Consider the following 49,509-nt stretch of genomic DNA (forward strand, 5'->3'; position numbering starts at 1 on the left):
AAACAAGCCAAAGCAAATCTAAAACGAGTTATTACAGAAGTTTACTTCGAGTTTAAACAGCGTTATGGTAGTCCTCGCCTTACAATAGAGCTGAACGCACGAGGTTATAAAGTGTCTAAACCGACTGTTGCTAAATACATGAAAGAGTTAGGATTACGTAGTAAAGTAGCTCGACGATATAGAATTACCACAGACTCTGAACACAATTATTTAGTGGTTGACAATATTTTAGATAGAGAATTTACACAAACCAAACCAGGGAAAGCTTGGGTGTCCGATATTACTTATATCGCTGTAAAAGAAGGGTTTATTTATCTAACTACAATAATAGATTTATTCGATAGAAAGGTGATTGGATGGAGCCTGAGTAAAGATATGTCAACGGAAAACACCACTTTAGCAGCCTTTAAAATGGCTAAAAAGAGCAGATCTTTTGAAGAAGGACTAATTTTCCATTCTGACCAAGGAGTTCAATATGCAAATTACAAATTTGCTAACTATTTAGAGTCCTTTAATGTTGTCAGAAGCATGAGTAGAACTGCGAAGCACATCACGAATACCAAAATAGATAATAACCAATGAGTAAAGGCCAATTGTTGGGATAACGCCGTAGCGGAAAGCTTCTTTAAATCCCTAAAAGTGGAGATGATTTATGGAAATTTACAATTAAATACAAAGCAAATGGAAGCGAAAGTTTTTGACCCGAACGAAGTGAACTGGCGCAAGCAATATATCGAAATGTGGTATAATAAAAAACGTAGACACTCTTACTTGAACTATCAGACAATCAACGAATTTAATCAAATAATAAATATTAATAAAGCTGCTTAACTAATTGTCCGGATTTCATTAGGATATCCACTCATAACAGATTCAAAGGAATAGCTAGTTCCCTTTTCTAAAAGGTGTTTACGCAAAAAAGACGTTATTAAGGAAGCTTCATAGCTATGTGTTGTTTTGATTTATCGACAATTACGTTCTCACGTATTTCAACATCAATTCTATGTCCTTCAAATTCAGATTTTTCAATAAGTGATCGTGTATAAGGTTCTTCTTTAAAGGCATCTAAATCCTCTTGTGTAAGTGTTAAACCAAATGAGGCTATATTAATAAATCCTTTAGAAGCAATTTGATTTTCTATTTCATCTGCATTAATAAAATATCCTACACTAAACTGTTCTGCAATAGAAGCAAAAAGAGTAGATTTACCAGAGCCATTGGGACCTCCAAACACTCTTAATCTTCTTGGCGCAGGCATATTTTAACCCCTTTAGCTAAATGGACCTTACTCTTTACTTGGTGAACTTTTTTCAATTCAGTTGTAGTACCATCAGCCTCTTGTAAAACTACAGCATCTCCTTTGACCATTTGTATGGGTAATTCTAATGCAGTAGAAATTCGTACAGCCGTAGAAGAAGCTCTTTTAGCTGCTCCTACAATCAACTTACGTTCTTCACGCAACTTAGTTGTTCCCGTATTCATTCTTTCTTTTCTTTGCATTGTAATTCACATTAATAATGATGGATGAAGTTACAAAACTTACTGCTGCTTTCCTAACTCTTTTTAATCCAAACAACCCGTACTTAAATCTTATAATTAGTCCAATAAAAAAGGGATGAACGGTTATTCATCCCTATATATTCATTCGCTTTTTATTCTTCTTTGATAAAAGTCAAAAACTCATCATAGTATTGCGCTAATAATATTTGATAGCCTTCACTTTGATCAACTTTAATTTTATCAGTTTCGGGTTGAGAGACAAAGTAGATCACAAAAGCATCAACGTGATAGGCTGGAATCCCCAAATCTTTCATTAGCTCTTCTCTAGGATATTGTTTGTAGAAAGAACTCATCGCAAGATCAATTTTCTCGTACTCTAGCATTTTGAGGTCGCGTTTTCGCTTTCCACTTAATCGATTAATGATAGCGTCAACGCTAATTCCCATTTTGAGCTCATCTGTAGCATGAAACAGTCGATTGTTTTTGTTGTATCGCTTTTCAGCTGCCGTCATTTTTTTCCCGCCAAAATCCATTTCACCTTCGCCAAATTCTTTTTTAACGATGATAATTTCCTCCAAATTTTGCCCTGGCTTAATCAACACTGGGGTAATGCGTTTCGTTTGTAAATCTGCTTCGTCAATGACGTAGCGCATAGTCGCGCTGTAATCACTCGTAAATCGCAGCGTATCTCCTAGCTGGGTTTGAATCAAGAAATAACCTGTTTGATCTGCTTGTGTCTGTTCTTTTGTCGTGGTATTTTCAATTTTAACTGGAACAATTTGCCCATTATAAAGTCGAACACGTCCATCTATTAAAGTTGCGCGTTGCGCATAAGAACTCCATCCGATGCAAAGGATGCTCAACAGAGCAACTATATTTTTCATTCGTTGTTTGTTTTGATTGGTTAAAGATATAATTACTTGAAAGAATAAAAAAAATTATTCTTCTCGCAATCCCTCAATTCTTTCCATCACATAAGCAGGGGGAACAGTAGGACGTCCAGATTTCATATCAACAAAGACCAACATAGAATATCCCGTTGTTAATAACTCCCCTTGTTGATTGTATAATTCATAATCGAATTCAATTTTGACTCCACTACATTGTTTAAAAATAGTGCGAATACACAAGTCTTCATCATATTTTGCTGGCTTTTTGTAGTTCATCGTCAGGGAAACTACGGGAAGCATAATCCCTAGTTCTTCCATTTGCTTATAGGAGATTCCTAAATTCCTCAACCACTCAACTCGCCCAATTTCAAAGTATTGCGCATAATTCCCGTGATACACTACGCCCATTTGATCTGTCTCTGCATAACGCACTCGTACGGTGTAATCGTATTTTTTCATATTCTACTTAAATTTATTTGACTAATTGAATTATAAATGTACTTACCATTTTTTTTTGAAAATTACAATGACCTAATCGTTTTTTTATCCCAAAAATTGTTCACATATTTGCCATCTGATTCGACACCGACATCAATCCAAAAAACATTCAAAAATAGTAACTGTTTTTTTAAAAATCTAACCAAAAATGCACGAATACAAAGACATGACAGCGCAATCTGCTTGGAATGCTTGTCTTGAATTCATAAAGGACAACATAGGCGAACAAGCATTCAAGACTTGGTTCATGCCTATTAAAGCCATTGAATTAACTGAAGACAAGTTATATATACAGGTGCCTAGCAAATTCTTCTATGAATGGCTAGAAGAACACTATGTAAGCATATTGAAAGTTGCGTTGACAAAAGTGTTAGGTGGCAATGCAAAGTTACTATATAAAATACAAATGGAAAATGTATCTGGCAACAAGCAGCCATTTACAGAACAGTTACCTAGTTCTCAACGAGGTCCTGTAAAACCACAAGAATTAGATGTTCCAGTTCAGAACAAAAATCCTGAACTAAAAAACCCATTCATCATTCCAGGTATTCGAAATGTAAAGATTGAATCTCAGTTAAATTCAAACTATTCTTTTGACAACTTCCTAGAAGGAGATGCAAACCGCTTAGCGCGTTCTGCAGGGATGGCTGTGTCTAAAAAACCAGGGGGGACTTCATTCAACCCTTTGTTGATTTTTGGTGGCGTTGGATTGGGAAAAACCCACTTAGCACATGCCATAGGTGTAGAGATCAAAGAATATTTTCCCGATAAAACCGTTTTGTATATTTCAGCGGAAGTATTCACCCAACAATACGTAGATTCAGTACGTAAACAAACAAGAAATGACTTCATCTATTTTTACCAATTAATCGATGTGTTAATTGTCGATGATATTCAATTCTTATCTGGTAAGTCTGGAACACAAGATGTGTTTTTCCACATTTTTAACCACTTACATCAAAATGGAAAACAAGTAATTCTAACTTCAGATAAGGCTCCTGTAGACATGCAAGATATCGAGCAACGCTTGTTATCTCGTTTCAAATGGGGATTATCAGCTGAGATTCAAACACCGGATTTTGAAACTCGAGTGAAGATTGTTAAACATATTTTATACCGTGATGGGGTGACTATGCCTGAAAACATCATCGAGTATATGGCTAAAAATGTATCGACCAACGTGCGTGAATTAGAAGGGGCAATTATTTCGTTAATTGCACAATCTTCGTTCAACAAACAAGAGGTAACGATTGATTTAGCTCGTCAAGTGATTGAGAAATTCATCAAGCATACACAAAAAGAAATTTCCATTGACTATATCCAAAAAGTAGTATCTGATTACTTCGAAATGGATATTGAAACACTGAAATCAAAAACAAGAAAGCGCAATATTGTACAAGCCAGACAATTGGCGATGTTCTTTGCGAAGAAATACACCAAAGCATCGTTAGCGAATATTGGTTCTCAAATTGGAAAACGCGATCACGCTACGGTATTGCACGCTTGTAAAACGGTAGATAACTTATTGGAGACGGATAAAGAATTCAAGAAGTTTCACGATGAAATTAACCAAAAGTTCAATATGTAATGAAAGCAAAGGTACTGATGGTTTGTTTGGGTAATATTTGTAGATCTCCTTTAGCTGAAGGAATTTTACAAGCCAAACTTCCTCAAGAACACTTTTTAGTTGATTCAGCCGGAACAGGTAATTGGCACGCAGGTGAACGACCTGATCCACGTTCGATTGAAGTCGCAAAAAAATACGGTATCGATTTAACTACCCAACGGGCAAGACAATTTAAAAAGAGTGATTTTAGTACGTTTGACTATATTTTCGTCATGGATCAGTCAAATTACAACAATGTAATCCAACTAGCTGAAACACAAGAAGACAAAGCAAAGGTTCGCCTACTTTTAGATGTACTTGATGCAACAAAAAAAGCAGAAGTTCCTGATCCGTATTACGGAGGTCCTGATGGATTTGAACACGTATTTCAACTGATTGATGAGGCTTGTATCCTCATTGCTAATAAATTAAAATCTTAGTTATTTATATTATAAACGAGGAAGAAATAGCATTTCTTCCTTTTGTTTTTTATAGGTGGCTTTACTTACCTTTGCAAATAAAAAAAACAGTTCCTCTAATTATGGATAAAGCAACTCACACTGGAACCTTGTATATGATTCCTACAACATTAGGCGACAACGACCCCATGCAAGTGCTTCCTCAAGCTGTAAAAGACACCATCGATCGATTGTCTATTTTCATTGTGGAAAATGAAAAAACGGTTCGCAAATTTATCAAGCGAATTGCACCAGATAAGAAACAGTCGGAATTAATTTTATTTCCCCTTAATAAACACACTGACCCTGCCACATATAAACAATACATCCAGCCACTTATGGAAGGAAAAGACGTAGGGGTTATCAGTGAGGCAGGTTGTCCCGGAATTGCCGATCCTGGGGCTGCCATTGTTGAACTAGCACACAAACAAAATATTCGCGTGTTGCCTTTGGTTGGTCCTTCATCTATCCTACTCGCCCTAATGGCTTCGGGAATGAATGGACAAAGCTTTGCGTTTAATGGCTATTTACCCATCGATAAAAATGAAAAGAAAAGCGAATTGAAAACCTTTGAACGCCTATCGTTTGAGAAAAGTCAATCACAAATTTTTATTGAAACACCTTATAGAAACAATCAACTCTTACAAGATTTAATCCAAATTCTACACCCTAATACGCTATTGTGTATTGCTTGTGATATTACACTAGAAAGCGAATTTATCCAAACAAAACCAATAGCTGCCTGGAAGAGAACCACGATTGATCTGCACAAAAGACCTTGTATCTTTATTTTACACAAGAATTGATCGGTGATGCGTAATGCGTGATAAGTGAATTTATGCTATAAAAAAAGGTTCGATCTTTTGAAGAAGATCGAACCTTTTTTTGTTCTTTGCTCTTTGTTCTTTGGCTTTTTGTAAAAGATATCAAAAGACGCCTAACCACCATTCACCACTCACCATTCACCACTCACCATTCACCACTCACCATTCACCACTCACCATTCACCATTCACCATTCCCTATTTCACTTTAATCGAGCAACCAATAGCCACCGTTTCTGGTTGTTCAATGGCCCTTCCTTCCAATAACGCATCGACTGCTTTTTCTACGTATTTATCCGATACTTGAGTTTCATCTTCATAGTTATCATCAATAGCACCAATGTATTTCACGATATGCTTTCCTCCTTCTTTTTGCAATACAAACACATGAGGTGTTTTTGTAGCTCCATATTGTGGGTAGATTTTTTGTCTCTCATCTAACACATAAGGAAACGTAAATCCTTGCTCTTTTGCTCTAACCTTCATCAATTCTAACCCGTCTTCTGGTTGAACAACAGGATCATTGGGGTTAATAGCGATCACTGGATAACCCAATTCCTTGTATTTATTATCTAGGGCAACAATGCGCTTTTCATAAGCTTTGGCATAAGGACAGTGATTACAAGTAAAAATCACAATAAATCCTTTGGCCTCTTTAAAATCTGCCAAACTGTGTTTTTTATTGTCGGTGCCCAATAGACTAAAATCCGTTGCTGCATCTCCTATCTTATATCCCATAACCTCTTTAAAGTCATTTACGGGCTCTATTACTTCTTCTGTAGGAGTAATTACTCCTGCGTCTTTTACCTCTTTTTTACAAGCAAAAAGAGCAAGACTACAGCATACTACTAAAACTAAATTTCTCAACATATCTTTTTTTTATTACATTAATTTTTTCAACTCATCATAGGATAAAACACCCTCGTGAAAGTAAATTTGCTTTCCATTTTTATACATTGCAGTGGCGGGTATTGCTCCACTCCAACTTTTATGCACAGCGGGAATCCACGCATTCATTCGCTTTACATCAGACAACAAAACCACAGGTGGCGTCAGCTGATGTTCTTGCACGAAAGGCTGTACCTTGGTTTCAAAATCCTTCGCTCGATCCAAACTAACTAAAACCATTTCCATTTTTGCGTTGCCTTTATTCTCCTCATAAAACTTGACAAAATCAGGAAGTTCTTCTACACAGGGCACACACCAAGTTGCCCAAAAATTCACGATATACACCTTGTCATCGTGTTGATTAACTGCTTCTAAGAGCAAGTGATAATCCTCAATTACTCCTTCCAAGGCAAAGGGTTTTTCGTAACCTGTTTCTTTTTTACAACTTATTGTCATGAAGAAAGATAGCACTAGTATAAAATATCGATTCATGGAGTATATCATCTAGGTGTCTTACAAATATATTTTTTTTACTTGAAAATATGCAGTAATTGACAAACAAAAATAGCGAAGCATATGCTTCGCTATTTTATTTTCTATCTCGTTTTATTTTTCTATTTTTTCTTTGGGATAAATAAACCCTAATCCCATACGCGTCAACATTTTTTTTACAAAGTTCCAAAAGAACTCGCGTTGACCAAATAAAGTTCCGATACAAATCAGGATCACTTTATACATGGGAAAAATAATTAAAACATACAGCACCCAATACAATAAAGGGTGTGTCAATCCTCTTTCTATACCTAAATAAGTCAAAATAGGTTTTGAAATAAACGCAGCAGTTGAACCTGTAATTGCAAATACAACTAGGATAATGACTACCTGAAAATTAGAAGTAAGTCCCCAACGTTGTTTTAACTTTTCCATTTATTTATTTTAAATCTAAACAAAAGTAGTCCTTTTTCAAATAGTAAAAAACTAATTTTTACTTAAAATATAAAAGCCATTCTGAAGAATGGCTTTTTATTCTTTTACAGTTCAATTTGATTCATAGTTTCCAAAACATATTCATGCATCACTTCGCGATAGTCTAAATGGGTAACGATGCGCAACCACCCTTTCCCAATTTCGCTAATAAGAATATTTTTCTGTTTGAGTTTATCCAAAAAAGGTTTGATTTTCGCTTCATCATCCAGACGGAAAACCAATATATTTGTTTGAACAGGGAGAATTTCTTTCACCCATGTTTTTTTGTTGAGTAACATCTCAATTTGCTTAGCTCTATAGTGATCACGTTGAAGGCGGCTCACATTATTTTTCAAAGCATACAAAGCAGCTGAAGTTAGATATCCTGTTTGTCGCATTCCTCCTCCCATTGTCTTACGAATACGAATTGCGCGCTGAATCAACTCCTTAGACCCTAGCAATACAGATCCCACAGGGGCTCCTAAACTTTTGGAGAAACACACCGAAATCGTATCAAACAAAGCGCCAAACTGCGTCGGATGTTGTGATTTGGCAACTAATGCATTCCACAGACGCGCACCATCTAAGTGCATTTTAATACCATAGGTGTCACATACCTCTTTGATACGTTCAATTTCACTCAGCTCATAACAAGCTCCACCTCCCATATTAGTCGTATTTTCTAAACACACCAACTTAGTTAACGGTAAGTGAATATTCGCAGGATCTGTATAGTGATAGATCACATCTTCAGCAGTAATTCGCCCGCGATCACCATCCACTAAAGCAGAACTTACACCATGGTGAACCGCAGCTCCTCCTCCTTCAAATTGATAAATATGCGAACTTCTATCGCAAATTAATTGATCGCCTGGTTGAGTATGTAATTTGATAGCAACTTGATTAGCCATAGTTCCCGAGGGAAAAAACAAGGCAGCTTCCATTCCAAAAAGCTCAGCAACAGCCGCTTCCAACTCATTAGTACTCCCATCTTGTTTGTAAACATCGTCCCCTACGCGCGCTTTCAGCATATAGTTCAACATCTCTGGCGTGGGCTTTGTAATTGTATCGCTAATTAAATTAATTTCCATAAATCCGCAGGAATAAGTATTTTTGCATGTAAAAGTATTAAAAAATATGGTAACCACAGAACAACAGAAGGACATTATTGATCGCCTTGGTGCGTTAAGGAGGTATCTTTGACGTCGATAAGAAGTTAATTGAAATTGCAAACGAGGAAGAAAAAACGTTTGCTCCTGACTTTTGGAATAATTCAAAAGAAGCCGAAATCATTGTCAAAAATCTAAAATCCAAGAAAAAGTGGATTGAAGACTATGAACAGGCAAAAAATCACCTAGAAGAATTTCAAGTATTGATTGAGTTTTACAACGCCAAAGAAGTATCGGAGGACGAAGTAATAGACCAATACAAGAAAACGCTGGAACTCATTGAGAATTTAGAGTTTAAGAATATGTTATCTGACGAAGGTGATAACATGAGTGCGGTCTTACAAATTACCGCAGGGGCAGGTGGAACAGAAAGTTGTGATTGGGCCTCTATGTTGATGCGTATGTACATCATGTGGTCTGAGAACAGCGGATACAAGGTCAAAGAGCTCAACTATCAAGCAGGGGAAGTCGCAGGTGTAAAAACGGTAACCTTGGAGATTGAGGGAGAATTTGCTTTTGGGTATTTGAAAGGAGAAAATGGCGTGCATCGTTTGGTCCGCATTTCCCCTTTTGACAGCAATGCCAAACGCCATACCTCTTTTGCTTCTGTTTACGTCTATCCATTAGCGGATGATACCATTGAAATTGAAATCAACCCTTCCGATATTTCTTGGGAGACCATGCGTTCAAGTGGTGCAGGTGGACAAAATGTAAATAAGGTAGAAACAGCAGTTCGCTTAAGACACCACCCTACAGGTATTATCATTGAAAATTCCGAAACGCGTTCTCAATTAGACAATAAAATCAAAGCCATGCAGCTCTTAAAATCGCAACTTTACGAAATTGAGTTGAAGAAAAAACAAGCCATGCGCGATGAAATTGAAGCTAATAAGAAGAAAATTGAATGGGGCTCACAGATTCGAAATTATGTGATGCACCCCTATAAATTAGTCAAAGACGTTCGAACTGGCCACGAAACAACAGATGTTGACTCGGTGATGGATGGCGAAATTGACGCTTTCTTAAAAGCCTATTTGATGATGATGGGACAACAAGAGGAATAATACGGTTGACAGTTAATCGGTTTACAGTTGATAATGTGAATAAAAAAAAACAAGCTTGAGTAAAAACTCAAGCTTGTTTTTTTTGTTGTTTTATAAAACTCTGGTTTAAGGATAATTATCCTTAAATCATTAATTTAAACAAAGTGCAAAGTGCAAACAACGAAGAACAAACAACGAAAAACAAAAAAACTAATTCACCTTCTTCATGACATCTTTCAACATATGGCGAATTTCCTGAAACATTGCTTTTGTATCAGCTTCTCCTAAATCTTCGGGTTTAAATTCTTCTGTCGCAATACTACAGGCATATTCCCATATTTCGAGGATATCGTATGCTTTGATTCGGTAAGGCTCATAAAAGGTATTGTCTGAATGCAATTCATAGGTTTCCTCATCAATGCGATAGACGCGTTTATATACCACTCCCTCATTCGCAGTCATAATAATATACGTTCGTCCATTGCGGATATACTCCAGCTGTTCAATATAACTTCCAATAATAAACGAGCCTTCTTGATGGGGTGGCATCGAATCGCCTTCAATGGGAAATGCGCGATACTTTCCATCTCGTAAAAAAGGCAGGGAAATTTGATCGAGATTTTGGATAAATTCAGGATCAGCATAGCCTGATAAATACCCCGCTCTTGCTTTATGTGGAATAATCTCAATGAAATTATTTCCATTGGGATCTACCATAATGGGCAATAAAATGCGATTATCTTCCAATTTCAATAAATCTTGCATGGGCACCTTTCTCAAATCAACCGAAATAAGTAAATCCACGCTTACGTGAAAATAGCGAGAGATTTTCAACAAAACTTCCAAAGGGGGTTCAGATGCCCCTTCTTCGTATTTTGAATAACGGGCACGCGTAATGAGTAGCGAATCTGCGACTTTTTGCTGAGACAATTCTTTCTGTGCTCGCAAATACCTGATGTTATCTGATAAGTATGACATTTGCTATTATTTATAGCATCAAATATACTAATTATTGCTAACATACGTAGTAAGTTTGTTTAAAATATTTTAAACTCAGGCAGATGGAACGCGCCATTGTACATTTAGATTTGGATAGCTTTTTTGTTTCTTGCGAGCGATTGATCAATCGTCAACTCGCTGGAATCCCTCTTATTATAGGTGGAGGTGACCGGGGAGTCGTGTCGAGTTGTTCGTATGAGGCACGTACATTTGGCGTGCGTTCAGCCATGCCCATCCGCATGGCGATGCACTTGTGTCCACAGGCCAAGATTATCAAAGGAGACATGGAATTATACAGCAAAATGTCAGCAGAAGTAACGGAAATTATAGCAGAAAAAGCTCCTGTAATGGAAAAAGCAAGCATTGACGAATTCTATCTTGACTTAACGGGAATGGATCGCTTTTTTAGTACAAATCAATGGGCCGCCGAATTAGCTGCTACCATCAAAAAAGAAACCCATCTCCCTTTAAGTTATGCCTTATCGATCAACAAAACCGTTTCAAAGATGGGCACTAATGAAGCTAAACCTGCTGGAGCCCTTGTCATTCCCGAAAAAGAGGTACGTCCTTTTCTCAATCCCTTGTCGATTCGCAAGATTCCCATGCTTGGACAAGCTACCTATGATTCACTCGCGCGCTTGGGTATCCGCACCATTGAAACCCTGTCGAATATGCCTTCGGACATCCTGTTTCAACTCTTAGGTAAAAATGGATTAGACATTTGGAAAAAGGCTAACGGCATTGATTATACGCCTGTTGAACCTTATCGAGAACGCAAATCCATCTCAGCAGAACACACCTTTGCTCAAGATACCATTGACCTCATCTTAGTAAGAACAACCTTGTTAGGCATGGTAGAACGTCTCGCTTTTCAATTGCGATCAGAAGGTTGGTTGACCTCTGTGGTATCCGTAAAAATTCGGTATACCAATTTTGACACGGAAACGAAACAGTGTAAAATTGCCTATACCTCAGCCGATCACCTACTCAATACGCATGTACTGGATTTATTCGAAAAGCATTACCAACGTCGCATGCGATTGCGATTGATCGGAATTAATTTCAGCGGATTAGTAAGAGGGAACTATCAAATCAATCTATTTGAAGATTCTCAAGAGATTATGGCACTCTATGAAGCCATGGACCAAATTAAAAAACAATACGGCATACAGGCAGTTCACCGCTGCTCTAGTGCGATACTCAAAACTAAAAAGAAATAAAGATGTTGTTAAATTGTCATTCTTACTATAGTCTGCGCTTTGGCACGATGTCCTTAGCCCAATTGGTAAACAGAGCCAAAGAACTAAAAATAAAAACCTTAGCCTTAACAGATATCCACACCTTTTATGGCGTGTATGACTTTATTCGCCTGTGTCAACAAGCTGCTATTAAACCGCTTATTGGCGCTGAGTTTCGCGTAGATCAACGCTTACAATATATCGTTATAGCCAAAAGTGAACGTGGTTTTACTGCCATTAATCAATACATTTCTCAACATAATAAAACCAAACAACCCTTCCCAACAAAAGCACCGTACTTGGTTGATACCTTTGTTATCTATCCTTTAGAGAACTGTCCTCCTACCCTTGCAGATCACGAATACATTGGCGTCAAAATGAATCAACGCAATCTACTCTATCAAGAACAGTGGAAAAAACTTGCACATCAAATGGTTGTTTTACACCCTGTGACAATACAACATTCAGAAGAATATGAGCTACACCGTATTCTACAAGCAATTGATCAAAATACGCTATTGAGTAAATTAGATCCCAATACCTGTGCGTTACCTGATGAAACCCTGGTCAGTGAAGCAACCTTGTCTCAACACTTTGCCTCTTTTCCTTCCTTACTTGCTAATACGGAGAAAATTACAACCGAGGCTACTTTTTCTTTTGAATCCAGAAAAAGTAGAAATAAACTACATTTCACCGACAGCAAGGCCCGTGATTTACAGCTTCTCACTCAACTTGCTCAAGAAGGATTAACACGTCGTTATGGCAGTAAAAATACCGAAGCGCAAAACCGATTAACAAAGGAATTAGCCGTTATTGAGCAATTGTCTTTTGCCAGCTATTTTCTCATCATTTGGGATATTATTACCTACAGTACATCACAGGGTTTTATGCATATCGGAAGAGGAAGTGGAGCCAATAGTTTAGTAGGGTATTGCATTGGCATTACCAATGTTTGTCCCTTAGAACTCGACTTGTACTTTGAGCGTTTTTTAAATGTCAATCGAAAATCTCCTCCCGACTTTGATATTGATTGGTCGTGGACCGATCGCGATGCGATTATCGATTATATCTTTGATCGTTATGGCAGTGAACACGTTGCTTTTTGCGGTGCCATGTCTACCTTTAAATCGCGTTCTATTGTACGGGAAATCGGCAAAGTATACGGTTTAGCCAAAGAAGAACTCGACCAGCTCAACAGTCGATATACGAAAGATCCAATCGATAACAACTCCGTCGTACAACTGATTCATCAATATGGGCAGCTATTGGAGGGATTTCCCAATCAACGTACCATGCATGCCTGTGGAATTTTAATTTCAGAAGAACCAATTACACAGTTTACTGCTTTAGATTATCCACCCAAAGGCTATGCTGTTGCGCAATTTGACATGCATATTGCCGAGGACATTGGCTTTGAGAAATTCGATATCCTCAGCCAACGCGGTATTGGACACATCAACGAAACAGTAGCGCTTATTCAACAGAACCAAAACTTAACAGTAGATATCCGCAATATTGCGCTTTCAAAAAACGAATCGCGATCCAATGCCTATTTACAAGTGGGAAACACCATCGGCTGTTTCTACATTGAAAGTCCAGCTATGCGTGGATTATTGAGAAAATTAAAGTGTAACGATTACAAAACATTAGTAGCAGCTTCGTCTATTATCCGACCTGGAGTTGCCCAAAGCGGTATGATGCAAGAATATATTTACAGACACAACCACCCCAATCAATTTGAATATTTTCACGACGTTTTTAAGGATCAACTTGGGGAAACCTATGGTATTATGGTGTATCAAGAGGACGTCATCAAGATTGCTCTTCACTATGGCGGGTTACCTGCTGAAGATGGCGATATTTTGCGTCGTGCCATGAGCGGAAAAAGTCGTTCCAAAGAAGGCTTACAAGCCGTTCGAAATCGATTTTTAACACTATGTGCAGCAAAAGGTCATCCACAAGCCCTTAGTGAAGAAATTTACCGCCAAATTGAATCTTTTGCAGGCTATTCGTTTTGTAAAGCACATTCGGCTTCTTATGCCATTGAAAGCTATCAAAGCCTATATCTCAAAGCACATTACCCTTTGGAATTTATGGTCGCTGTAATCAATAACCAAGGCGGATTCTATCGTACGGAGGTTTATGTACACGAGGCTAAAATGTCAGGAGCTCGCGTCTTTCCTCCTTGTATCAACCGAAGCAACCAAGGAGCTACCTTGAAAAAAAGAGATATCTTTTTGGGATTTGACCTAGTGAAAAACCTCAATACGGCTTTGATTAATGCCATATTGAGCGAACGTCAACGACAAGGCAATTATACCTCACTTGAAAACTTTATTCAACGCGTAAACATCAATCTTGAAGCCTTGGAAACCTTAATTTTCATTGGAGCTTTTCAATTTACAGGACTCCAAAAAAACGAATTGCTCATCCAAGCGAAATTGCTGTATCACAAGAACAAATCCAATCCTACTTGGCAGTTGTTGCAAGAACCAATCAAACAATTTAACTTCCCAAAATTAAAACGCGCTCCAGAAGAAGATGCTTTTGATGAGCTGGAATATTTGGGCTTTCCTGTATCTTGTAGTCCTTTTAACCTCTTACAGACTAAATTTAGAGGCGAAATAACCACCAAGGACTTCCTCTACCACAAAGATGAAAATACGCGCTTAGTGGGCTATTTAATCGCGTTAAAACCTATTCAAATCAAAAATGGGTTAATGTACTTCGGTACGTGGATCGATACCAATGGAGATTACTTTGATACTGTTCACTTTCCTACGAGCTTACAACAATACCCCTTTCAAGGTAGTGGCTGTTATTTGCTATTGGGAACCATTCAAATCGAATATGATGTCCCTACACTCCATATTCTCAAAATGGCGAAACTTCCATTTATGACAGACCCGAGATATCAGGTAGTGGATAAACAAAATGCAAAAGGAAAAGTGAAGTTGTAAAAAGTAAATTGGAGTTTGTGCAGTTTGCGCGTTGTGTAAGTTATTTTATTTAGCTTGGCTACGTTTTTTTAAAGTGGCCCCTAAACTGCTACACTTGATCCAAAACGGTTCAACCAAAAAGGCAAAAAAAAATCCCCTAACTAGGAGATCAAAATAAAAAAAAATGGCAAGCTACCTACATCGCACCGCTACAACCACATACCTTTGCTGCGTTCCCACCCTGGAGGATTCTGCAGGAGCTGGTCGTGTAGGACTTGCCGTTGCAAATATACAACCATTTTATATTTTTCCAAGTGTTTCCAACTATTATAATAACTTTTGTATATTGTAATAAAATTAAAACGACCGATGAAAAGACCTAACATGCTTATACCCTTAGCCTTATCTTTAACCATTTTCAGTTGTTCTGAAAAAAATAATTTGGAAAAAAATGTAATTTCTTTAAATACATCCGAATTAAAGCAGGTTTACAACGATAAAGAGGCTATAAAATTAAGTTTAAACCTTGCTCCAAACACCGAACTCGACTCTGTTGTGTATTACCTAAATGACCTTCGTTTGGGCGCATCAAAAGGCAATGACGTATTTACTGCTCCACTAAAAGGGCAAAAATTTGGGCAATATATCCTCAAAGGAACCGCTTATTCCAACAAAGAAAGCATCGATGTTTCTACTCGTATTGCTATTCTTTCTTCAGTTGCTCCTCAATTAATCAATTATTCGATCGTCAATACGATTCCACATGATATCAAAGCCTATACACAAGGACTAGAACTACACCAAGGTATCTTATTCGAAAGTACTGGAAATGGGGAAGGCATTGGAACTGGGACAAAAGGTGTATCAAGTGTACGTCAACTCAATCCCAAAACAGGAGAAGTTATGAAAATCAAAGAACTTCCCATGGAGATCTTTGGCGAAGGTTGTACTATTTTAAACAATAAGCTGTATCAATTGACTTACAAAAACAATGAAGCTTACGTTTACAATCCAGATACCTTTGAGAAAATCGCAACCATTCCTTACTTCCAAAGAATGGAAGGTTGGGGCTTGTGTAATGACGGTACTTACCTGTATATGACGGACGGCTCTGAGAAAATTTATAAACTAAATCCTGATACATTCGAAAAAGTAGATGAGATCACCGTGGCTGCTCAACGCGAAATTTTGGTAAATATCAACGAACTCGAATGGGTAAATGGCAAGATTTACGCCAATTTCTACGGCAAAAGCGGTGTAGCTATTATTGATCCTACTACAGGATCTGTGGAAGGGATTATTGATCTTTCGCAGTTATTTGATATGGTTGAACGCCACCCTGATTTAGACGTATTAAATGGTATAGCGTACAATGCTAAAACCAACACATTCTTTGTTACTGGTAAAAACTGGAACAAAATGTTCGAAATCAAGATTATTGAATAACGTTATTGAAGATGGGTGATGAGAGAAGGGTGAATCTTGAGATAAAAAGAATTTTCTTTCAATGAAAAATAAAACAGCGATGGCTTCCGATTGGAAGCCATCGCTGTTTTATTTTAGTTTACGGTTGTTTACCACTTACCACTCACTACTTACTACTTACTACTTACTACTTACTACTTACCACTCACTACTCACTACTTACCACTCACTCATACAAACTCACCCCATTGACATCTGTCGTTAATACTTCAGACATATAATCGAAAAAGGGTTTCATTGCTTCAAATGTTTCCAATATTTCCGCAATAAATTTGGGTTGTAGAATTTCCTCATCGGTAAAGGAACGCATCACTAAAAACTGTTTTTTTCGCAACAAGTCAATCGCAGGGTGTTCCTTATCAAATCCTTTAGGTGCAGTTTTAAGCTCCTCGCCTACTAATCCTCCAAAGGTTTGAATAAATCGTGAATCGTTGATCAGCTCGCGCATTTCAGAATCGTCTAGTGCGATTTCTTTGCGAATGCGCAATAAATCATCTTTATTGGGTTCCCAGAATCCACCGCCCACAAAACTCTTTCCTGGTTCAATATTCAGGTAATATCCTCCGCGTAACAAAGGCTTTTTTCGTCCAATATGTAGGCCAAAATACGTTTTATAAGGAGTCTTGTCTTTAGAAAAACGCACATCGCGGTACAAGCGGTGTACGTGAAATAATTCTACCTCATCTACAACAGCCATTTGATCATAAACACATTTAAAAAATGCTTTTACTTCCGCAAAAACCGCATCAATTTGTGGTTTATTATCGGTAAACCAAGGCTTATTATTATTCTTTGCAAGGGCCTCTAAAAGGGCTATATGTTCTTTTTTTAAGTGATCCATAGTTTTTTTATCAACGATTGACAAACAAATTTACTTTAAAATATCCGTATTTTTTAAAATATAGCGCTGACGCTGTTCATCATCAATTAACAATCCATCTCGAATGTATGCATCCATTGTGCCATATTTAGCCTCAATAGCAGTAAACATAGCCTCTAAATAGTTGGGTTTAATCCAAGAGAAGTTTTCAATTACTTCATAGTCAATTTTTGGAAACAAGAATTTTCCAAATTTCGCTAATTTCATTCGACCTGTAACATCCTCAACACGTCCATTATTCGAAAGTAAATACTCCTCCATAATCGTTTGACGATCTACATTTAGAAGGCTCAAAACAATAGCACCTATCATGCCTGTACGGTCCTTCCCCGCCGAACAGTGAAACAAAGTCCCTTCATCATAATCCATAATACGCACGACAATCTCGCGAATTTTTTCTGGATTATCCAACACATAAACCCCATAGAACTCTTCGACTGCTTCATTTGATTCTTTTGGTGTTACTCGACCTTTTAGTACCTCTTTTTTCGCTTTGCTAAACATATCCTCCGAATCTTCAAAGGCTTGTATATTGTAGTAATATGAAACGGTTGCTGGTAAGCGATCTGGGTGTTTTTTAATTTCCCTATCTGTTCTTAAATCAATTACCTGAGAAATTCCATAATGCTCCAACACTTTGAAATCCTTCTTTTTTAGTTTTCCTAAATGCCCACTGCGATAGAAATGTCCTGGCTTAATCACGCGCTGATCTTGTGTGATAATTCCTCCTAATTCGCGAACATTTGATACTTGGTTAATCGCTACTCCTTCATTTGCTTCTTGATATAAGGATTGTTGCTTCGCTGTGGGGATAAATGGGCTCGTTGCACCATTTGCATAGCGTTGGGTCAAAGCTTCATAATTTTCAGTTGTGTCCAGCTTTGAAAACACAATGGGCTGATAGGCATGCTTATAAGAACAGCTTCCTAAAAACAGCATTCCCCCCATTAAAAATAACAATCTAATTTTTTTCATCACGTACTTTGTATTAACCTCTCTCAAAGTTAAGCATTTCTATTCTATTTCTGCGTTTCCACCCGAGATACAAAAAAAGCAATGCGATTGACGCATTGCTTCGTATACATTTTGGTAGTTTCTCATTAAACGCCCATAAATTGGAAGGGTTTACTAGCAACTAAATGATCATTTGACAAACCGAAATACTGTTGTCTTTTTGAAACATCTAATTTTCTAACACCGGCTTTTTCACCAAAATCTAGTGTTTTTAGATCCAACCACAAGGGTGATAAAGTCAAGGGATCTTCGTAATAATAGACTAAATTCTTCTGATCGGAAACAGCTCTCCATTTGGTTGAAGATAAGTTAGGATAGCCTTCAATGTGTACGCCATAAGGAACAGAACAGTTGCGGATAACACTAAATGCTGATCCAACAGCGACCATGGTATCATCACTCTGATCTACTGCCGTTGCATAATACGACGCTCTGGCAAAGCGATCTTCTGATCTTCCTGTTCCTGGCAATACCTGATTTCCGGGTAAAAATGCCCAATAATCACGGATAGCCAACTGTTTGTCATAAGTTGGTGAATTCGTTACTACCGTATAAGAAGGATCGTGATAAATCTTCAATTTTCCATCGATATACTCCAATACGGCATTATCTCCTTTAGCGTCTGACATGGTTAAGTGAACGGTTGCTAAAGTTGTTCTCCCTGGTGTATTTGCAGTAACTACAGTCACTGGATTTTTTTGTAAATCCGCTACTGCTTCAGCTACAGTTGCATAGTTGTCTAGTACATACTGTGCCCAGATCGCTAAACTCATTCCCTTTTGTTTTCCATTTGGATCATAATCGGGATATTGGGATTCAACCAGCCACAGAATATTAGCAACAAGTCCTTCTTCATTCATTCCATCTGTTGTCGCAATATCAAAAGCAGATACAATAACGCTTCCGTATTTTGACTTCCATTTGGCAGAGGCTTTCCCTACTTCACCTGTGCGCTCTATTCCTCTTGGAAAAACCCAAATATTCGGGTCAATTTCATCTTTCCAGTCCATTGATCGCGCAGTAATTATGGTATTATTAGGCCCTTTGTACACCACTCGGGTACACGCATAGGCATCTGATGCAACGGGTAGTAAAAAGGCTGCTAAAGCTAAATTAGCTACCCAAATTTTCCATTTTTTCATAGATATAGGTTTTTATGTGTTTTTTATTTCAATGCTTGTTTAAATGCTCGTAATGCTCGCTCTCTAGCCAACTTGTGATCGACCATAGGCTCACAATAAGGTAGCTCTTGTTCCAATGGTATCCATCGCTTGATATAATGTCCTTCTTTATCAAACTTTTTTTGCTGTTCAGTGGGATTAAAAATCCGAAAGTACGGAGCTGCATCACAACCACATCCTGCTGCCCATTGCCAGTTTCCCACATTTAAAGCCAAATCGTAATCGTTGAGCTTTTGAGCAAAATACGCTTCTCCCCAGCGCCAATCGATCAACAAGTGTTTTACCAAAAAGCTTGCCACAACCATGCGTACGCGATTATGCATATATCCTGTTTCATTCAATTCACGCATGCCTGCATCAACCAAAGGATATCCAGTTTCCCCTTTACACCATTTCTCAAATTCACTTTCGTCATTTCGCCATGCAATCTTTTCGTATTCTTTTTTAAAACACAAACGAGCGGAATGCGGATAATGATACAAGATCGCCGTAAAGAACTCCCGCCAAATCAATTGACTCAACCAAGTATCGTTATCTACCAAGGCTTGTGCTACACAAGCGCGAATGGAAACAGTACCGAATCGGATGGCTATTCCTAAATGCGTTGTTGCATCTAGGGCCGGGTAATCGCGATTTGCTGTATAATTTTGGATAATGGATCGATCAAACACGGGAGGTTCATATTGCCATGTGCTATCGGCTGTATAACCTAAATCAGCTAAACTAGGCATATTATGTTGTGTTTTTCCAACAAAATACGACTCTTGTAGCGGAATTTCCCACGCTTGTACGTGCTGTTGTGTCAGTGTATTTCGCCATAATTTAGCATAAGGAGTATATACTTTATAGGGTGTTTGATCGCTCTTCAACAATTCATCTGCACGAAAAATAACCTGATCTTTATATGCGTAAAAACCGATATTTTTCTCCGCTAAGAAGTGTTGTACGGTCGCATCGCGTTGTCGAGTTAAAGGTTCGTAATCTTCGTTGGTATACACCGCTTGAATCGAATACGTAGTCGTTAATTTTTCAAATACTTGCAATACAGTATCGCAAAAAAAACACATTTGACTATTCAAGGTATTTAGCTCGGCATTTAGCTGTTCTAGTGCTTGATAAAAGTACTGCACGCGTTTGTCGTCTTTAACGGGAAACTGCGACAAAATAGCCGTATCAAAAATGAATAGAGGTAGTACTTTTTTTCCGGATTGTATAGCGTGATACAAGCCTACATTATCGTGCAAGCGAAGATCTCTTCTAAACCAAAATATTACAATTTCTTCCATATTGATCAACCTGACTAAAAAGACCCTTTATTCCATAAAATAAAGGGTCTTTAAAGATAACTTTTTTTTATTTAAAAATAACCAATAATACTCATCCATGTTGTTCCCACAACTAAATAAATAGCCAAGAGTAAAAGTCCAATAGTCAACCCATAGATCCACCAAGACTTCAATTCTACATAACCACTTCCAAAGAATACGGGTGCCGGACCATGTCCATAATGCGTTAAGGTACCGTAAATAGACCCCATGAAACCTAAGCTCAATGCCAACAGCATTGGCGGTACACCCAGCGAAATCCCCACTCCCAATAAAGCAGCGTACATCGCTGCAACGTGTGCGGTTGCACTGGCAAAGATATAGTGGCTAAAAAAGTACACGACAACCAGTAAAGGATAAGCATAATGCCAATCGATCCCGCCCATTTGCACCTTGATCAAATCGCTAAACCATCCAATAAATCCAAGCGTATTGAGTGAACTAGCCATCATAACCAGTACAGCAAACCACACAATGGTATCCCACGCTCCTTTTTCGGATTTGACATCCTCCCAGGTTAACACGGAGGTTAACAAGAGAATAGACAGCCCAATAAAAGCTGTTGTTGTGGCATCAATGGTAAATAAATCTCCTGTGATCCACAAGAAAAGCAAGATAAAAAAGGTGAGTAACATCAATTTTTCTGGTAGGGTTAACTTCCCCATTTCTTTTAATTTTCCTGCTGCAATCTTAGGAGCATCTCCTGTTTTTTTTAATTCAGGTGGATAAATTTTATACAACACCAAAGGCGTGATAATAAATGCAACAACCCCTGGAATAAATCCTGCGATTGCCCAATTCATCCAACTGATATTAATTCCCATATCGGCGGCAAATTTCTGACACATCGGATTACTCGCTGTTCCTGTTAAGAACATAGCTGACGTAATGAGATTGAGATAATAACAATTCAGCGTCAAGAAAGACCCTACTTTTTTCTTTGTTTCTTCTTTTGATGGATCCGAACCAAAGTTCATTGCCATAGATTTCATAATAGGATAAATGATTCCTCCCCCACGAGCCGTATTACTTGGAATGGCAGGTGCCAATACCAAATCGGCCAAACCTAATCCATACGCTAATCCCAAGGTACTTTTACCAAAAGCGCGAATAAACAAATACGCAATTCGATTGCCCAATCCAGTTTTGATAAAACCACGAGCAATAAAAAAAGAAATCCCGATTAACCAAATTACTTTATCTCCAAATCCCTGTAAGCTCAGTGTGATGGATTTCCCTGCATTTCCAGGCGCTAGTAATTGAAAAAAGGCAGTGAGTCCTACAGCAATCATACACATAGTTCCCATTGGAGCTGCTTTTAGGATAATCCCTAAAATAGTACTGACAAAAATGGCAAACAAATGCCAAGCTTCGGTTGTTACACCCGTTGGAATTGGACAAAACCACAAGATTAAGCCTACGATTACCGTTATTCCAAAATTTTTTAAATTTACTTCTTTCATTGAAGGAGTCTTTTATTCATTATTGTAATCGACATTGAAATTGGATAAAGGCAAGAGTAGAATTATAGGACTTCGTTTGTTCAACACTGGTCTTAAAATTGTCTATTTGCACCCCAACTTGTAAGCGAGCACCATAATTCTTTAAGAATTCGAGACTAACCATAGGAACCCACGTTTGTCTTGCATTTGAATTGAGGTGTGCACTACCATCTAAATATTCATAACGGCAAGCAAATTCGATAGTTTGCAAGCGTTTTTTCCCTAATTCATAACGGACATTAGGCAAAACGTAGAAACTCTTCATCAAGTAGTCTTTCATATCACCAATGCGTTGATCAACGGGTTGATTAAAGAAAATAAAGTGATTGGTTCCTTGTTTCGCTTCTAATTGAAAGTCAATACTCCAACGGTCACTTATTGGAAAGAAAGCCGTTGCTTCTGCTCCCACAGCGTAAACGGTTTGACGTTGTACTTCTCCAACTCCACCACTAACTCCCACGTTAATCTTGTGTTTGGGATCTACATTAAATAACAGTCGGCTTGAGTAGTGCTTTCCATCATCATTATCTGTTTTATTTTTTCCATTTCCATTGGTCACTGAAATACCATAGCTCATGGGAATTTTCCCTAAATCGACACTACCTGTAACCGCAGCGCCAATTTGGAAGCTTGTCCACCCATTATCGCCAAATAAATAATAGGAGTTGGAATAATCGATCGATTTTACAACATCTACTGGATACGTTTCCTCCACTCCAAACAAAGGCCTAAACTGCCCTACTGTAAATTGTAAATAGCGATTTAACGTGTACTTAGCATAAGCATTTTCCAATACTTTCGTTTTGGGATCTGATTTAAAATCTGCCAAATTCACCAAAGCCACTACTTCTAGATTCTCTGTTACTTTTGCATTCATCGATACGCGCATACGTCTAATTTCAAAAGAGTTATTTGTTCCCTCTCCATCACCATAATGCATTCCATTAATATCTACTCCTCGTTTAAAATTATCCAAATAGCGCGCTTGAAAAACACCACCTACTTTAAATTGAGGATACGTTTGCGAAGTATCATTTAAGACAATTTTATCTTCAAATACTCGAATGGTATCTTGTACTATTCCCTGTTCCTGTGCCAAACTATTTACCCCAGTACACAAGCCTATTCCCAAGAGGAATAGGCTTTTTAACACCCCAATTTTATCTTTCATTTTACTTCTTTTTAAACTTGAGAAAACTAGCGCGATTGTATTCATAATTCATACGAGCAATGTTTAAAACAGAAATTCCCTGTGGGCATTCTACCTCACAGGCTTCTGTATTAGAGCAGTGCCCAAATCCCTCTTCATCCATTTGCACAATCATATGCAAAGCGCGTTCTTTTCTTTCTTGTTGTGATTGAGGCAACAAGGCTAATTGTGTAATTTTTGCAGAAGTAAACAAAGCAGCACTACCATTTTTACACGTTGCCACACATGCACCACATCCAATACAAGCTGCCGAATCAAAAGCGGCTTCTGCCGTTTCATGCGAAACAGGAATCGTATTAGCTTCTGGTGCTTGTCCCGTATTAACGGATACATATCCACCAGCAGATATAATACGATCAAAAGCACTTCGATCCACTTTCAAGTCCTTTTTAACAGGAAATCCAGCGGCTTTAAATGGCTCAATTAGTATTGTTTCGCCATCTTTAAACTCTCGCATATGCAATTGACATGTCGTTGTATTTTCTAGTGGGCCATGAGCATTTCCATTAATTACCACCCCACATTGTCCGCAAATTCCCTCTCTACAATCGTGATCAAATTCAATAGGGTCTTCTTTTTTTGAAATTAATTGCTCATTTAAGGTATCCAACATTTCTAAAAAAGACATATGTGTGTTCACATTATCTATCGCATAATCGACGAGTTTACCTTCAGATTTGCGATCTTTTTGTCTCCATATTTTAAGATTCAATTTCATAGCCCTATTATTTATAACTACGGATAGTTGGTTTTACGTATTCAAATGTTAATTCTTCTTTATTCAAAATGGGTTCTCGATCCAATGATCCTGGCCATTCCCAAGCAGAAATAAACTGGAATTGCTCATCATTACGAGCAGCCTCACCTTCTTCTGTTTGGTATTCTTCTCTAAAGTGTGCCCCACAAGATTCATCACGGGTTAAAGCATCATAGCACATTAAAGTTCCGATTTCTAGATAATCTGCCACACGTCCTGCTTTTTCAAGCTCCGAATTAATCGTTGCATTGGTACCGGGAACGTGTACGTTGGTATAAAATTCGGCTCTTAATTTTTTGATTTCATCAATAGCAAATGTCAAACCTTCTTTTGTACGGGCTAAACCGCAGTAATCGTACAAGAGTTTGCCAAGTTTTTTGTGGTAGTAATCCACTGTTTTATTTCCATTGATTTTCAAAAGCCCTTCTAATTTGTCCTTAACTTCTTGTTCTGCTTTTTCAAATTCTGGATGATCGGTTTCGATTTTACCAACTCGAATTTGATCAGCTAAATAGTTTGCAATCGTATAAGGTGCAATAAAGTATCCATCTACCGAAGCTTGTAAAAGTGAATTAGCTCCCAATCGGTTAGCTCCGTGATCAGCAAAATTGGCTTCACCTAAAGCAAATAACCCAGGAATAGTTGTCATTAACTCATAATCTACCCATAATCCCCCCATAGAGAAGTGAGCTGCTGGTGAAATCATCATGGGTTCTTTATAAGCATTTGTACCTGTAATTTTTTCATACATGGTAAATAAGTTGCCGTATTTTTCAGCAATTTTTGCTTGCCCTTGCTCTTTGATTGCCTTAGAGAAATCGAGATAAACGGCATTTTTCAATGGTCCTACCCCATATCCAGCATCGATGCGTTCTTTAGCTGCACGAGAAGAAATATCACGTGGAGCTAAGTTTCCAAATGCAGGATAGCGTCTTTCTAAGTAATAATCGCGTTCTTCTTCTGGGATATCATTCGCGAATCTCGTTTCATTTAGATTTTTCGGTACCCAGATACGACCGTCATTACGCAGCGATTCCGACATTAGCGTTAACTTCGACTGATAATCACCCGATTGAGGTAAAGACGTTGGGTGAATTTGTGTCCAACTTGGTGAAGCAAAAAACGCTCCTTTTTTATGTGCACGCCAAATGGCAGAACCATTACACCCCATCGCTAAGGTGGACAAATAATATATTTTACCAAACCCTCCTGTTGCGAGTACAACAGCATGAGCGGCATGTCTTTCAATTTCCCCTGTTTCTAAGTTTCGCACAATTACACCTCTTGCTTTTCCATCGATCACCACCAGATCCAACATTTCATGCGAAGAGAATAAAGCTACAGTCTTCTTACTCACCTGACGCATCAGTGCTTGATACGTTCCCAGCAACAACTGTTGTCCCGTTTGCCCTCGAGCGTAAAAGGTACGACTCACCTGCACCCCACCAAAGGATCTGTTATTCAAGTATCCGCCGTATTCTCTACCAAAAGGAACTCCTTGTGCTACAGCTTGATCGATTAAATTAACTGAACATTCGGCTAAGCGGTACACATTGGCCTCTCTAGCTCTGAAGTCACCTCCTTTTAACGTATCAACGAACATGCGGTAAATACTGTCCCCATCGTTTTTGTAGTTTTTGGCAGCATTCACTCCCCCTTGTGCCGCTACAGAATGCGCACGACGCGGTGTATCTTGAAAACAAAACGATTTGACATTATATCCCATTTCACCTAAAGAAGCTGCTACTGAACTACCAGCTAATCCCGTTCCAATTACAATGACATCCAGTTTTTTTCTGTTTGCTGGATTGACCAAACGAGCATTTTTTTTGTAGTTAAACCATTTTTCTTCTAATGGTCCTCCAGGAATTTTTGCGTCTAATTTCATAACAAGCTTGTATTAATGGGTGATATAAATATAAATGGGCATCAAAGCGAATCCTACACAAAGAATAACGGCATAGGCAACACCGAATACGTTAATCCAACGGACGTATTTCGGATGAAATAACCCCAGTGTTCTCACGCCACTGGTAATTCCGTGAATCAGGTGATAAGCAAGGGCTATCATAGCAATAACATAGACTACCACCAGCCATAACTCTTGAAAGGCCGTTACGACCACGGTGTATAAATCTTTATTGCCATTGGCGTCTAAACCGATGGTTCCAAATTTATAGACATACCAAAAATTTTGAAAATGAAGCACCAGGAAGATTAAAATGATCACACCTAAAACCCCCATATTTCGGCTATACCATTTGCTGGCTCTACCTCTTCTGTCGCGTTTGTAAGTACCGCCCGCTTTTTGGTTTTTTGAGGTAATGATCAAGGCGTAAATTGCATGTCCTATAATAGACAAGTAGAGCACATAAGACACTGCTTTCACTAGCGGATTACCGGTTAAAAAATGGGAATAAGCATTGAAGCTTTGCTGGGCGTGCTCGGGTTCTAGAAACAACTGGGTGTTCCCTAAAAAGTGAATCAGTAAAAAGAAACACAGAAACAACCCTGTTCCTGCCATTACAATCTTTCTTGAGAGTGTATTCATCTTATTTTTGTTTTAATAATTAATTTATAAAGGAGCATCTAATTTCATCCTATGGAACGATAATAAGAACCACATAAATAGTACCAAAAAATAATTTTACTTGTCTTTTTTATCTTTATTTGTAAAACAAATAGACAGTATTTTAAAATCCATACGCATAATCACACTTAATTAATACTAAAATTAGTAATTATTCTAAATATTTATCAGAAAATTAATCAATTTTACAATAATTTAAAACAATACAGAATGAGTATAAATTAGCGCTTGGTACATTTGTTCTAAAATGTGCGTTTTTAGCGTTGAAATCGCTATCTTGGAAATGAAATTAAAAAAAAACTTTTCCTAAAAATGTAACAATTATCATAGTTAGGCATCTAATTGTAATATGAAACAAAAAAGTCTTGAGTTAGAGTTTGTTAACCTTTTGGAAGAGCATCAAAATCTCATCCACAAAATTTGTCGGCTCTATACAGATGAGGAATCAGCTCATAAAGATTTGTTTCAAGAAATCTCCATTCAGCTATGGAAAGCATACCCCAGCTTTAGAGGGGAATCAAAATTTACAACTTGGGCTTATAGAATTGGACTGAATACAGCCATTTCTCTATTTCGAAAGAAAAGCAGGCAAATCAACACGACGAGTTATGATCCTGTAATCCATCATTTTCAATATCAAGAGTACAACGAAGAAGAAGAGCAACAGCTCAAATTAATGTACCGAGCACTTCATCAGCTCAATGATATTGACAAAGCATTAGTTTTCATGTACCTAGAAAACAAAACCTACGAAGAGATTGCAGGTACACTGGGAATTAGTGAAATCAATGCACGGGTAAAGATGAATCGAATTAAAAGCAAATTAAAAAAAATACTAAATCCGTAAGGATCCACGATACCATGAATGAACTTGATTTATTAAAAAAGCATTGGAACGCGAGCCAAAACTTTCCAAAGATTTCAAAAGACGAAATCACGGGGATGATTCACAAAAAATCATCTTCCATCGTCATGTGGATATTCATTATTAGCGTCATCGAATTCCTTTGTCTAAATCTGGCAAGCTTTTTTCTTTTTAATGAAGACAATGATCTAAAAGCGACAACCAATTTATTTTTTGATTGGACCGTTAATAATATAGACTACATCAGCGGTTTCGTTTCACTTGTTTTTATTATTCTGTTTTATATCAAATACCGCAAAATTTGCGTGGCTGATAACACTAAAAACTTGATGAAACAAATTCTTCAGACCAAAAAAATGGTCAATTATTATATTGTCATTAATATTTCGATCATCTCCGTGCTATCACTCTTCGCTATGTTCAGCGTTTTGAGTATGGATACCGATCCCACACATGGATGGAAATACTACGGCTTTGTTACGGGTATATTTATGCTCTTATTTTTGGTCTTTTTCGGTATTATCTGGCTTTACTACCGCGTGGTTTATGGAATTTTGATTAAACGATTAATGAAAAATTACCAAGAATTGGAGAAGATAGAGGATTAAATTTGTATCTTGGATACACATTTTACCTTATATTATTCAAGCTATGACCATTACGCAATTATTATACGCCTTAGCGGTTGCAGAGCACAAAAACTTTACCCTTGCTGCGGAAAAATCTTTTGTAACTCAACCAACCTTGAGTATGCAAATTCAAAAATTAGAAGAGGAACTGGGCGTTCAAATTTTTGACCGTACCACAAAGCCTATTCAACTAACGGCTATTGGCGACGTAATTATTCAGCAAGCACATAAAATTGTCAATGAATCCAATCGAATTAAAGATATCATTGACCAAGAAAAGGGCTTTATTGGCGGTGAATTTAAACTGGGCATTATTCCCACAGTTACACCTACCCTATTACCCATGTTTATTAAAACGTTTGTGAATAAATTTCCGAAAGTACACCTGATTATCGAAGAGTATACCACCGAAGAAATTATCACCAGACTGAAAGGAGGATATCTAGATGCTGCCATTGTAGCCACTCCTTTAGAACTAGAAGATATACGCGAAAAAGTACTCTATTACGAGCCCTTTGTCGGTTATATTCCCCAACCACTACAAAGTGAATTTGGCGATAAGATTACAACCAACCAGCTTGATCTAAAAAAACTATTACTCCTACAAGACGGACACTGTTTTAGAGATGGTATTATCAACATCTGTAAAAACAAAAGTACAGATGCTGATCGCCCATTTTCTTTAGAAAGTGGTAGTTTCGAAACATTAATACAGCTTTCTAAAGAAGGCTTAGGGTACACCCTATTGCCCTACCTCCACACACTTCAACTTACTAAAGAGGATCAAAAAAACCTCCTGCCTTTTGAGTCGCCACAACCCGCAAGAGAAATTAGTTTAATTCACACCTCAAACGACTTAAAACTCCAAATTATTCAAGCCCTATACGATACGATATTGAGTGTGATTCGCGGTGCTATTGCCTTTCAGGACGTGAAGATTATCAGTCCGAAGAAGAAATGAGTGATTGGTGAATGGATGATGAGGCGATGAGAATGCTACACAAAGAATAAATTGAAGGCTCATCGAACACCAAAACAAAATAGTAACTGGGTGAGATACATCGAAGCCTTGCGAAAATCGGAACGAAGTGGAGATTCATCGAACACTAAAACAAAATATAAAATCAGTGAGATATATTCATTGAACACCAAAATAAAATAGTAACTAAGTGAAATAAAAAACAAAAAAACTGTTTTTCGGCTTTCGGCTTTTGGTTCATTACATCTAGTTGAAAAAAGATTCTCTTATGACGAGAAAAGCAAACAAAAAGCAAAGAGCAAAAAACAAAACACAAAAAAACTATCTTTCGGCTTTCGGCTTTTGATTCATTACATCTAATTGAAAAAGAAGATTTTCTTATGAAGTGAAAATCAAACCAACCGTAACGAAGTGTAGGTTCATCAAATACCAAAACAAAATAGTAACGAAGTGAGATACACTGAAACGTAGGGAAAATCATCTAAATAAGAATGAATATCATCACAAACAGCAAAGAGCAAAAAGCAAAGAGCAAAAAAACAACAAATAAAAAAAGGGAGTAAGAATTAGATCTTACTCCCTTTTATGTTTGTAGCGAAGATTACTCTTCACCTTCACCTTTTACTACCAAACGGAATCCTTCTCCGTGGATATTTAAAATTTCAACCGCTTCGTCTAATTTTAAATACTTTCTCAATTTTGCAATATAAACGTCCATACTACGAGAAGTAAAATAGTTATCATCTCTCCATATTTTCGTTAAAGCAACTTCTCTTGGCATTAAATCATTTTCGTAAATTGCCAATAATTTCAGTAATTCATTTTCTTTTGGGGACAACTTAATTGGTTCTTGATCTTGGAAAGTTAAGAATCTCAATTTAGAATTCAAATGAAATTTACCGATTTGGAATTCAAATTTTGTGTTATCTGTTTTTACTTCAGATGTTTTTCTGTGAATGATTGCTTTGATTTTCATCAACAACACTTCTGAATCAAAAGGTTTGTTTAAGTAATCGTCAGCTCCTACTTTGTATCCTCTTAATACATCCTCTTTCATCGATTTTGCAGTTAAGAAAATAATAGGCACTTCCTTGTTCTTGTCACGGATCTCCTTGGCTAAAGTAAATCCATCTTTGTAAGGCATCATCACATCTAGAATACAAAGATCGAAAGTATCGCGTTTGAACTTTTCAAATCCTTCCATTCCATTCTTAGCTAAAGTGACTTCAAAGTCATTAATTGCTAAGTAATCTTTCAAGATCGCTCCAAAGTTTGGATCGTCCTCGACTAATAGAATCTTTTTGTTGTTTGTTGTTTCCATATATATATTGATTAATTTATTAATGGCATTTTAATAATGAACGTACTTCCCTTACCTTTTTCACTTTCAACATATACCTGTGCATTGTGGTCTTCTACGATTTGTTGTACGTAAGCCAACCCTAATCCATGTCCTTTTACATCGTGTAAATCACCTGTATGCTCACGATAGAATTTATCAAAAATTCTCTTTTGTGCATTTTTACTCATCCCTACTCCTTGGTCTACTACTTTTATCAAGATAAAATCTTTGATATTTTCGGTATAGACATCGATAATAGGTCTTTCTTTCGAGTATTTTATGGCGTTGTCTAACATATTGACCATTACACTGGTCAGATGGAATTCATTTCCTAATATATCGGATCTTCTTGCATCAAGATGTAGGTTAATTTCACCTCCTCGGTCTTGTATGATCAAACTAACGTGATCTACTGCAGATTCGATAACTTCATGAATATCCACCGCTTCTTTATCTGCTTCAAACTCTTTCTTTTCGAGCTTGGAAATTCGAAGCACATTTTCCACTTGTGCATGCATGCGTTTATTTTCTTCCCGAATCATATTCAGGTACCGCTCAACCATTTCGGGTTTTCCGATTACCTTGGGATTCTTTATCGCATCTAATGCCAGGTTAATTGTTGCTATTGGCGTTTTGAACTCATGCGTCATATTGTTGATAAAATCTGTTTTCATTTCTGAAATCTGTTTTTGTTTAATCAACTGATTGATCGCATTTAAATACGCAGCAATAATAACAACTGTGAATAAGATAGACAAAAATGTAATTCCAATTAACGAAGAGAATAAATATTTGCTCTTCTCTGGAAAAGTTACATACAAATGATACTTACTTTTTCCGTCATTATTTTTTAAAATTGGCACACCATAAGTGGAACCTTCGCTATATTCGAATTCATCCGACTTAATTTTAGTAGCCAACCCTTTGTTGTAAACACCAAATTCAAACTTGGCATTTACTCCATATTGATGTAGCTCATTTTGTAATAATTCATTGAGCTTTTCTTTCGAAATACGCTCATCTACTCGTTTTAGCGCTACGATGTCTTTGAAATAAATCTCAAACTGTGCTTTGTCCAAAACGTCTAAATTTCCTGATTTTTCAATTACTTCATCAGGATAATTTTGATGTAAATTATCACTTCCTCGATCAAAGGAATTTCCTTTGTGGATCTCGGTTTTTCGCCTAGCTACAAAACTTTTAATATTTGTACTATCGGCTCTCTTGTCAAAGAACGAACTTCGCAAATTAAAATCTTCAAGAATCAATGTATTAGAATAAAATACTGACTCATTGGTTATTGGATTGCGTTGGTAAATAACGATCTCTTTTAATTCACTTTGCTTTGGCGGTTCGCCAATACTATCCACAATTGTATTGTACATTTTGTAAAATTCCATTGCTTCATTTTGTTCAATAGAATTTGAAACGTTTCCAATCACTTGTTGGACATGATACTTGAACTGTTCTTCATTATTATTATACGAACTAACAATCCAATATAATTGTACGATGATGATTCCAATCAATGAAAAACTCATTATACCGACAAGTATCCTAAATCGTAATTTATTCATCGCAATTCAAAATTATGATTAAAAATATATATTCCCTAGTAGTTAACATAAAATTAACCGATTAAATTAAATGATTTTTTAAATTAATGTCACGTATTATCGAAATAATATCACTTTCAATTGATTTTTTGTTATTATTTTCAATTATATATTGACTTCTTCCTACCTTTTCTTCGTCTTTCATTTGATTATTTATAATTTTTCGTACTTGTTCTTTTGAGACTCCATCTCGAGCCATGACCCTTTGAATTCTAACTTCTTCTGGCGCAACCACTAGCACAATTAAATCACAACTTTTTTCCAATCCATTTTCAAACAAAATCGCACTTTCCTTCATTACAATAGGTGCGTCTTTATTTGTTTCTAACCAATGCTCAAAGTCTTCTTTTACACGGGGGTGAACCACTTGATTTAACTGTTCCAACAACTCTTTTTGATCAAAGACTACTTGTTTAATTTTCGCTCGATCAAGCAAGCCCTGTTCCGTAATAACGGAGGTTGTAAAGATTTGTTGTACAGCTTCTACTACATCAGGTCTATCCATGATAGCTCGTGCTCTTTCATCGGCAATATAAATGGGAATGCCTTGTTTTTCAAACAATTTTGCAACCGTAGTTTTACCACTACCAATTCCTCCTGTTAAACCAACAACGATACTCATTCTTTTCCTATTTAAAAAACATTTCGGGCATCCCTATTTCGGGCTGATTTTTCAACACATGCAAGATATAGTTTGACTTTACAAATCCCGTGCCGTAGCCATAAAACTGTACTAAAACTGCACAAATTGATAAAAATGAAACCTTAAAACTCTTCTCTTTTAACAAAGATATTATAAATATCAAGAAAAAATACAATAAATAAAGAGAAAAAAATGAATATAATCCCACAAACAGGAGTAAAAGACTTATAAAAAGCCCTATCAAAAACAAACTGGGAAACCAATACGTCATTTTAGCATATATAGGATAACGCTGATTGAGAATAGGCCTAGCTTTTCCAAACTTATTGACTTGCGTATAGAACTTTTTCCAATCAATTCTGCGTTTATGGTACACATATGCTTTCGGAAAAAGTTGAGTATCAAAACCTAAGTTCCAGAGTCGGATGGTTAAATCAGGATCTTCTCCTGGGTGTATTTTACCAAAACCACCAGATGCTTCGAATGCTTTTTTTGAAATTCCCATATTAAAACTACGGGGCTGAAATTTACTCAGTCGTTCAGAACCTCCTCGAATACCTCCTGTAGTTAAGAATGATGTCATCGAAAAGTTAATTGCTTTTTGTACGGGTGTAAAACTAGGTAAAGCTTCATCAGGTCCACCAAAACAATCGACATAGCTTTCTTGCAAATAGCGATCTACTGTTGCTAAATATCCTTCGGGAATGATACAATCGGAATCTAAGATGATGTAATAATCGCCTTTTGCCTTTCGCATCCCATAGTTTCTGGAATCTCCTGGGCCTGAATTACTTTTATAATAATAGGCAATATCCAATTGATCTTGATATTTCTCCACAACAAATCGCGAATCAATAACCGATCCATCTTCTACAATTACCACTTCGAAAGCACCTTGAAAAGTTTGCTTAGCTAAACTAGCCAACAATTCATCCGTTTCATCTGGTCGATTGTAAACAGGTATAATAAACGAATAATACATGATCTTCTTAATATAGCAACAAAAATATCGCTTCCTAAATTGGAATACAAAATTTACTCCTTATATTTATGTATATTATTTATATTCTTTACATGATAATGTGTAAACTTTCTAAAAAAAGTAAGACGACTAGGTGTAATTAATTTTAAATATTTGAAACTTTATTATATGAATGCAATTAATATACTTTGGGTTGATGATGAAATTGATTTATTAAAACCTCATATTATCTTCTTAGAAAAAAAAGGCTATGCCGTTTCAACAGCTACCAATGGGGCTGATGCGATAGATTTAGTGAATCAACATCCTTATGACATTGTTTTTCTCGATGAAAATATGCCTGGATTAACAGGATTAGAAACGCTAAATGAGATCAAAAGCATTAAGAATAGTCTTCCTATTGTGATGATCACCAAAAGTGAAGAAGAATACATCATGGAGGAAGCGATTGGTGCCAAAATCGCAGATTATTTGATCAAACCGGTAAACCCCAATCAGATTCTGCTGTGTTTGAAAAAGATTTTAGACGATTCACGCCTTGTTTCTGAAAAATCTTCATTGAGTTACCAGAAAGAATTCCGCACTATTGCGATGGACTTAATGGCAATTGACACCTATGAGGATTGGATTTCCCTCTACCGAAAACTCTTGTTTTGGGAGACTAAACTAGAGGATATTGAGGATCAAAATTTAATCAACATCTTAGAAGGACAAAAGAGTGAAGCCAATAGCTTATTTGGCAAATTTATAGAGAAAAAATACGAAACATGGATCAACTCAACGGCTGATCGACCGACTTTTTCGCATGAAATATTCAAAAAATGGGTGGTTCCTGAATTAAAAAAGGAGAACAATAAAATTCTCTTCCTCGTCATTGATAATATGCGCTATGATCAATGGCGATCTTTTGAGCCTATTGTGTCCAACTACTATAAAATAGAAAGTGAACACTCGTTTTTCTCCATTTTACCTACCACCACGCAATATGCAAGAAATGCAATTTTTTCGGGTTTAACACCTTTACAAATGGAGCAAATGCATCCCAATTGGTGGAAAAATGACATTGAAGATGGTGGGAAAAATTTACATGAAAACGATTTTTTACAAGCGCAATTACAACGCTTGCGCTTAACAGTACCCAATGAGTATTTTAAAATTGTTGGGCAAAAAGATGGGCGAAAATTAGTCGATAATTTTAATGCGATTAAACACAACCAACTGATTACCATTGTCTACAATTTTGTTGATATGTTATCTCATGCCAAAACAGAAATGGAAGTAATTAAAGAATTGGCTTCCAATGACAAGGCCTATCGTTCGTTGACGACCAGCTGGTTTAAAAATTCGACCTTGCTCGATGTGATTCAACAAGCACAACAAGCAGGCTTCAAATTAATTATCACCACAGATCACGGAACCATAAACTGCAATACGCCTTCTAAAGTGATTGGCGATAAGAATACGAGTTTAAATCTCCGTTATAAAACAGGGAAAAGTTTAACTTTTGAAAAAAAGGATGTCTATGTAGTAAAAGATCCAAAAAAGATACAGCTTCCCGCCATAAATCTAAGTAGTTCCTTTATTTTTGCAAAGAATGATTGCTTCTTGGCCTATCAAAATAATTACAATCACTATGTATCTTATTTTAGAAATACCTATCAACACGGTGGGATTTCCCTGGAAGAAATGATCGTTCCCTTTATCATTTTAAATCCAAAATAAATGGAATTTACGTATCAACTTGACGAAATTGACCAAATAGCAGCAGCGGTATTGCCGTTACTCGCTCATAAAATTGTGTTGCTTCAGGCGCCTATGGGTGCTGGAAAAACGACCTTTATCAAAGCATTGGCTAAGCAATTACAGATCACGGAAATGACGAGTAGTCCGACGTTTTCTATTGTTAATGCCTATCAAATACCTGAATCAACAGCCTCATTGTATCATTTTGACCTGTATCGTTTAACGGAAGAAGAAGAGGCTTATGACTTTGGTTTTGAGGAATATTTAGATAGTGGAAACTGGTGTTTTATCGAATGGCCAGATAAGACACCTAATTTAATTCCCGATCAACACAGTACCATTCAGATTGATCTGGTGGACACACAGGTTAGAAAATTAATTATCACCAATGCTTAAAATGTAATGTATGGCTAAATTATATCCTTTTTCTAAAAAAGCACTACTACCTCAAGAAGAGTGTCTGTTGGTTGAGCCACGTAAAGGAGAATTATTCATTGGGGTTCCCAAAGAGAATTTCACCCTGGAGAAACGCATCTGTATTACACCAGAAGCTGTGCAAACCTTACATGCTTATGGACATCGCGTATTAATAGAAAAAGGAGCTGGCGAAGCTGCTAGTTATAGTGATTTAGAATACAGCAAAGCAGGGGCTGAACTTACAACAGATACAAAAAAAGTATTGGGTTGTCCCATTGTTGTTAAGGTAGTTCCACCGACGCTTGAGGAAATTAAGCACATGACTCCACATAGTGTCTTATGGTCAACTATTCAGTTAAAAACCTTAGATCCCTCCTATTTTAAAGCCTTGGCAAAGAAAAAGATTTCGGCTATTGGGTTTGAATTTATTCAAGATAAAAACGGTTCTTTTCCAGCTACGAGTATTTTAAGTGAAATTGCGGGAATTGCTTCCATACAAATTGCGTCGGAATTAATGACGACCACGAATAATGGCAAAGGACTTTTAATGGGTAATATCACAGGTGTTGTTCCGACAGAAGTAGTTATTTTAGGAGCGGGAATTGTTGCTGAATACGCCGCTAAAACAGCGATTAGCATGGGTGCGAATGTACGTCTTTTTGACAATTCTATCCAGAAGTTAAGACGTTTACAGAACAACCTCCCCTTTCCTGTTTCTACATCAACCATTCAAGACAAAATTTTGTTGAAAGCCTTGATGCGTTGTGATGTGGTGATTGGAGCTATACGCGGTAAAAATCGATCGCCCATTGTCGTAACGCAAACCATGGTAGAGAGCATGAAAAAGGATGCGGTTATCATTGATGTGGCTATTGATAATGGAGGATGTTTTGAAACTTCCGAATTAACCACGCATGAACATCCTATCAAAAGAAAATACGAAGTCATCCATTATGGCGTGCCGAATATTACCTCGCGCTATTGCAAAACAGCTTCCATGGCGATTAGCAATGTCATTACGCCCTTTTTGTTGGATTTTGCAGACAATGGCAGCTTAGAAGGCACTGTTTTTACTGATAATATACTCAAATCAGGGATTTACACCTATAAAGGTTTAATCACCAATAAAGTGGTTGCTGATTGGTTTAATCTCGACTATAAAGACATTCGACTTTTTGCTTTCTAATTTTTTGCCAATTATTTAGTTTTACAAAGCTATATTGCTACTTTTGTACAAATTTTAAAAAAATGAGCTTTATACAACGACTTGCGTATTACTTGTTTGGCCTACTGATTGGCTGTATGTTTTTATTTTACTTTTTTGGAGAAAAGAAAACGGAGTTTTGTTATTTACCCAATTGTAGAGTTTTAAAAGATTTGAGAAGCAAGCCCGTTCAATATAGCGCTGATGCTGAAACCGTATTCAAAGAAGGCTGGGTTGTTGAAGAAGATATTCGAAAATCTTTACAATATGGTAAAGTAGATTTCGACAAGAGCAATGTTGATTTCGAAGAAGGCAAACTCTACGTAATTAGTGGGCGAACTGCCAACAATGACCCTATTACAATCAAAATAGTAAACTATACAGACAAAGTAAAACTTTTAGCTATAACAAAGCCCTAATTTTTAGGGCTTTTGTCTTTTTATAACTGGTCGATTTGCTTTCGATGTGGGAGTGTCAGTTGCTTAAATGCAGTTGGTGTCATCCCTGTTATTTTTTTAAATTGCGTACTGAGATGGGCTACACTACTATAATTGAGTCGAAAAGCAATTTCTTTTAGACTCAATTCATCGTACAACAACAATTCTTTTACTTTTTCTATTTTCAGCTGGATAAAATACTGTTCTATTGTGGTGGATTCTAGCTGTGAAAAAAGCTGTGTTAGATAGAGGTAATCCTTGTTTAATTCCTTCGCTAAATAAACGGAAAGTGGCACTTCCAAAATCAATTGTTCCCCTTGAAGCAGTTCAATAAGCAGGGACTTAATTTGGGTGACACCTTGTCTTTCTTTATCATTGAGCAACTCGAAACCTATAGCTTCTAATTTTTGACTGATTTTTTCTACTATTTCAGGCTCCAATTGCGCTGCCAGTTCAACTTCACCTAACTTTATCGCTAGGGGCGTGTGTTGCATAGACTCAAAGATCTGTTCTACGGCAAGTATGCATCGATGACAAACCATATTTTTGACAAATAGTTTCATCTGGCTTTATTTTTTTTCAGGTTGAAACTCCATATCATATAGGTCTAAACCTATTGCCCAAAAGTCTTTTTGAATTTGCTGGGTTACAAAACCATATTTTTCATAAAAGGGATAGACCACTTGAGAAGTACGTACGCGAATGCAATCAATTGCAGGTATTTTTTGCAAGATTCCCAAGCGATACAACAGCAAGGCACGTCCTATGCCCTTGCCTTGTGAAGCTGGTGCAACAACATCCCAGCTGATTCGCCCCTCTTTTTCTTTGACTAAGATATTGATTCCTCCTGCTCCTAGTAATTGCCCATCTTCTTCGACTACAAAATATTGGTCTAGTTCTTCCTCTAAGTAACGTTTGTATTCCTCTACCTCTTCTGGAGCAAAATACAAAGGTACATTCGACTCAATCAATTGGATTAAGGCATTTTTATCTGATGGTATATAAGGGCGTATTTTCATAATGTGACTGGTTTTACTTCCAAAGATAAAAAAAGGAAATGAACATTCGAATACACCAATGCTTGAGAAGAAAAGAGTACATAAAAAAAGCTACCTCCTATGAGGTAGCTTTCCTTTATACGTTTAACAAATGTAATGAATCGCTTAATTCTGGTTTTTCCTGTATAAAACTATTAACCCATTCTCCTAATTGTTCCACATCATAAGGAACTAAATGGTTTAATGCTTTTTGTAACTCTTTATAAAATAATTTCGAATCAAAACTAACGCTTTCTAAAACAGTCTTGGCATAGTTCAACATTACTCTTGTTTTCATAACTCAATATTTTAAAATCTTACTTCAAGTATAAACATACTCCTTTTTTTGAGTAAATCAAGTTTCTACTCTATTTTTTAATATTATTTTAATACTTCAGTTTTTTAGGTCAAACACCCTTATAAAACGTAAAAAATTCAAAGTTATTGTATGAAGTACAAAAAAAATAAGGTTTTGATACGAATAATAGAATTTAAGCTTTTTCTATTTAGTTAATCGTAAAAAATAGACAGTAGAATTCAAAATAAGTTGTACTTTACTTCCTCAACAATTACGCATTCGTTTAACACATAACCCTTTGATAATGAAGTTTAAATCCCATTTATCTCGTGCAGCTGTTCTTATTTTAACGATAATTTTTTTGATAACAGCAGTAACTTTTGAAATTTTTGAATTGAGTTCATTACCTGCGCAATTCTTCGGTACTTTATTAGGGGTGGTGATTACTGCTATCATCACTGTATTACTCTTACAGGGACAAACGAAGAGTGAAGAATCAAGGGAGCGAAATTTGATGGTTTTTGAAAAGAAGCAAGAAGTGTTTTTTCACTTTTTAACGCAGCTCAATACTATTTTGCAAAAGGAGAAACTAACCTTGCATTTAAGTCACGATAAAACCTTAGCACGTGAAGTAAACAGTTTACAGGATTTGCTTTTTGAATTTGGTTTTTTACAGATGCATACGTCTTCCGAAACCTTTGATCAAATTTTGGTTTGCGTTGGCAATTTAATGGAAGAGAGTAAAAAAATAAAGCACATTGAGGAGAAAACGGAACACGATTTTGAAGTGTATTATAAAGTATTGGCTACCGATTTCTTTGCGATTGTTTCCCTGTTGAAATTAGAGCTATACAAATCAGCACCAACATCTATTGACAAACATCAATTGGATCGTATCATCAAGCTTTCCTTTTAACTAATCAGGAGAAGAATCTTTCCCCCTTCCCACTTTTTTGTCTTGTGACTTATCCGTTTACTAAAATAAGGTCCCTCTCAACCTACTGTCCTAGTGCTGCCTTAATTCGCTCTAATGCTTCTTTTTCTGTTATGCCTTTGTAAAAATCTTGAACTAATTGATTGCCTTCTTTTTGGTGTAAATAGATAAACGGTCGTCCTTTTTCATTGTCTACTTCAACATTGGTTCCCATTTGCATACAGCTATCAAAATCATAAGGAGCCAGGTGATTATTCAACCAACCAAAGTAGGTTGCTTTAAATGATTTATTGTCGAAATTTTCATAATACGCTTTGAAGCTTGTTTCACTTAGGGATACCCATACCCCATAATCCAAATCTTGGCAAGCATCTACCACAGTTTGAATTAAAACAACGCGAATGAAATAGTCGGTTTGTTCTGGGCGAATAATGGCACAGAAATCACTTGTTACTTCTGCATTTTCTTTTTCAGCTTCGCTCAATTGCGCATAGCTCAACGGCGCTGGATAGGCTAAGGCAGGCCAATATTCGTGTTCTTTTCCACAGGTTGTACAGGTATATTTCATGCTCTTTTTATTTGCAATAGTACGAAAAAACAGAGAATTTAGAGCAGTGTTCGGCGTTTGGTGTTCGGCGTTCGGTTGTATGCAATCAAAAAAAATAGGACACTCGATACGAGCATCCTATTTCCATGACGTACTATGTAACTTGTTTATTGTGCCCAAATTAATTTGGTATTCATTAAATCTCCCCCCATTCGTGTTGCAGCGGCATCTTTATTGACTTTATTAACGAGAGTAAGATCTGTTGGATAGGTAATCCGTTCAGGTAAATCGGTTAATCCATTGGCAGCATTAAAGGTATATTCGGTTTGCTTTTGAGGTCCTGGGGCAATTAATTCGTGGCTTTGTCCAGGTAGCAACAATGTTTTAGGATATTTGGTCCTTCTGTATTCTGCCCAAGCTTCATAAGGTTGAAAAAATAACGCAATATACTTTTGAGTGAGGATCGTTTCTGTATTTACAAGCGTCATCTTTGCTAGGTAATCTGTAATAGTAGCTTCTGATATTTCCCATTTTTGCATAGAAGCTTTGATTCCATTCCTGTAATTTTCTTGGGGATTAATATCTAATTCGGCTAAAATAAACGCCACTTCAGCGTATTCCATCAATATTTCAGTATAATCTGCTTTATAGATGGTTCCACTAAATTGGGAGGCATAATCTGCTTGACTTCCCGTATAAGCATCTACCAATCCGATTGGCATTCCCGTATAGAAATCAGGGGTGCGTTCTACATAATTATTCTTTTCAATACAGGGTTGTGTTGCTTTACTGCTGTCATAATAAAAGGCGAGTGTTACTTCTGTTGTGTTTCCTATACTATCCGTAACTGGTTGACTAATTGGCGCGATCATTTTAAATAATCGGGGATCGACGATTGTAGCAAAGGGATTGGGATGCATTGACTTAGTTTCTCCTTTCAGCAATTCGACAAAGGTATTTGTTGGCGAAAAATCATTTCTTCTTGAAACAAAAGCATCGAAATAGAATGGCGCTGGTTTGACCGGATCGTTTTGAAATTTCTGACCAACATTATCGATATTAGATTCCATCAAATCAGCCGTATTCGCTGTCAATTCAGCTAGATGTGATTGCGCGATTGGGATGACATTTTTGACGCGATTGGCTATTCTTAAACGCAGTGAATTGGCGAATTTCTTTAATTTAAGTGGAGAGCCAAATAAGAAATCTCCATCAGTAAAGACATTCGTTGCTTTCATATTTATGGATGCGGTTGCCTCTTTCAATTCGTTCATTAAATCGGTATAAATTTTGTCTTGGGGAGCGAATTTAGGCGTTGTTATTTCGTTTGCTGTACCCAAGGTCATCGCCTGAAAATCGGGATCTTTAGTCGCATAAGAGTAGTAAGGAACATCGCCATACATATCGACCAATTGCAATTGTGCGTAAGCGATCATAATTCGCGCAGCAGCCAATTGATTTGCAGGATCACCATACGATGCTACCTGCTCTTTATTGGCGGGATCTGTAACGATATCGATAATTTGTTTGTATCCTTTAACGGCTAAAAAAATATCGGTATAGAGGCTGTTGTTCACCTCATTTCTAAATTGGTAGCGGTCTTCTGCCGTATAATTTCGTTGCGCAGAGTATTGAATCCACGGCAAAGCCATACGTCCAGAAGGCATTCCCCTTCTGGTTCGGGTCATCAATTCCTTATTCGTATTATTAAACAATCCATTGGTTGTGACTACCGTGGGTTTATTTGGATCCTTGTTAATTGACTCTAGATCTTTATCACAACTACTGAACAGCACAAGACTCATCAACAGGGCGAATGAGTAAATATATTTTTTCATGTGATTTACTATAATTTAAATTTAACATTCATTCCATATGATCGTGTTGAAGGCAAGGAAGCACCTTCAATGGCTTGCACATTATCGCTTGCATAGGATGCCATTTCGGGATCCATTCCTTTCCAGTCGAGGTTCCACGTAAAGAGATTCCGTGCATAGAGCGCAATAGTTATCCCTTTAAAAGGCCCCAGCCATTTGGTTGGCAGGTCGTAACTCAAGGTTATTTCTCTCAACTTGATGTAATCTGCATCAAATACATTTTGAGCGTCGACTGTTGAATTATGTCCTTTTGCCCAATCAATAGCGCTGACCACCTGATCATTTTTGGTTCCATCTTCTTTTACGCCGTCCAAAATCAATCCTTTTTCTCGAATATCTCCTGTAGCTGTTTCTTCTAACATACCGGAATACATGCCATACATATGGGTCGTTGAAAAGTATTTGCCCCCTTTTTGTATATCAATTAAAACACCTAGATTAAATCCTTTATAGCGGATACTATTTCGGATTCCCATATTGTAATCGGGTAAATAAGAGCCTAATGCTTCTACTTCTGTTGCTTTATACAATCCATTTTCACCAATTACTTTGTTGCCTTGTTTATCATAGACGTAATTGGTTCCGTATATTTGACCGTAGGTTTCGCCTATTTTTCCCTGTAGGGAAACGCGAAAGGGAGCTCTTGCAATTTCCACAGACTCTACGCCCTCTGCCAAACGAATCAATGTGTTTCTATTTTTGGCGAAGTTCCAGGTAATTTGCCAAGAGAAATCATCTACTTTCACCGGGGTTAGATTTACTGTTGCCTCAAACCCTTTGTTTCTCATATCTCCAGCATTCATCCATCGGTAGGCAAATCCAGTAGCGGCATCGTATTGTACTTTGGTAATTAGATCTTTGGTTTCAATTTCATAGTAAGACAATTCAAAACTGATTCGATTATTGAGAAAAGCGGCTTCCAAGCCAATCTCTTTGGTGGTCATCAATTCGGGTTTTAAATCGGGATTATTGGCGGTATTGTCAAGTGCATAGGTTGGTTGATCTAAGAAAGGACCATTGATTTGGTAGTAATTTTTCGTTCGATAGGCTTCCGTATCATTTCCCACTTGCGCCCAACCGAGGCGAATTTTCCCATAGCTTAACCAATCGATCTCGGGAAGCACATTTGAAAATATAAAGGTTCCCGTTAACGAGGGGTAAGTCACTGATTTTTTTACTGTAGAAAACCAATCGGTTCGCACTGTTCCATCGAGAAAGAGATATTCTAAGTAACTCAGACTAACAGAACCGAACACGGAGTTGGTACGTGTATGCGTCCAGTCATTCGAAGAACGCGCTGTCGCTTTGCTATTATTCAGATTATATAGATTGGGCAGATTAAGCCCACCTACTGTTGATCCATAGAGAAAATCATTGCGTTTTTCACTTCGATTTACTCCGACAAACGCATTTAAACCAAAGGCTCCGAATTGATCGTCATAATGAAGGCGTCCTTCGTAGTTGTATTCCGAAATATTTCGCTTTGCTTGCGAATAAGAAGAAGTTGCTTGAGAACCCACTGCTACGCGCTCATCAATAGTCAGGCTGTACTGATCTCCATACACCGTACCGACAACATAGAGGTTATCCGAAAAGTTATACGTCAATTTAGCATTACCAAACAATCGGGTGCGTACATCTTGGGAGGTATTTTCGTGAATCACCCAGTACGGATTATCTGAATACGCAGGCATTCCATTATCCCAAGACGTTCGATTCCACGAGCGTTGATTGCCATTAACTAATTTGTAGTCTTTCAACTTCTCGAAGTCAATTTGACGTTGTCCCCATTGAAAGAATCGCTCTACGACCGAATTGTCTCCATAGCCAACGACAGGGCGATTAAACCCTTTGGTATAAACGTAATTGACATTGGTTTCTGCTTTGAGGTTTTCGCTTATTTTCGTAGCGGCATTAACTGTAAAGTTATTGCGTTGGAGCTTTGAGATTGGCATAATCCCTTCCGTCACTTTATTGTTAAATGCCATTCGGATATTGCTTTCTTTAAATGACTTGGCAATGGATACGGATTGATTATGAGACACTCCTGTATTAAAAAAGGTCTTCACATCGTGTTTGGATTTGGTCCAAGGAATTTCTTTCATATAATCTTCTCCAAATTCAGGGTCAAAGGCATTCCAGGGCAGGTAGGGCGTTCCATCAAATTTAGGACCCCAACTTTCATCCAACGCATATTCTGGAAGATTGTACACTTTGCCATTAATCTCTTGCTGTTTAAAGGACGAAGTAGAACCACCTCCATACTTTGTTTGCAGTTTAGGCATGATGTTCACCGATTCAAAAGAAATTCCCGAATTCACTTCAATTTCTGTGCGTCCATTTTTAGCTGATTTTGTGGTGTAAAGAATAACGCCATTTCCCCCTCTATTACCGTAGAGCGCAGAAGCGGGTCCTCCTTTTAGTACCGTAATTGATTCGATATCATCGGGGTTAATATCCGCTGATCCATCGCCATAATCGCGTCCACTTGCTCCACGTTGCATATTAATATCCGCTATATTGGTATTATCGAGCGGAATTCCATCCACAACAAGGAGTGGTTGATTATTTCCCACCACTGATTTAATGCCACGCAAGACGATACGCGTTGAGCCTCCCATACTAGAAGGCGCTGTAACTTGTAAGCCTGAGACATTGCCCGAAAGTGCATTCACGGCATTGCTTTGCCCTGCACTCGAAATTTGTTCTCCTTTTACTTCTTGGGAGGAATACCCCAACTTTTTCTTATCTCGTTTAATCCCCAGAGCGGTTACGACAACTTCTGTGAGCATTTTTTCTACCGGAACCAACTGTACGTTAAATACCTTTTGATCCGCAACCTTGTACTGTACATCTTTCATCCCAATAAAAGAAAATAAGAGTGTGTCTCCTTTTTTTACTTTAATGGTGTACTTTCCATCCAAATCTGTTTGGGTGCCTTGCTGGGTGCCTTGAATTAAAACAGTAACACCGGGTAAGGACATTCCTTCATCTGTTACAACTCCAGAGAGTTCTTTCTCTTGTGCCAGTGCTATCTGAAAAAATAAGCACAGTACACTAAGATAGAGGTACCTTAATTTTACGTTCATTCTATAATTATTTGTTTCATCTATTAATTAAAATTAACGTATCCTTTTCTATACTTATTTAAGAAAACAAACAAGCTTTTATACCGACTGCACTACAATTACATTATTGAAATTCAATAAATTATATATTATATTTTTCAATTACTTATTGACTTAATTTTTTACTCTAAAATTAAAAACCACCTTAATTTTAAGGTAATTTTAACTATAAGTTTTTTTGAATTACCCCACTTATTTGGTTGTTTTTATTTGTTCTTTTAAAGTATGAAAGGAGGTACTTGATCCGAATCTTAGGAATTGGCTAATGGATTTCTCTTATTTTTTAGTTTTCATTTTATTATTCACACGATAAAATGGAGTACTTTGTACTATATTAATTCTTTGTTTATGCAGTCACTTCAAGATCTTTATCGTTTTTCTCAACAATTTACTTACAGTGAAGCGCTTATGCCCACGCTATTCATTGGTCATGGGTCGCCCATGAATGCCATAGAAGACACCGTATTTGCTCAGGGTTGGCACAAGCTGGGGCAAACGATCCCCACGCCAAAAGCCATTGTTGTTATTTCGGCTCACTGGCAGACCAAAGGAAGTCGTATTACAGCAATGGATTTTCCAACCACCATTCACGATTTTGGAGGATTTCCTCAAGCTTTATTTGACGTCACCTATCCTGCTCCTGGAAGTCCTGCTTTGGCCTTAGAAATACAAAATTTAGCACCTTCATTTGATCTTCACTTGGATCATGATTGGGGATTAGATCACGGTACTTGGTCAATTACCAAGCATATGTTTCCCAAAGCAAATATTCCAGTTTTACAGCTGAGTATTGACTACGATAAACCATTGGATTATCACTATCAATTAGCGGTACAGTTGCGTGAATTGCGAAAGAAAGGAATCTTGCTTATTGGCAGTGGCAATATGATACACAACTTGCGTTTGCTTTCTTGGGATAAAATGAACAGCAATTATGGATTTGATTGGGCTATTGAGATTAATGCTATGCTACAAAATAACATTGCGTCTTACAACTATAAAGACTTGGTAGCCTATGAAAAGTTGCATCGACACATTCGGCTGGCTATTCCCACATTGGAACACTACATCCCCATGTTGTATACATTGGGCTTAAAGGAAGCCAAGGATGAATTGCTATTTTTCAATGATGCTTATGTTGGTGGTTCGTTAAGTATGACTTCATTCCTCTATTACCAATAAAAAAAGTTGACAGTTTGTTAACGGTTGGCAATTTACGAAACCACCTATAAAAATAAGAAGAGGCTGTCCCAAAAGATCACCCGATGGCACGGATTTGCACCTTAAATCCGCGCCATCGGGTTCGTTACCTACAAAGCGTTTTGTTTTTACATGAATGTTGACGAAAAGGAAGTGGTTCGTTTCTTTCAGTAAAACGGAAAAGGACTGGGTTTTGTTCGGGTTTTGTTTGGGTTTTGTTCGGTAAATCGGGGGTAATCCCCCGTAAATACACATGTTTACCGAAGAAGACCCAAACAAAACTAAAATAAAACAAAATAAATCACTGAATAACAGTTGTTTGTGTTTTTACATAGGCACAAATAAAGCCATTTGAGCTTTCTTTTTCCCTATATGGAAGGGGGGTATTGCAGGTTAATTTCGACTGATGTAGGTTTGTAGCGTATTCATGTAGCTGGTGAATAGCGATGAACGATTGTAAAAAAATAGTCAACAGTAAACAACGTAAATTATGGCAGAAATTAAAAGAGAAATTTTAGATGGTGCCGATCGCGCAATCCGCACCATCGGAATGACAGTTTACGAAACACCCTATAAAAATAAGAAGAGCGCTCAAATTGAGCGCTCTTCTGGGCTTAGTGCTGCTTGTTTAAAATCCTACAGCAGGATTATCGAAAAAAAATTGCTTTATTGTTTTGCGCGTGGGTTACATTGCTAAAATAATGAACTCACTACGTCTATTTAACTGATGTTCCTCAACTGTACACGGTACGCCATTGCTACATTTGTTTAACAATTGACTCTCACCATAACCACGTCCTGTTAGACGACTTGGATCAATACCTTGTTCAATCATCCACTTAATTGTTGATTTCACACGGCGATCGGATAGCTGCATATTGTAGGAATCATTTCCTCTACTGTCGGTATGCGAACGAACATCGAGTTTCATCGTAGGGTATTCTTTCATTACTTCCACTACTTTCATCAACTCAATGGAGGCATCTCGACGGATATTGGATTTATCAAAATCAAAGTAAATCGGTTGTAATTGGAGTTTCTTGAATAAATCATCGTTAACTTCTAGTGGTTTTTCCGTCTTCTCTAATCCGATATTCACTGTTTTAACCCCAGGTTCACGATTGATATTAAATGAAACCTCTACGGTATTGTATAACGCTTTTTCTGCCTTAATGCGGTATTTATTACCACAGTCTAATAGCGAAGTTACATAATATCCTTTACTATTTGTATATAAGGTATCTGATTTTTGATACAAGGCATCAGAAATAACAACTAAGGCATCAACTAATACTTCATTGGTATCCTTATCGTATACAATTCCCTCTATGCTTTGTTTACATGGCTTTTCTGCTAAGAAATAGATATCATCTGATCCTTTGCCATCTGCGCGATTCGAACTAACAAATCCCTTGCCTTGTTTGGGGTCTAAATAGAAGCCAAAATCATCTAAACTACTGTTGATAGGCGTTCCCATATTCACTACAGGACCGAAACTACCGTTGGGATAGATTTTTGAAACAAATAGATCCATTCCACCTAATCCTGGATGTCCATCTGAGGAAAAATACAACTGATTGTCCGAGGAGATAAAAGGAAAGCTTTCTCTTCCTTCGGTATTAATTGCATTGCCCAGGTTTTCGACTTCACCATACCCTTCATTTTCATAAAGCGCTACGCGAAATAAATCCGATTGTCCTAAAGTTCCCTTGCGATCTGAAACAAAGTACAACCATTTGTCATCAGGAGTTAAAGCAGGATGGGCTGTATTGAAATTATCCGAGTTAAACGGTAATTCCTCTACTAGTCCCCACTTCCCATCCGATTGCTTTACTGCCTTATATAATTTTAATAAAGACGTCTTGTCTTTATTTTGCTTGCTTCTTCCACTGGATTTGGAGTTGTTACGCGTAAAGTACATCGTATTGCCATCTTGGGTAAAAACAGCTGTTGCGTCATTTACTTTGGAATTGAGCTCTGCTGCAAAAACAACAGGTTCTTCAAATCCGTTGGGGCCAATAGTTGAGCTGTATAAACTCGTATAACTTTCGTTGGTCCACGAGTGAATTTGATTTCCACTTTGATGATCCGTTGCGCGAGCTGATGTAAAAATAAACTGATTGCCTACAATCGTTCCGCCATAATCCGAGTATTCCGTATTCAAGTCGAGTAACTTGATGTCATAGCGATCGGAGTGATTTTCAATATGCGCTAAATAGTCGCGGTTCTTATTGAATAAGGCGGTACGAGAATCTTCTTTTTCCAGCGCTGCAAACTGATCCAATAGCTCTTGTGACTTGGGATAGTTCTCTACTGCTTTTAGCGTTTGTGCATAGCGGTAGTAGTATTCTGAGGGTAATTTAGACAAGTCTTTATCCTCATAAGTCCCTTCAAATAGTTCCGTATACCACTTATTGGCTTCAACTAATTTTCCGTTGAAATAGTAAGCATCCGCTAAGTTTTGTAAGATAGAGGTATTCACATACCCTTTATCTGCCATGCGTTCGTATACTTTGATCGCATCGACATAAGCCAAACGATCAAAGTCCTTATCCCCTTTTTTTTCCTTTTTTATCTGGCTGTATCCTGAGAAACTGAAGCTCAAAGCTACACTCAAAATACCCAGTTGTACTATCTGTTTTATCATACGTGTATCTTTTAGAAGAATCT

At 37.2% G+C, this 49,509-nt stretch carries 47 protein-coding genes, 1 other RNA gene and 1 pseudogene; 19 read left to right on the forward strand and 30 right to left on the reverse strand.

The genetic code is table 11. From position 1 onward, the window contains the following. A partial coding sequence (locus tag ACPDHL_RS12655) for an IS3 family transposase (RefSeq protein ID WP_430533123.1) occupies positions 1–582 on the forward strand: 582 nt, incomplete at its 5' end. Positions 583–603: 21 nt separating this feature from the next. Then, positions 604–831 (forward strand): annotated as a pseudogene (locus ACPDHL_RS12660) (IS3 family transposase); the annotation flags it as partial. 97 nt (positions 832–928) lie between these two features. On the opposite strand, the gene ACPDHL_RS12665 reads toward ACPDHL_RS12660, so the two are convergent. From ACPDHL_RS12665 to ACPDHL_RS12680, 4 genes are all read right to left on the reverse strand, one after another. After that, entirely contained in the window at positions 929–1,258 is a 330-nt protein-coding gene (locus ACPDHL_RS12665; RefSeq protein WP_430533124.1) for a hypothetical protein, read from the reverse strand. Beyond that, positions 1,237–1,500 carry a hypothetical protein gene (locus tag ACPDHL_RS12670; RefSeq protein ID WP_430533125.1) on the reverse strand — a complete coding sequence of 88 codons (264 nt, stop codon included), beginning with the start codon at positions 1,498–1,500 and terminating at the stop codon, positions 1,237–1,239. The genes ACPDHL_RS12665 and ACPDHL_RS12670 overlap by 22 nt, the downstream gene beginning before the upstream one ends. A gap of 152 nt (positions 1,501–1,652) precedes the next feature. After that, entirely contained in the window at positions 1,653–2,384 is a 732-nt protein-coding gene (locus ACPDHL_RS12675; RefSeq protein ID WP_430533126.1) for a hypothetical protein, read from the reverse strand. Between the two features lie 54 nt (positions 2,385–2,438). Further along, the gene (locus ACPDHL_RS12680) at positions 2,439–2,849 is read right to left on the reverse strand and encodes an acyl-CoA thioesterase (RefSeq protein ID WP_430533127.1); all 411 of its coding nucleotides are present in this window, start codon (positions 2,847–2,849) and stop codon (positions 2,439–2,441) included. A 187-nt stretch (positions 2,850–3,036) separates the two neighbouring features. Between ACPDHL_RS12680 and dnaA the strand changes: the two genes are divergently transcribed. The 3 genes from dnaA (at position 3,037) to ACPDHL_RS12695 (ending at position 5,758) form a co-directional block, all read left to right on the forward strand. Beyond that, positions 3,037–4,476 carry a chromosomal replication initiator protein DnaA gene (gene dnaA / locus ACPDHL_RS12685; RefSeq protein ID WP_002986081.1) on the forward strand — a complete coding sequence of 480 codons (1,440 nt, stop codon included), beginning with the start codon at positions 3,037–3,039 and terminating at the stop codon, positions 4,474–4,476. Continuing rightward, complete coding sequence (locus ACPDHL_RS12690) at positions 4,476–4,934, forward strand: low molecular weight protein-tyrosine-phosphatase (protein ID WP_430533128.1); 459 nt, start codon at positions 4,476–4,478, stop codon at positions 4,932–4,934. The genes dnaA and ACPDHL_RS12690 overlap by 1 nt, the downstream gene beginning before the upstream one ends. Positions 4,935–5,035: 101 nt before the next feature. Continuing rightward, positions 5,036–5,758 carry an SAM-dependent methyltransferase gene (locus tag ACPDHL_RS12695; protein ID WP_430533129.1) on the forward strand — a complete coding sequence of 241 codons (723 nt, stop codon included), beginning with the start codon at positions 5,036–5,038 and terminating at the stop codon, positions 5,756–5,758. Between the two features lie 215 nt (positions 5,759–5,973). Here the strand turns inward: ACPDHL_RS12695 and ACPDHL_RS12700 are convergent, their stop codons facing one another. The 4 genes from ACPDHL_RS12700 to ACPDHL_RS12715 form a co-directional block, all read right to left on the reverse strand. Beyond that, positions 5,974–6,645: a thioredoxin family protein gene (locus ACPDHL_RS12700; protein WP_430533130.1), complete on the reverse strand. Its 672-nt coding sequence runs from the start codon at positions 6,643–6,645 to the stop codon at positions 5,974–5,976. Positions 6,646–6,657: 12 nt separating this feature from the next. Next, positions 6,658–7,155: a TlpA family protein disulfide reductase gene (locus ACPDHL_RS12705; RefSeq protein WP_430533131.1), complete on the reverse strand. Its 498-nt coding sequence runs from the start codon at positions 7,153–7,155 to the stop codon at positions 6,658–6,660. Positions 7,156–7,269: 114 nt separating this feature from the next. Continuing rightward, positions 7,270–7,590, reverse strand: coding sequence for a DUF6787 family protein (locus tag ACPDHL_RS12710; RefSeq protein ID WP_430533132.1), 321 nt, complete (start codon positions 7,588–7,590; stop codon positions 7,270–7,272). Between the two features lie 104 nt (positions 7,591–7,694). Continuing rightward, entirely contained in the window at positions 7,695–8,720 is a 1,026-nt protein-coding gene (locus ACPDHL_RS12715; protein WP_430533133.1) for a threonine aldolase family protein, read from the reverse strand. 46 nt (positions 8,721–8,766) lie between these two features. Here ACPDHL_RS12715 and prfB point away from each other — a divergent pair. After that, positions 8,767–9,862, forward strand: a protein-coding gene (gene prfB / locus ACPDHL_RS12720; RefSeq protein WP_430533134.1) for a peptide chain release factor 2 whose coding sequence is annotated in 2 segments (ribosomal slippage) — positions 8,767–8,829 and positions 8,831–9,862 — 1,095 coding nt in all. Because the reading frame shifts where the segments join, the coding sequence is not laid out codon by codon here. A gap of 189 nt (positions 9,863–10,051) precedes the next feature. On the opposite strand, the gene ACPDHL_RS12725 is transcribed toward prfB, so the two are convergent. Beyond that, entirely contained in the window at positions 10,052–10,819 is a 768-nt protein-coding gene (locus tag ACPDHL_RS12725) for an XRE family transcriptional regulator (RefSeq protein WP_430533135.1), read from the reverse strand. 83 nt (positions 10,820–10,902) lie between these two features. Here ACPDHL_RS12725 and dinB point away from each other — a divergent pair, with 83 nt between their 5' ends. Both dinB and ACPDHL_RS12735 read left to right on the forward strand, forming a co-directional pair. After that, the gene (gene dinB / locus ACPDHL_RS12730; RefSeq protein WP_430533136.1) at positions 10,903–12,060 is read left to right on the forward strand and encodes a DNA polymerase IV; all 1,158 of its coding nucleotides are present in this window, start codon (positions 10,903–10,905) and stop codon (positions 12,058–12,060) included. A 2-nt stretch (positions 12,061–12,062) separates the two neighbouring features. Then, a complete protein-coding gene (locus ACPDHL_RS12735) occupies positions 12,063–15,038 on the forward strand; it encodes a DNA polymerase III subunit alpha (RefSeq protein WP_430533137.1) in 2,976 nt (991 codons plus the stop codon). Between the two features lie 161 nt (positions 15,039–15,199). Here the strand turns inward: ACPDHL_RS12735 and ffs are convergent. Continuing rightward, an RNA gene (gene ffs, locus ACPDHL_RS12740) (signal recognition particle sRNA small type) lies at positions 15,200–15,298 on the reverse strand. Between the two features lie 88 nt (positions 15,299–15,386). On the opposite strand from ffs, the gene ACPDHL_RS12745 reads away from it, so the two are divergent. Beyond that, a complete protein-coding gene (locus ACPDHL_RS12745) occupies positions 15,387–16,463 on the forward strand; it encodes a glutaminyl-peptide cyclotransferase (RefSeq protein ID WP_430533138.1) in 1,077 nt (358 codons plus the stop codon). A gap of 205 nt (positions 16,464–16,668) precedes the next feature. Here the strand turns inward: ACPDHL_RS12745 and ACPDHL_RS12750 are convergent, their stop codons facing one another. The 9 genes from ACPDHL_RS12750 to ACPDHL_RS12790 all read right to left on the reverse strand — a co-directional run bounded on the left by ACPDHL_RS12750 (position 16,669) and on the right by ACPDHL_RS12790 (position 26,922). Next, a complete protein-coding gene (locus tag ACPDHL_RS12750) occupies positions 16,669–17,343 on the reverse strand; it encodes a DUF2461 domain-containing protein (RefSeq protein ID WP_430533139.1) in 675 nt (224 codons plus the stop codon). 30 nt (positions 17,344–17,373) lie between these two features. Then, positions 17,374–18,357: a tyrosine-protein phosphatase gene (locus ACPDHL_RS12755; RefSeq protein ID WP_430533140.1), complete on the reverse strand. Its 984-nt coding sequence runs from the start codon at positions 18,355–18,357 to the stop codon at positions 17,374–17,376. A gap of 125 nt (positions 18,358–18,482) precedes the next feature. Then, positions 18,483–19,538, reverse strand: coding sequence for a linear amide C-N hydrolase (locus tag ACPDHL_RS12760; RefSeq protein WP_430533141.1), 1,056 nt, complete (start codon positions 19,536–19,538; stop codon positions 18,483–18,485). Between the two features lie 23 nt (positions 19,539–19,561). Next, positions 19,562–20,863: a cryptochrome/photolyase family protein gene (locus ACPDHL_RS12765; protein ID WP_430533142.1), complete on the reverse strand. Its 1,302-nt coding sequence runs from the start codon at positions 20,861–20,863 to the stop codon at positions 19,562–19,564. A 71-nt stretch (positions 20,864–20,934) separates the two neighbouring features. Continuing rightward, the gene (locus ACPDHL_RS12770) at positions 20,935–22,365 is read right to left on the reverse strand and encodes an anion permease (RefSeq protein ID WP_430533143.1); all 1,431 of its coding nucleotides are present in this window, start codon (positions 22,363–22,365) and stop codon (positions 20,935–20,937) included. 19 nt (positions 22,366–22,384) lie between these two features. After that, positions 22,385–23,575: a porin gene (locus ACPDHL_RS12775; RefSeq protein WP_430533144.1), complete on the reverse strand. Its 1,191-nt coding sequence runs from the start codon at positions 23,573–23,575 to the stop codon at positions 22,385–22,387. Position 23,576: 1 nt separating this feature from the next. Further along, positions 23,577–24,332 (reverse strand): succinate dehydrogenase/fumarate reductase iron-sulfur subunit, encoded by a 756-nt coding sequence (locus ACPDHL_RS12780; RefSeq protein ID WP_430533145.1) that lies wholly within the window; start codon positions 24,330–24,332, stop codon positions 23,577–23,579. Between the two features lie 7 nt (positions 24,333–24,339). After that, the gene (locus ACPDHL_RS12785; protein WP_430533146.1) at positions 24,340–26,259 is read right to left on the reverse strand and encodes a fumarate reductase/succinate dehydrogenase flavoprotein subunit; all 1,920 of its coding nucleotides are present in this window, start codon (positions 26,257–26,259) and stop codon (positions 24,340–24,342) included. 12 nt (positions 26,260–26,271) lie between these two features. Further along, a complete protein-coding gene (locus tag ACPDHL_RS12790) occupies positions 26,272–26,922 on the reverse strand; it encodes a succinate dehydrogenase cytochrome b subunit (RefSeq protein ID WP_430533147.1) in 651 nt (216 codons plus the stop codon). A gap of 388 nt (positions 26,923–27,310) precedes the next feature. Here ACPDHL_RS12790 and ACPDHL_RS12795 point away from each other — a divergent pair, with 388 nt between their 5' ends. Genes ACPDHL_RS12795 through ACPDHL_RS12805 form a run of 3 tightly spaced genes read left to right on the forward strand, consistent with a single transcriptional unit; the run spans position 27,311 to position 29,416 of the window. Beyond that, entirely contained in the window at positions 27,311–27,808 is a 498-nt protein-coding gene (locus ACPDHL_RS12795; RefSeq protein ID WP_430533148.1) for an RNA polymerase sigma factor, read from the forward strand. Positions 27,809–27,822: 14 nt separating this feature from the next. Next, complete coding sequence (locus ACPDHL_RS12800; RefSeq protein WP_430533149.1) at positions 27,823–28,434, forward strand: hypothetical protein; 612 nt, start codon at positions 27,823–27,825, stop codon at positions 28,432–28,434. Between the two features lie 43 nt (positions 28,435–28,477). Then, on the forward strand, positions 28,478–29,416 hold the full coding sequence (locus ACPDHL_RS12805; protein ID WP_430533150.1) for a LysR family transcriptional regulator: 939 nt from the start codon (positions 28,478–28,480) through the stop codon (positions 29,414–29,416). 619 nt (positions 29,417–30,035) lie between these two features. Here ACPDHL_RS12805 and ACPDHL_RS12810 read toward each other — a convergent pair. The 4 genes from ACPDHL_RS12810 to ACPDHL_RS12825 form a co-directional block, all read right to left on the reverse strand. Then, entirely contained in the window at positions 30,036–30,755 is a 720-nt protein-coding gene (locus ACPDHL_RS12810) for a response regulator transcription factor (protein WP_002986137.1), read from the reverse strand. 11 nt (positions 30,756–30,766) lie between these two features. Then, positions 30,767–32,353 (reverse strand): sensor histidine kinase, encoded by a 1,587-nt coding sequence (locus tag ACPDHL_RS12815; RefSeq protein ID WP_430533151.1) that lies wholly within the window; start codon positions 32,351–32,353, stop codon positions 30,767–30,769. Positions 32,354–32,414: 61 nt separating this feature from the next. Next, positions 32,415–33,014 (reverse strand): dephospho-CoA kinase, encoded by a 600-nt coding sequence (coaE, locus tag ACPDHL_RS12820; protein ID WP_430533152.1) that lies wholly within the window; start codon positions 33,012–33,014, stop codon positions 32,415–32,417. A 7-nt stretch (positions 33,015–33,021) separates the two neighbouring features. Further along, entirely contained in the window at positions 33,022–34,017 is a 996-nt protein-coding gene (locus ACPDHL_RS12825) for a glycosyltransferase (protein WP_430533153.1), read from the reverse strand. Positions 34,018–34,185: 168 nt separating this feature from the next. Between ACPDHL_RS12825 and ACPDHL_RS12830 the strand changes: the two genes are divergently transcribed. The 4 genes from ACPDHL_RS12830 to ACPDHL_RS12845 all read left to right on the forward strand — a co-directional run bounded on the left by ACPDHL_RS12830 (position 34,186) and on the right by ACPDHL_RS12845 (position 37,800). After that, entirely contained in the window at positions 34,186–35,739 is a 1,554-nt protein-coding gene (locus ACPDHL_RS12830) for a PglZ domain-containing protein (RefSeq protein WP_430533154.1), read from the forward strand. Then, the gene (gene tsaE, locus ACPDHL_RS12835) at positions 35,740–36,156 is read left to right on the forward strand and encodes a tRNA (adenosine(37)-N6)-threonylcarbamoyltransferase complex ATPase subunit type 1 TsaE (RefSeq protein ID WP_430533155.1); all 417 of its coding nucleotides are present in this window, start codon (positions 35,740–35,742) and stop codon (positions 36,154–36,156) included. Between the two features lie 10 nt (positions 36,157–36,166). Continuing rightward, a complete protein-coding gene (locus ACPDHL_RS12840; protein WP_430533156.1) occupies positions 36,167–37,363 on the forward strand; it encodes an alanine dehydrogenase in 1,197 nt (398 codons plus the stop codon). A 62-nt stretch (positions 37,364–37,425) separates the two neighbouring features. Continuing rightward, entirely contained in the window at positions 37,426–37,800 is a 375-nt protein-coding gene (locus ACPDHL_RS12845) for a DUF4258 domain-containing protein (RefSeq protein ID WP_430533157.1), read from the forward strand. 20 nt (positions 37,801–37,820) lie between these two features. Here the strand turns inward: ACPDHL_RS12845 and ACPDHL_RS12850 are convergent, their stop codons facing one another. The 3 genes from ACPDHL_RS12850 to ACPDHL_RS12860 all read right to left on the reverse strand — a co-directional run bounded on the left by ACPDHL_RS12850 (position 37,821) and on the right by ACPDHL_RS12860 (position 39,153). Next, positions 37,821–38,381, reverse strand: a complete 561-nt coding sequence (locus tag ACPDHL_RS12850) for a helix-turn-helix domain-containing protein (RefSeq protein ID WP_430533158.1) — start codon at positions 38,379–38,381, stop codon at positions 37,821–37,823. 6 nt (positions 38,382–38,387) lie between these two features. After that, positions 38,388–38,837, reverse strand: coding sequence for a GNAT family N-acetyltransferase (locus ACPDHL_RS12855; protein ID WP_430533159.1), 450 nt, complete (start codon positions 38,835–38,837; stop codon positions 38,388–38,390). 115 nt (positions 38,838–38,952) lie between these two features. Then, the gene (locus tag ACPDHL_RS12860) at positions 38,953–39,153 is read right to left on the reverse strand and encodes a hypothetical protein (RefSeq protein ID WP_430533160.1); all 201 of its coding nucleotides are present in this window, start codon (positions 39,151–39,153) and stop codon (positions 38,953–38,955) included. 304 nt (positions 39,154–39,457) lie between these two features. Between ACPDHL_RS12860 and ACPDHL_RS12865 the strand changes: the two genes are divergently transcribed. Next, the gene (locus ACPDHL_RS12865; protein WP_430533161.1) at positions 39,458–40,069 is read left to right on the forward strand and encodes a hypothetical protein; all 612 of its coding nucleotides are present in this window, start codon (positions 39,458–39,460) and stop codon (positions 40,067–40,069) included. An 82-nt stretch (positions 40,070–40,151) separates the two neighbouring features. On the opposite strand, the gene ACPDHL_RS12870 is transcribed toward ACPDHL_RS12865, so the two are convergent. The 3 genes from ACPDHL_RS12870 to ACPDHL_RS12880 form a co-directional block, all read right to left on the reverse strand. Further along, on the reverse strand, positions 40,152–40,655 hold the full coding sequence (locus ACPDHL_RS12870; protein ID WP_430533162.1) for a DUF2199 domain-containing protein: 504 nt from the start codon (positions 40,653–40,655) through the stop codon (positions 40,152–40,154). A 146-nt stretch (positions 40,656–40,801) separates the two neighbouring features. Beyond that, a complete protein-coding gene (locus ACPDHL_RS12875) occupies positions 40,802–42,472 on the reverse strand; it encodes a SusD/RagB family nutrient-binding outer membrane lipoprotein (RefSeq protein ID WP_430533163.1) in 1,671 nt (556 codons plus the stop codon). Positions 42,473–42,480: 8 nt separating this feature from the next. Then, positions 42,481–45,600: a SusC/RagA family TonB-linked outer membrane protein gene (locus tag ACPDHL_RS12880; protein WP_430533164.1), complete on the reverse strand. Its 3,120-nt coding sequence runs from the start codon at positions 45,598–45,600 to the stop codon at positions 42,481–42,483. A 387-nt stretch (positions 45,601–45,987) separates the two neighbouring features. Between ACPDHL_RS12880 and ygiD the strand changes: the two genes are divergently transcribed. Continuing rightward, positions 45,988–46,821: a 4,5-DOPA dioxygenase extradiol gene (ygiD, locus tag ACPDHL_RS12885; RefSeq protein WP_430533165.1), complete on the forward strand. Its 834-nt coding sequence runs from the start codon at positions 45,988–45,990 to the stop codon at positions 46,819–46,821. A gap of 508 nt (positions 46,822–47,329) precedes the next feature. Beyond that, positions 47,330–47,536 carry a hypothetical protein gene (locus ACPDHL_RS12890; RefSeq protein WP_430533166.1) on the forward strand — a complete coding sequence of 69 codons (207 nt, stop codon included), beginning with the start codon at positions 47,330–47,332 and terminating at the stop codon, positions 47,534–47,536. On the opposite strand, the gene ACPDHL_RS12895 is transcribed toward ACPDHL_RS12890, so the two are convergent. Then, complete coding sequence (locus tag ACPDHL_RS12895; RefSeq protein ID WP_430533167.1) at positions 47,525–49,486, reverse strand: OmpA family protein; 1,962 nt, start codon at positions 49,484–49,486, stop codon at positions 47,525–47,527. The genes ACPDHL_RS12890 and ACPDHL_RS12895 overlap by 12 nt on opposite strands. Positions 49,487–49,509 lie beyond the last annotated feature (23 nt).

It is taken from the genome of Myroides sp. C15-4, from assembly GCF_050522745.1.
Taxonomy (GTDB): Bacteria; Bacteroidota; Bacteroidia; order Flavobacteriales; family Flavobacteriaceae; genus Flavobacterium.

Coding starts and splice junctions, on each gene's coding strand:
- ACPDHL_RS12735 (WP_430533137.1), top strand. CDS start 12,063: ATGTTGTTAAATTGTCATTCTTACTATAGTCTGCGCTTTGGCACGATG.
- ACPDHL_RS12750 (WP_430533139.1), bottom strand. CDS start 17,343: ATGGATCACTTAAAAAAAGAACATATAGCCCTTTTAGAGGCCCTTGCA.
- ACPDHL_RS12795 (WP_430533148.1), top strand. CDS start 27,311: ATGAAACAAAAAAGTCTTGAGTTAGAGTTTGTTAACCTTTTGGAAGAG.
- ACPDHL_RS12895 (WP_430533167.1), bottom strand. CDS start 49,486: ATGATAAAACAGATAGTACAACTGGGTATTTTGAGTGTAGCTTTGAGC.
- dinB (WP_430533136.1), top strand. CDS start 10,903: ATGGAACGCGCCATTGTACATTTAGATTTGGATAGCTTTTTTGTTTCT.
- ACPDHL_RS12665 (WP_430533124.1), bottom strand. CDS start 1,258: ATGCCTGCGCCAAGAAGATTAAGAGTGTTTGGAGGTCCCAATGGCTCT.
- ACPDHL_RS12845 (WP_430533157.1), top strand. CDS start 37,426: ATGAGCTTTATACAACGACTTGCGTATTACTTGTTTGGCCTACTGATT.
- ACPDHL_RS12745 (WP_430533138.1), top strand. CDS start 15,387: ATGAAAAGACCTAACATGCTTATACCCTTAGCCTTATCTTTAACCATT.
- ACPDHL_RS12855 (WP_430533159.1), bottom strand. CDS start 38,837: ATGAAAATACGCCCTTATATACCATCAGATAAAAATGCCTTAATCCAA.
- ACPDHL_RS12870 (WP_430533162.1), bottom strand. CDS start 40,655: ATGAAATATACCTGTACAACCTGTGGAAAAGAACACGAATATTGGCCT.
- ACPDHL_RS12760 (WP_430533141.1), bottom strand. CDS start 19,538: ATGAAAAAATGGAAAATTTGGGTAGCTAATTTAGCTTTAGCAGCCTTT.
- ACPDHL_RS12765 (WP_430533142.1), bottom strand. CDS start 20,863: ATGGAAGAAATTGTAATATTTTGGTTTAGAAGAGATCTTCGCTTGCAC.
- ACPDHL_RS12850 (WP_430533158.1), bottom strand. CDS start 38,381: ATGAAACTATTTGTCAAAAATATGGTTTGTCATCGATGCATACTTGCC.
- ACPDHL_RS12825 (WP_430533153.1), bottom strand. CDS start 34,017: ATGTATTATTCGTTTATTATACCTGTTTACAATCGACCAGATGAAACG.
- ACPDHL_RS12670 (WP_430533125.1), bottom strand. CDS start 1,500: ATGCAAAGAAAAGAAAGAATGAATACGGGAACAACTAAGTTGCGTGAA.
- ACPDHL_RS12715 (WP_430533133.1), bottom strand. CDS start 8,720: ATGGAAATTAATTTAATTAGCGATACAATTACAAAGCCCACGCCAGAG.
- ACPDHL_RS12770 (WP_430533143.1), bottom strand. CDS start 22,365: ATGAAAGAAGTAAATTTAAAAAATTTTGGAATAACGGTAATCGTAGGC.
- ACPDHL_RS12805 (WP_430533150.1), top strand. CDS start 28,478: ATGACCATTACGCAATTATTATACGCCTTAGCGGTTGCAGAGCACAAA.
- tsaE (WP_430533155.1), top strand. CDS start 35,740: ATGGAATTTACGTATCAACTTGACGAAATTGACCAAATAGCAGCAGCG.
- ACPDHL_RS12700 (WP_430533130.1), bottom strand. CDS start 6,645: ATGTTGAGAAATTTAGTTTTAGTAGTATGCTGTAGTCTTGCTCTTTTT.
- ygiD (WP_430533165.1), top strand. CDS start 45,988: ATGCAGTCACTTCAAGATCTTTATCGTTTTTCTCAACAATTTACTTAC.
- ACPDHL_RS12725 (WP_430533135.1), bottom strand. CDS start 10,819: ATGTCATACTTATCAGATAACATCAGGTATTTGCGAGCACAGAAAGAA.
- ACPDHL_RS12790 (WP_430533147.1), bottom strand. CDS start 26,922: ATGAATACACTCTCAAGAAAGATTGTAATGGCAGGAACAGGGTTGTTT.
- ACPDHL_RS12800 (WP_430533149.1), top strand. CDS start 27,823: ATGAATGAACTTGATTTATTAAAAAAGCATTGGAACGCGAGCCAAAAC.
- ACPDHL_RS12695 (WP_430533129.1), top strand. CDS start 5,036: ATGGATAAAGCAACTCACACTGGAACCTTGTATATGATTCCTACAACA.
- ACPDHL_RS12830 (WP_430533154.1), top strand. CDS start 34,186: ATGAATGCAATTAATATACTTTGGGTTGATGATGAAATTGATTTATTA.
- ACPDHL_RS12890 (WP_430533166.1), top strand. CDS start 47,330: ATGGCAGAAATTAAAAGAGAAATTTTAGATGGTGCCGATCGCGCAATC.
- ACPDHL_RS12710 (WP_430533132.1), bottom strand. CDS start 7,590: ATGGAAAAGTTAAAACAACGTTGGGGACTTACTTCTAATTTTCAGGTA.
- coaE (WP_430533152.1), bottom strand. CDS start 33,014: ATGAGTATCGTTGTTGGTTTAACAGGAGGAATTGGTAGTGGTAAAACT.
- ACPDHL_RS12775 (WP_430533144.1), bottom strand. CDS start 23,575: ATGAAAGATAAAATTGGGGTGTTAAAAAGCCTATTCCTCTTGGGAATA.
- ACPDHL_RS12880 (WP_430533164.1), bottom strand. CDS start 45,600: ATGAACGTAAAATTAAGGTACCTCTATCTTAGTGTACTGTGCTTATTT.
- ACPDHL_RS12690 (WP_430533128.1), top strand. CDS start 4,476: ATGAAAGCAAAGGTACTGATGGTTTGTTTGGGTAATATTTGTAGATCT.
- ACPDHL_RS12865 (WP_430533161.1), top strand. CDS start 39,458: ATGAAGTTTAAATCCCATTTATCTCGTGCAGCTGTTCTTATTTTAACG.
- ACPDHL_RS12780 (WP_430533145.1), bottom strand. CDS start 24,332: ATGAAATTGAATCTTAAAATATGGAGACAAAAAGATCGCAAATCTGAA.
- ACPDHL_RS12755 (WP_430533140.1), bottom strand. CDS start 18,357: ATGAAAAAAATTAGATTGTTATTTTTAATGGGGGGAATGCTGTTTTTA.
- ACPDHL_RS12810 (WP_002986137.1), bottom strand. CDS start 30,755: ATGGAAACAACAAACAACAAAAAGATTCTATTAGTCGAGGACGATCCA.
- ACPDHL_RS12705 (WP_430533131.1), bottom strand. CDS start 7,155: ATGAATCGATATTTTATACTAGTGCTATCTTTCTTCATGACAATAAGT.
- ACPDHL_RS12840 (WP_430533156.1), top strand. CDS start 36,167: ATGGCTAAATTATATCCTTTTTCTAAAAAAGCACTACTACCTCAAGAA.
- ACPDHL_RS12815 (WP_430533151.1), bottom strand. CDS start 32,353: ATGAATAAATTACGATTTAGGATACTTGTCGGTATAATGAGTTTTTCA.
- ACPDHL_RS12785 (WP_430533146.1), bottom strand. CDS start 26,259: ATGAAATTAGACGCAAAAATTCCTGGAGGACCATTAGAAGAAAAATGG.
- dnaA (WP_002986081.1), top strand. CDS start 3,037: ATGCACGAATACAAAGACATGACAGCGCAATCTGCTTGGAATGCTTGT.
- ACPDHL_RS12875 (WP_430533163.1), bottom strand. CDS start 42,472: ATGAAAAAATATATTTACTCATTCGCCCTGTTGATGAGTCTTGTGCTG.
- ACPDHL_RS12675 (WP_430533126.1), bottom strand. CDS start 2,384: ATGAAAAATATAGTTGCTCTGTTGAGCATCCTTTGCATCGGATGGAGT.
- ACPDHL_RS12860 (WP_430533160.1), bottom strand. CDS start 39,153: ATGAAAACAAGAGTAATGTTGAACTATGCCAAGACTGTTTTAGAAAGC.
- ACPDHL_RS12680 (WP_430533127.1), bottom strand. CDS start 2,849: ATGAAAAAATACGATTACACCGTACGAGTGCGTTATGCAGAGACAGAT.